Annotated in this window: 41 protein-coding genes, 1 rRNA gene and 1 other annotated feature (1 of these 43 running past the window's edge); of the genes, 24 read left to right on the top strand and 18 right to left on the bottom strand. The window is 38.0% G+C overall.

All coding sequences use genetic code 11. The features are described from left to right. The 3 genes from JWG40_RS00180 to JWG40_RS00190 all read right to left on the bottom strand — a co-directional run. A partial coding sequence (locus JWG40_RS00180; RefSeq protein WP_205283884.1) for an apolipoprotein N-acyltransferase occupies positions 1-1,166 on the bottom strand: 1,166 nt, incomplete at its 3' end. Continuing rightward, positions 1,135-2,184, bottom strand: coding sequence for a lipase chaperone family protein (locus tag JWG40_RS00185; RefSeq protein WP_205283885.1), 1,050 nt, complete (start codon positions 2,182-2,184; stop codon positions 1,135-1,137). The genes JWG40_RS00180 and JWG40_RS00185, both read right to left, overlap by 32 nt. A 96-nt stretch (positions 2,185-2,280) precedes the next feature. Then, the gene (locus tag JWG40_RS00190) at positions 2,281-3,210 is read right to left on the bottom strand and encodes an esterase/lipase family protein (protein ID WP_205283886.1); all 930 of its coding nucleotides are present in this window, start codon (positions 3,208-3,210) and stop codon (positions 2,281-2,283) included. A 182-nt stretch (positions 3,211-3,392) separates the two neighbouring features. Here JWG40_RS00190 and JWG40_RS00195 point away from each other — a divergent pair, with 182 nt between their 5' ends. Further along, on the top strand, positions 3,393-4,100 hold the full coding sequence (locus JWG40_RS00195) for a TetR/AcrR family transcriptional regulator (RefSeq protein WP_205283887.1): 708 nt from the start codon (positions 3,393-3,395) through the stop codon (positions 4,098-4,100). A 50-nt stretch (positions 4,101-4,150) separates the two neighbouring features. Here JWG40_RS00195 and JWG40_RS00200 read toward each other — a convergent pair whose 3' ends face one another. The 3 genes from JWG40_RS00200 to JWG40_RS00210 form a co-directional block, all read right to left on the bottom strand. Beyond that, positions 4,151-4,693 carry a hypothetical protein gene (locus JWG40_RS00200; protein WP_205283888.1) on the bottom strand — a complete coding sequence of 181 codons (543 nt, stop codon included), beginning with the start codon at positions 4,691-4,693 and terminating at the stop codon, positions 4,151-4,153. A 90-nt stretch (positions 4,694-4,783) separates the two neighbouring features. Then, positions 4,784-5,248, bottom strand: coding sequence for a GNAT family N-acetyltransferase (locus JWG40_RS00205; RefSeq protein ID WP_205283889.1), 465 nt, complete (start codon positions 5,246-5,248; stop codon positions 4,784-4,786). Next, a complete protein-coding gene (locus JWG40_RS00210) occupies positions 5,249-6,649 on the bottom strand; it encodes a glycine--tRNA ligase (RefSeq protein WP_205283890.1) in 1,401 nt (466 codons plus the stop codon). A gap of 63 nt (positions 6,650-6,712) precedes the next feature. Between JWG40_RS00210 and JWG40_RS00215 the strand changes: the two genes are divergently transcribed. Then, positions 6,713-8,521 (top strand): energy transducer TonB, encoded by a 1,809-nt coding sequence (locus JWG40_RS00215; RefSeq protein WP_205283891.1) that lies wholly within the window; start codon positions 6,713-6,715, stop codon positions 8,519-8,521. Beyond that, on the top strand, positions 8,518-9,291 hold the full coding sequence (locus JWG40_RS00220; protein WP_205283892.1) for a PrsW family glutamic-type intramembrane protease: 774 nt from the start codon (positions 8,518-8,520) through the stop codon (positions 9,289-9,291). The genes JWG40_RS00215 and JWG40_RS00220 overlap by 4 nt, the downstream gene beginning before the upstream one ends. 33 nt (positions 9,292-9,324) lie before the next feature. Here the strand turns inward: JWG40_RS00220 and JWG40_RS00225 are convergent, their stop codons facing one another. Next, positions 9,325-9,789, bottom strand: a complete 465-nt coding sequence (locus JWG40_RS00225; RefSeq protein ID WP_205283893.1) for a GyrI-like domain-containing protein — start codon at positions 9,787-9,789, stop codon at positions 9,325-9,327. A 91-nt stretch (positions 9,790-9,880) separates the two neighbouring features. Between JWG40_RS00225 and rrf the strand changes: the two genes are divergently transcribed. Both rrf and JWG40_RS00235 read left to right on the top strand, forming a co-directional pair. After that, positions 9,881-9,997: ribosomal RNA gene (gene rrf, locus JWG40_RS00230) — 5S ribosomal RNA — on the top strand. Between the two features lie 706 nt (positions 9,998-10,703). Next, positions 10,704-12,242 carry a hypothetical protein gene (locus tag JWG40_RS00235; protein WP_205283894.1) on the top strand — a complete coding sequence of 513 codons (1,539 nt, stop codon included), beginning with the start codon at positions 10,704-10,706 and terminating at the stop codon, positions 12,240-12,242. A gap of 73 nt (positions 12,243-12,315) precedes the next feature. Here the strand turns inward: JWG40_RS00235 and JWG40_RS00240 are convergent, their stop codons facing one another. Beyond that, entirely contained in the window at positions 12,316-12,945 is a 630-nt protein-coding gene (locus JWG40_RS00240) for a TetR/AcrR family transcriptional regulator (RefSeq protein WP_205283895.1), read from the bottom strand. Between the two features lie 188 nt (positions 12,946-13,133). Between JWG40_RS00240 and JWG40_RS00245 the strand changes: the two genes are divergently transcribed. The 15 genes from JWG40_RS00245 to JWG40_RS00315 all read left to right on the top strand — a co-directional run bounded on the left by JWG40_RS00245 (position 13,134) and on the right by JWG40_RS00315 (position 41,423). Then, positions 13,134-14,663 carry a phytoene desaturase family protein gene (locus JWG40_RS00245; RefSeq protein ID WP_205283896.1) on the top strand — a complete coding sequence of 510 codons (1,530 nt, stop codon included), beginning with the start codon at positions 13,134-13,136 and terminating at the stop codon, positions 14,661-14,663. A 60-nt stretch (positions 14,664-14,723) separates the two neighbouring features. Beyond that, positions 14,724-15,905 carry an FAD-binding oxidoreductase gene (locus JWG40_RS00250; RefSeq protein ID WP_205283897.1) on the top strand — a complete coding sequence of 394 codons (1,182 nt, stop codon included), beginning with the start codon at positions 14,724-14,726 and terminating at the stop codon, positions 15,903-15,905. A 225-nt stretch (positions 15,906-16,130) separates the two neighbouring features. Next, positions 16,131-17,084 (top strand): hypothetical protein, encoded by a 954-nt coding sequence (locus tag JWG40_RS00255; protein ID WP_205283898.1) that lies wholly within the window; start codon positions 16,131-16,133, stop codon positions 17,082-17,084. A gap of 56 nt (positions 17,085-17,140) precedes the next feature. After that, positions 17,141-17,225 (top strand) — a sequence feature (5S ribosomal RNA rRNA prediction is too short). 541 nt (positions 17,226-17,766) lie between these two features. After that, the gene (locus tag JWG40_RS00260; protein WP_205283899.1) at positions 17,767-18,168 is read left to right on the top strand and encodes a hypothetical protein; all 402 of its coding nucleotides are present in this window, start codon (positions 17,767-17,769) and stop codon (positions 18,166-18,168) included. 36 nt (positions 18,169-18,204) lie between these two features. Then, complete coding sequence (locus JWG40_RS00265) at positions 18,205-19,584, top strand: TolC family protein (RefSeq protein WP_205283900.1); 1,380 nt, start codon at positions 18,205-18,207, stop codon at positions 19,582-19,584. Further along, positions 19,574-20,572 carry a heavy metal-binding domain-containing protein gene (locus JWG40_RS00270; RefSeq protein ID WP_205283901.1) on the top strand — a complete coding sequence of 333 codons (999 nt, stop codon included), beginning with the start codon at positions 19,574-19,576 and terminating at the stop codon, positions 20,570-20,572. The genes JWG40_RS00265 and JWG40_RS00270 overlap by 11 nt, the downstream gene beginning before the upstream one ends. Beyond that, positions 20,553-23,729 carry an efflux RND transporter permease subunit gene (locus JWG40_RS00275; protein WP_205283902.1) on the top strand — a complete coding sequence of 1,059 codons (3,177 nt, stop codon included), beginning with the start codon at positions 20,553-20,555 and terminating at the stop codon, positions 23,727-23,729. The genes JWG40_RS00270 and JWG40_RS00275 overlap by 20 nt, the downstream gene beginning before the upstream one ends. Before the next feature lie 153 nt (positions 23,730-23,882). Further along, a complete protein-coding gene (locus JWG40_RS00280) occupies positions 23,883-25,841 on the top strand; it encodes a PAS domain-containing hybrid sensor histidine kinase/response regulator (RefSeq protein WP_205283903.1) in 1,959 nt (652 codons plus the stop codon). A gap of 50 nt (positions 25,842-25,891) precedes the next feature. Continuing rightward, positions 25,892-27,139 carry an Nramp family divalent metal transporter gene (locus tag JWG40_RS00285; protein WP_205283904.1) on the top strand — a complete coding sequence of 416 codons (1,248 nt, stop codon included), beginning with the start codon at positions 25,892-25,894 and terminating at the stop codon, positions 27,137-27,139. 3 nt (positions 27,140-27,142) lie between these two features. Next, positions 27,143-28,519: a Na+/H+ antiporter NhaC family protein gene (locus JWG40_RS00290; protein WP_205283905.1), complete on the top strand. Its 1,377-nt coding sequence runs from the start codon at positions 27,143-27,145 to the stop codon at positions 28,517-28,519. Between the two features lie 94 nt (positions 28,520-28,613). Further along, positions 28,614-29,432 carry an RNA polymerase subunit sigma-70 gene (locus tag JWG40_RS00295; protein ID WP_205283906.1) on the top strand — a complete coding sequence of 273 codons (819 nt, stop codon included), beginning with the start codon at positions 28,614-28,616 and terminating at the stop codon, positions 29,430-29,432. Positions 29,433-29,495: 63 nt separating this feature from the next. After that, a complete protein-coding gene (locus tag JWG40_RS00300) occupies positions 29,496-29,837 on the top strand; it encodes an STAS domain-containing protein (RefSeq protein ID WP_002989181.1) in 342 nt (113 codons plus the stop codon). Between the two features lie 21 nt (positions 29,838-29,858). Then, the gene (locus tag JWG40_RS00305; RefSeq protein ID WP_205283907.1) at positions 29,859-32,891 is read left to right on the top strand and encodes an LIC_11026 family protein; all 3,033 of its coding nucleotides are present in this window, start codon (positions 29,859-29,861) and stop codon (positions 32,889-32,891) included. 7 nt (positions 32,892-32,898) lie between these two features. Beyond that, on the top strand, positions 32,899-33,486 hold the full coding sequence (locus JWG40_RS00310; protein ID WP_205283908.1) for a DUF1318 domain-containing protein: 588 nt from the start codon (positions 32,899-32,901) through the stop codon (positions 33,484-33,486). Between the two features lie 86 nt (positions 33,487-33,572). Next, the gene (locus JWG40_RS00315) at positions 33,573-41,423 is read left to right on the top strand and encodes a PD40 domain-containing protein (protein ID WP_205283909.1); all 7,851 of its coding nucleotides are present in this window, start codon (positions 33,573-33,575) and stop codon (positions 41,421-41,423) included. On the opposite strand, the gene JWG40_RS00320 is transcribed toward JWG40_RS00315, so the two are convergent. Then, a complete protein-coding gene (locus JWG40_RS00320; protein WP_205283910.1) occupies positions 41,420-42,505 on the bottom strand; it encodes an aminopeptidase in 1,086 nt (361 codons plus the stop codon). The genes JWG40_RS00315 and JWG40_RS00320 overlap by 4 nt on opposite strands. Positions 42,506-42,508: 3 nt before the next feature. Between JWG40_RS00320 and JWG40_RS00325 the strand changes: the two genes are divergently transcribed. The 4 genes from JWG40_RS00325 to purM are packed head-to-tail and all read left to right on the top strand — an operon-like array spanning position 42,509 to position 46,771. Continuing rightward, entirely contained in the window at positions 42,509-43,636 is a 1,128-nt protein-coding gene (locus JWG40_RS00325; protein WP_002973171.1) for a S1C family serine protease, read from the top strand. A gap of 5 nt (positions 43,637-43,641) precedes the next feature. Next, entirely contained in the window at positions 43,642-44,943 is a 1,302-nt protein-coding gene (locus JWG40_RS00330) for a pyridoxal phosphate-dependent aminotransferase (protein WP_205283911.1), read from the top strand. Next, positions 44,944-45,753, top strand: a complete 810-nt coding sequence (gene murI, locus JWG40_RS00335; RefSeq protein ID WP_205283912.1) for a glutamate racemase — start codon at positions 44,944-44,946, stop codon at positions 45,751-45,753. Continuing rightward, positions 45,746-46,771, top strand: coding sequence for a phosphoribosylformylglycinamidine cyclo-ligase (purM, locus tag JWG40_RS00340; protein ID WP_002989338.1), 1,026 nt, complete (start codon positions 45,746-45,748; stop codon positions 46,769-46,771). Before murI ends, purM begins: the two co-directional genes overlap by 8 nt. On the opposite strand, the gene JWG40_RS00345 is transcribed toward purM, so the two are convergent. From JWG40_RS00345 to JWG40_RS00385, 9 genes are all read right to left on the bottom strand, one after another. Then, complete coding sequence (locus tag JWG40_RS00345) at positions 46,764-49,250, bottom strand: ATP-binding protein (RefSeq protein WP_232369065.1); 2,487 nt, start codon at positions 49,248-49,250, stop codon at positions 46,764-46,766. The two genes, purM and JWG40_RS00345, sit on opposite strands and share 8 nt — an antisense overlap. Continuing rightward, a complete protein-coding gene (locus JWG40_RS00350; protein ID WP_205283913.1) occupies positions 49,237-49,617 on the bottom strand; it encodes a response regulator in 381 nt (126 codons plus the stop codon). The genes JWG40_RS00345 and JWG40_RS00350 overlap by 14 nt, the downstream gene beginning before the upstream one ends. Positions 49,618-49,624: 7 nt before the next feature. Next, complete coding sequence (locus JWG40_RS00355; RefSeq protein ID WP_205283914.1) at positions 49,625-49,984, bottom strand: response regulator; 360 nt, start codon at positions 49,982-49,984, stop codon at positions 49,625-49,627. A gap of 1 nt (position 49,985) precedes the next feature. After that, positions 49,986-51,242, bottom strand: coding sequence for a sensor histidine kinase (locus JWG40_RS00360; RefSeq protein WP_205283915.1), 1,257 nt, complete (start codon positions 51,240-51,242; stop codon positions 49,986-49,988). Further along, positions 51,239-52,282, bottom strand: coding sequence for a protein-glutamate methylesterase/protein-glutamine glutaminase (locus tag JWG40_RS00365; RefSeq protein WP_205283916.1), 1,044 nt, complete (start codon positions 52,280-52,282; stop codon positions 51,239-51,241). Before JWG40_RS00365 ends, JWG40_RS00360 begins: the two co-directional genes overlap by 4 nt. Next, entirely contained in the window at positions 52,279-54,156 is a 1,878-nt protein-coding gene (locus JWG40_RS00370) for a chemotaxis protein CheA (RefSeq protein WP_205283917.1), read from the bottom strand. The genes JWG40_RS00365 and JWG40_RS00370 overlap by 4 nt, the downstream gene beginning before the upstream one ends. Positions 54,157-54,159: 3 nt before the next feature. Beyond that, complete coding sequence (locus JWG40_RS00375) at positions 54,160-54,663, bottom strand: chemotaxis protein CheW (RefSeq protein WP_205283918.1); 504 nt, start codon at positions 54,661-54,663, stop codon at positions 54,160-54,162. A 7-nt stretch (positions 54,664-54,670) separates the two neighbouring features. Further along, a complete protein-coding gene (locus JWG40_RS00380; protein WP_205283919.1) occupies positions 54,671-56,419 on the bottom strand; it encodes a methyl-accepting chemotaxis protein in 1,749 nt (582 codons plus the stop codon). A 101-nt stretch (positions 56,420-56,520) separates the two neighbouring features. Continuing rightward, a protein-coding gene (locus JWG40_RS00385) for a hypothetical protein (RefSeq protein WP_205283920.1) crosses the window boundary here: on the bottom strand, positions 56,521-57,671 show its 3' portion. 178 nt of this gene lie beyond the right edge of the window; the window shows 1,151 of its 1,329 coding nt (coding positions 179-1,329); its start codon lies off the right edge, out of view — the gene reads right to left on this strand; the stop codon is at positions 56,521-56,523.

Below are 57,671 nucleotides of genomic sequence, written 5' to 3' on the forward strand. Positions count from 1 at the left end.
GTTTGAAAGCCCAAAGCATTTGTTAGTTTTCCTGGAACATGCCGACTCGTTTCTGGAAATAAAGTCCGGAGCCACGGGAACTGGTTTTCTCCCGGTAAATACTCTCCAAAAGGGAGGAGGGTTTGTTTGTATCTTCGTTCTGACACCATAGAGATGGGATGAAGTAGGGTAAGAGAATTTCTAGACCCTTCGTCTGAGACTAGCTCGTTAAATACAAGCGGTGTATTGCCGATACGGACCAAACTTTCGGTGACATCCACAAAACTATTGCTATATGTGGAATTGGGATCCTTGGAATCGAGGGTTCCAAGGAACGGAATGGCAGATTCAGGCATCACTAGTAAATCAATAGGTTTTGGAGAATTCTGAATGGCTTCTAGGCCAATATCATAAACCGATTGGATGGTTTTTGTCATCCACAGTTGGTTTTCCTGAACGTCTCTTTTCGCATATTCTGTGTTTGGTTGTAGTAAAGCCAAATGAAGAGTAGGGCCTTGAGGGATAGTTTCTGCAAGAAAGTATAAGTTGACCAAAAAAAAACAAAAAATCGGCAGAAAATACAGACTATAACTTCGGATACCTTTGTCAGATTTTAGAATCACCAAATAAATTAGGGAAGCAGAAACAATAGATACAAACCCTAAGACCTCCGTTCCAAATCGAGCCATCTGGCGCCAAAGGATATTGTTTCGAAATAAATCCCCCCAATGTACAGGAAAAACCATAGGACAAATCCAATCGGAGATTAAGAAAAGAGAAGGAAGGACAAGTAAAAAGAAATGAGAGTCTTTGATATTCCTGAATCTAGTGAGATAAACAGAGCCAAAAAAAATAATTCCAATCTTATAGAAGGATACGAGAGCATATACAAAAAATAGCAGAGAAGATATGATAAGACCCTGTCCTGAAATATTTCGAATGGCATTCCAGATCCAATAGAAAGTACTAAAGGTCACAAGACTGGAGAAAAGGAGAGTTGCCGCGAGTGTTTGTTTCCAATTGGAAGTGGTGGTGAGTTGTTTGGTGAAGTAAAGAAGTAGAAAGATACAGAGAAACCCTGCGGAAGTGAATCCGAAGGGTTCGAGCGCCAGTGCGAAAAAAATAGCAACCGGGATGAGTAAAAGAAGCGGGTATTTAATTTCCGGAATTTTTGAGTGTTTTCTCATATTCCATTCTTCTTGAATATTCCTCTGCCAATTCTTTACTGCCTAAGGTTTGGATTCTAAGTTCCATTAATTTTTTTTCGCGTTCCGATTCTGAAAGATTAGGATAAGTTTTAAGGAGATTTTTTTCTTCCACTTGTAATCTGGAAATTTTTTCATCTTCTTCTTTCATTTCTTTCAAAACTTTTTCCATCCGATCGTTCCCATCTTTACCAAAGTAACGAATCCGAACTTCTTTTTCTTTTGCCTCACGTTCTGCACCAGATAACTTAGATAATTCGGTTTGTCTTAGATCCATTTCTGTTTCAAACTTATCAAACTTAGGTTCTCTGGACGTCACTGCGTTATAAAAAGAACCAAAAGATTTTTTACGATAGTCTTCGTATAAGCGAATTCTTTCATCGGCTTTTAAGTTTCTGGTTTCATCTAGGAAGTTTTTTCGATTAAAACTAAAATCAGCAGTGGCTTCCTCGAGACCGAAGATAAGCTCTGCATCTTCTTTGGCAAAATATTTCCTTCTGAGCTGTTTGATTTGTTCGTATCGTTCTTGGTTTGTGTAAGATTTGCTTGATGGATCTAATTGAACCATCGCTTCTTCATACTTTAAATAATTGGATAACATGTGAATCAATCGTTTGGCATCCTCTCCATTATACTCATTTTGGAGGAAGGCTTTGATGTATTCATGGCATTGTTCCCGAGTGCTTCCTTCGGGACATTGTCTACGTAAGTTCCAAAGTTCTGAGACTAAATTTAAATCTCCCGATTTGGCACGGGTAAGGATTTCTTCGAAACGTAAAAACTGTCCATCAGCAGTGAAGATGGTTTTTGCCGATTCTAAATAAAATGGATCCACAGAGAATCCATCACTTTGTGTGCGAAAGTAAGATTCTGCTTTGTCATTTGGATTTTCATCGTTTGTGGTTTCCATTGGGTTTGGACTAAAGATGCGAAAGGCAATGTATAATAGGAGTAAGGCTCCAATGCCGAAACTAAGGTAACGTAAATTTTTAACATTCATGGGAGATGGTATCGTAGTAAAGGATGGTTTGAGACTTCTGCAAACAAAAAAACCCAAGCGAGTGCTTGGGTTTTTCGAAAAAACTTCAGAATGGAATTACTGATTTGCCTTCATATTGGAAGCCATATTCAGATAGAAACCTTCGACATCATACCAAAGACTTCCAGAGCGAAGAGTGTTGGATACTTGTAAGTGATCGATCCCTGTAGTGAAGATTCCATAAGATGGTCCACCTTTCCAAGTGCCCCATTTTTGTGAGGAAAGTGGAACGAGTCCATCGTTAGTGAACCCTTGTCCTTGGAAAAGTCCACCAGCCCCACAAGCAGGGTGAAGGATTCCCATCAGTGGGTGTTGGATGAGGTCAGGGATTGTGATTGAAGATCCATAAGAGAAATACTTCACACCTGATTTGTTAGGGGTGTATCCGTTAAAAGACGCGAGCCCTTCTTTTGACAAAGAAGCCAAAGCTGCCAAAGCATTTTGTTGGTTGGTTCCACCGTAAACAAGTTTTACGAGAGTTTCTACAACACTTGCGACAAACGGTTGGATCCAGCTAGGAAGAACTGTTTTTACGATATCTGCGATCGGTGATCCGTAGTGCGGAGTGTTGAGAGTGGTGAGTGTTGCCGTGCGACCAGAAAGTCCCAGGTTGGAAACCATATAGCGGCTATCGAGTCCCCCTTGGGAGTGACCAAGGATGTGGAATTTTCCAGTGTAGTTTGTGGCTGCTGCGTAAGTAAGGATGGCAGCTTTCAATTCTTGAGCACGCACTTCGTTAGAGTTAGCGGCCGTTTTTCCTGGAGCAAAAACTGTAGCTCCTTGGCTTCTAAGGTAATCATCCGTTCCACCCCAGTAGTTTACGATGCTGATGATTCCACCGGAATTTTCGCCCCAACCGAAAAGGCCATGGGATAGGATGATGGGGTAAGTGCCTGCAAGTGGTTTGGAAGAAGAACCGGAACTTGCGAGTATAGGTACTGACAAAGTAACTGTGATAAAAATGGCTAAAAGACCTTTTCGAATCATAAATATTTCACCTCTGAATTTTCTAAGATAAAACTGTGTCAATTTGCCTTATTTGAGGCAAGGATATTTTCGCGACCAATTTGAAAAAAAACAAGTTTTTTGTAATAATTGAACGTGTTCAAAAAATAATAGTAATTCTATTATTTCTCATTTCTATTTGTTTGGAAGCATTCTTCAGCTGTATGCCAAACACGGTCCCCAAAAAAATATCCAACCAAACAGTGACTAAACGAGAAGTTACTAAGGAGAAAATTTATAATTCAGCGATCACTTTGTTTCAAAAAGATGGATATGAACTTGCTACCATGCGTCGGATTGCGAAAGAGGCTGGTGTTTCCTTGGGTTCAACATATTACCATTTCAAAACAAAAGAAGAGATCGTCCTTCATTTTTACAGAGAGTCTCAAATTGAAGTCAAACAACTCTCCTCCCAGTTTTTTAAAACCACGAGGGACTTCAAGGCCAGACTCAAATTCATCATTCTAACCCAATTGGAAATTTTTTTTGAGTATAAAATCTTTTTGCAAGTATTGGCAAGACATGCGGGAGATCCAAGTCATTCCCTTTCCCCATTTAGTCCCGAGACTTCCCTCATTCGAGAAGAAGCGGTGGGTCTCATCCGTGATGCATTAGAGACATCGAATTTAAAGATAAGAGAAGACCTTGCCGCGATTTTGCCAGAGTTACTTTGGATGGAACAAATGGGGCTTATTTACTTTTGGTTGTCTGATTCTTCCAAGTCATATATCAGTACAAAACTATTAATGAATGATTCCTTAGAATTGACTTTCAAACTGATAAAACTTTCTAATTTTCCTTTGTTTAAAAATGTGATGGGCCCAATCTTTCGTATGTTTCGATTGGTAAAAGGTAGGCAAAGTAGTTGGTGATTTGCAAGAGCCCTTGCAATGAAAACAAAGGCTCTACATTGATCAAAATTTTATTGCTTTTCGAAAGTAATTTGGAAATTAGTAACGCGGCTTGAAGGTGTTAAACCATTACACTGATAACTTGATGCAGAAACTAAACCATCATTATCGATGGTGTAATTTTTCCCAGTAGATAATGTAAGAGTTTCTGATTTGGATCCACTTGCGGAAGAGATAAGCTCTGTTGTATTGTCCTTCAAAATCACGTTAAATGTAAAATTTCTAGAAGTACAATTACTCGAACTTAAAGTTTGTCTTCCTGCACTCACAGAAACTTTATAATTTCCTGATGTTGGAAAGCTAATGGTTCCAGTAGTGGCTGTATTGGCACAAACAGAATACCGGCTTCCCGAATAGGCGAAAGTAGTACCACTAATACCGATTGTTACATCACAGGGAATTCCTGTATTTGTAGCAGCTAATAAGAGCAGCAAATCAGTGTTTTTATCTCCAGATAATGGCAATCCCTCAATCAGGTCTTCTTTTTTGTTGTTCTCGCAATGTACTGTTAATAGGAATAACAAAGTAATTGCGATGATTTTTTTATAGTTCATAGTCATGGTTCCTTATTAGGTGACAAAATTTTATCATCTTACGAAGGTTACAAGCAAAAATTAGATTATAAATTTGGATTAGTATTTTATTTATATTTTCTTTCTATAACGAATATAAAATCGTTCAAAAGAAGATTTATCCCAGAACTTCACTGCTTCTTCATTTTTTAGAATGGCTCTAAGTTCAATAGAGGGGATGGATTTTTCTTTGCACCACCGGTCTACATCTTCCAAAAGTAATTTCATATACCCTTTTTTCTTTTTACCGAGTTTAGTCACAGCAAGATCGATAAATAGGCTTCTTTCTTCTTCTAAATGGGGTTTTTCTTCCACCCGACCAATGAGTAAAGAGACAAGTTCCTCCCCTTGAAAAACTCCACGCATATACACTTTTCCCGTGCCGATGAGTTTGAAATAAATGTCGGTGAATTTGGTTGCGGCCCTTGGGCGGATACGGAAAAGACCATCTAATTCGAGTTCGTTTACCTTACGGTAAAACTGATTTACGAGTTCGATGGTCTGGTTTCTGTCAGATTCGTTTAAGTCTCTAATCACCTAAACCATTCGATTGATGAGATAAGTTTTTAGCTCGGTGACTGGGATTCTTTCTTGTTTCATCGAATCCCTTTCCCGGATGGTGACTGTTCCATCACTCATGGTATCGTAATCCACCGTGATACAAAACGGAGTACCGATTTCATCATGGCGACGGTAACGTTTTCCAATGGCACCACTGTCATCGTAATCCACATACCAATGGTTGCGAAGATCGGCATATATTTCTTTGGCCTTGGCATCGAGTCCGTCTTTTTTCATTAAAGGAAAGATGGCGACTTTCATCGGGCTCACTCGTTTTCCAAAACGAAGGACAGTACGAACCTCATCCTTTTCTAACTTCTCTTCTTCGTAAGCATCACAAAGAACTGCAAGAAAAAGTCGGTTGAGACCGAGAGCCGGTTCTACCACATAAGGAAGGTATTTTTTCTTCGCATCCAAATCATGGTATTTTAAATCTTCGGAAGAAAAAGTTTCGTGTTGGGTTAGGTCATAATCAGTCCTTGAGGCAACACCCCAAAGTTCTCCCCAACCAAAGGGATATTTGTATTCGATATCACTTGTAGAATCACTGTAAAAAGAAAGTTCTTCCTTTTCATGTTCGCGAACACGAAGGTTTTCTTTTTTTAGTCCCACTACATTCACAAGCCAGTCCATGCAGTAGTTCACCCAATAGGTAAACCACTCTTTTTGAGTCCCTGGTTCACAAAAAAACTCCATCTCCATTTGTTCGAACTCACGTGTGCGAAAAATAAATTGGCGAGCCATGATTTCGTTTCGAAAGGATTTCCCAATTTGAGCAATTCCAAAGGGAACTTTTTTCCGAGCAATTTGGGTTACGTTTTTAAAATTGATAAAGATCCCTTGTGCGGTTTCGGGACGAAGGTAAATGTCTGTCGCTCCTTCTTCCGAGGCACCATGGGAAGTTTTGAACATCAAATTGAATTGGCGGGCATCGGTAAAACTTCCCACCGTTCCGCAAGTCGGACAGGCGTAAGCTTTCTCTCTTATGGTATTTGTGAGTTCTTCTAAACTTTTTCCGGTCGCGGCACCTTCTCCTTCCTTATCTTCTAAGAACTTATCCACGCGGATTCGTGTTTTGCATTTTTTGCAGTCCATAAGAGGATCATTGAAGTTAGAAATATGGCCGGAAGCTTCCCAAACGCGAGGGTGGAGGAGGATGGAGGAATCAAGGCCTAAAACATCGTCCCGTCTATGGACAAAGTATTCCCACCAAAGTCTTTTTAGGTTGTTTAATACTTCGATTCCGTTCGGACCATAGTCAAATGTGTTGGAGAGGCCTCCGTAAATTTCGGATCCGGGGAAAACAAAGCCCCTTCTTTTGGAGACTGCTACTATGGGTTTGAGCGACTGCTCTTCTTTCTCTTTCGGCTGTGCCATATCCGCCAAATTTTTTGTTTTCCATGAAAATTCAAAGTATTTTCCTTGAGATAAGACTAAAGAATGGATTCGGCAAACGTAAAAACTCTCTCTCCCTGGGCTAAAAAATCCTTAACCTTCTTCCTTTGGATGTCCCCCCTGTTTTCTTTGGGACCATTTTTGGCATTTGGTATCCTCTTCGCTTTTCCAGCTGAATTCCGGCTACGCCTTCGTGCCCTCGCTGTCATTGCTGTTTATATTCTTTCTTGGATCCTATTCTATCCGGTGGAACTTGTCCACAGGTCTGGATTGGAATGGGAAGGAGTGATTAACGAATTCCTTGCCAAAGATTCTCGAAGCCTTCAGTTGAAGTTTGGATTTGTGGTGATTTGTTTTTTACTACTTTTAACAAACTACTTTCACAGCCGAAGTCGTAACCAAAAAAGAGAGACAGTTCGAAAAACAAAACTCAAAACAGAAAATCCCCATTCCGCAATTCGGACAGAGATGCGGATCCGGGATGCAAAATTTGATACACTTCTACTTGTATTATTTCTTGCTCTTCTTCTTAATTTTGGATTTCAATACTTCTCCGAAAAATTACATCCAAACAAATCTCTTTCGCCACTGGCACCACTTGTGGATGTTTACCAATTTGTATTTAATTATTCTATTTCCCTTTGTATTTTGCTATTTAGTTTCAATCGAAACAAAATTCCCTCTCTCATTGCAAAACCATACCTTCGTTATATGGAAGGGATCCGGATTCGTGAGAGCTGGAAGGCTGCCGTTGTTTCGCAAAGCCGATTCCCATTTCGTTTGGAATTGGTAGTAAAAGAAAAGGCAAAATTTAGAGATCGAATCCTCCCTGGTTTTGGACATGTTTATGTTTATGAATATTGGCGCGGATTCCCAATTTTATTTTTAACTCTACTTTTGTTTTTGTTTTCCGCAGTTTGGGTTTTTTCCTACTTAAGCCCCATATTTGGAATTCAATTTTTAGCAGGGTTTGGATTAAAACCAGGAGTCCCCGATAAAGATTTTTTTATCTCGGCACAAAACATAGCTTATGCGGGGTTTTCTGTTTTGGCTCTGGTTGGAATTTATTTTTATTCATCTTACTTACTCGAAAAATCTTTTAGTTTAGAAAACTTAGGGGTGAAGGAAGACAAAGTTGGTGAGTCAGAACCATTTTTTAAACCGGGATTACGCAAAGGATTTCGAAATGTTCTGCCTTTATCCTTACTCTTTCATTTGATCTTAATTTCTCTTGTTTTTTTAATCCCAATCACCCTCCAACGGAATAAAAAGAAAGACCAGTCTTCCCAAAAAAATGAACATTTCCGACCAGAAAAAATGGAATTCTATTTTATCGATCCGAATGTCCCAGACGATACCAAGGGACTGAATGGTGGAATTGTTACAGGAAATGAAACCGAAAACAAAGAGAAAGGGGAAAAAATTTCCAACGAAAAAGTAGCGGACAATGGCCCGGTCAAAGGTTATATCAAAAAAATTCGCGGTAAAAAAGTTCCACCAACTTACTCTAATTATATCTCAGCGAAGATGCGAATTCCCGAAAGTTATATGGATTATTGGGCAAAAGCACCTCATCCTTATTCCTCTGTGGTTGCTTATACCATCACTCAAGAAGGAGATGTGATTGATGTGGAACTTGTGGAAGCCTCCGATTACCCTGACCAAGATTTACGAACCTTACAACTAGTGGAAAGTTTGGGTCCACTTATGCCACCACCTGGAACCAAAAATGACATTCGAGTGACTGAGTTGTTTTGGAATGGTCCGATTGACCCTGAATTTGTCCCCACCCCTTTACAAAAAGAAATGATCAACTTATTTGACGGCCGTTATATGGAAGAGTTATCAGAATGAAAGAAGTTGGTTTTTTTGATTATTTGATTGGATCATTGACAATCCTTCCTTGGGCTATCGTCATTTGGAAGGCTTACAAACCTAAAAAAGGATGGCAGGAAGTTTTCGGAATTCTTTTGGCCTTGTTCTTTGGTTGGTTGTCCACAGATCTTATTCTGAGACTCCATCCCGTCCTTTGGCCTGAAACCGATTTTATGCCAAAGAAAAAAATAAGTCTCCTCTCTCAAACGGCCCACCTAGCATTCATTCAGGCGGGGATTACAGAAGAAACATTCAAAATATTCTTTATCATGATTTTGTCTTTTGTTCTGGGTTATGATAAAAAAACAAAAACCTTCTCTCCGAATGTTGTTTTGTTTGGCTCCTTTGTAGCGATGGGGTTTTCTTTTATCGAAAACACACATTACATTGCTCGGGAACCGGATGAAAAAAAATTAGATCTGTTTTTTGCTCGAACCATTCATTCCTCTAATATCCATTTACTCATCAATCTTTGTTTTTCTTTGTTTTTACTGAAGAGCAATGCTAAATTGGAATCTGCGAACAAAAGGCTCTATATTGGCTTCGGATTTTTGTTAGCAGTATTGCAACATGGGGTTGTTGATTTTCTTTTGATTCCTGGTTCCACCATTGGTCTTTGGATTGCGACATCCCTATTTGTAGGAATTTGGGTTTGGGTTGTGAATGACTGGCGAGACCTAGTTAAAGAAAATTTAACAGATCGCAAAGAAGAAGCAAAGTATCTAGCGATTGCACCCAACGTTGAATGACCAATCGATTCAAATGGTTTATTAAATTAGTATCTATTTGGTAGATAAAAATACGCGAATTCCAGCTTCTGAATATTCTTCCCAATCCATTTGAAAGGTTCTGATTTTGGGAATTTCTGGGTGACTCCAAATTTCTGCCCAAAATTTCGGAACCACTTCTTCGGGAGCTCCTGGTTGGATTTGAAAGTAACGACCGTTTTGTGGAGTTATCTGAACCTTTTCCATTCCTTTGAGCAATTCTGCGTTTGGTTCCACAGCATAACCTAACAAAAAGTCATACGCACCGTTTTCATCCGATGTATAATTAAAATACACACCAAAGAGTGGATCAAATTTTCTTAAAACTTCCATTTGTTTAGGAATGTCTTCTTTATAAAACCGAGAATATACAGCAGGTATTTGAATATCGGCATCCCCCGGTGCATTGGAAGTTCGGATACGAAGTCCCATCACCGTGAATTTTTCTGTTTTTACTAATGGTTCGGTCACTTCCGACATATAGAAAAAGTTTCAGTTTCGCAAAAAAACGCAACCTTTTCTTAGTGAAGTGTTTGACTTACCGCACCTCCCTGTACATTTGGTAATTACTCCTGGTGATTATGGAGAGAAGGCCATACCCGTTCCCATTCCGAACACGGAAGTCAAGCTTCTCATCGCCGATGGTACTATTGGGTTCGCTCAATGGGAGAGTAGGACGTTGCCGGGTTAGCACTCATAAACGATAGGAAAGCGTGGACTTAGGTTCACGCTTTTTTTATTTCTGGTCGCTCTGTGTTTGCCGGCTGCCGTCCGCGACTATTCGCTAGGCAAGCAGGGCTTGCTCCGCGAATGTCGCCTGCTCGTTCCCTATGGGTCACTGCGCAGCTTTGCCGGTTTAAAATTAATTCCCTTCTATAATAAATAAATTCTTTGATAGTAAATTTATAAGTATAACTAGATCCATTCGTTTGCGAAATGGGTGAGGCTTCCGTAAGAAGCCGAAGCCTGCTAGGATTTTTCGATAAGAAAAATAGGGTGGTGTATACCAAAGGATTGAGCAAGGCGCAGGGCCAGCCCGCGGAGCGGAGAAGCGAGTGGGGGAGGAAGTAGGACATTGCCTATAGAGTCATTATTGTTTACGAAAGCGTTCATGAAAGTGAGCGCTTTTTTTATTTGTAACGCTCTGTGTGTGCCGGCTGCCGTCCGCGACTTTTGGCTACGCTTCGCTGCTACGCCCGCCAAAGTCGCCTGCTCCTTTCCTACGGATCCTAAGTAGCACTGTCGGGTTTGAGTTTCAATCTTATTTGGAATATTCAATTTTACTGTGAGTGCATAATTGCTCTCAAAATGATTTGCTTTTGAAAGTTTTTAATAATAAGCTTGCATTCGTTAATTGAAGGATACTTTTATCAGTTTTGGGGTGACCTGCATCAATGAAGTTAAGATTTTACCAACTATACTCTGTTCTTATTCTGCTGTTTCTTCTTTCGAATTCACTTTTTATCAAATCAGATCGAGATGTTCTGCTATATGATGAAACGACGTATTTAATCGGAGGTAGTGAAAGTTTTTCATTTTCGGATACTGCAGTATATAAACTACAATATAAACTATTATCCCATTTTGTAAAAAATTTTATTGATCGATATTTTGTTAACTACCAACTTCTCCTACTTATTTTAGGTGTGAGTTTTATTTTTTTAGCTCGTTCCAAAAAAGAGCTGATCTTACTTGTTTCATTTGTAGTCCTTCTGTTTTCGAGTCGATTTGTTTCGGATCTCTGGCCTTTTATCACAATATTATCAAGTATATTGTTAGTATGGTTGTATATTTCGTTTCGTTCAAATCTTTATTGTTTATCTATTTTCTTTTGTTTCCTTCTTGTTTACACTCGAGTAGAATTTTTATACCTATACTATTTGTTATTTTTTCTAATTCTATACAAGACATGGTTGGAAAAGGAAGAAAAGTATAGATTATTTTCTAGATATATCCTCTATTTTATAGGATTGGCTATTATTCTAATTCATAACCCATCTGACGGGGAAAGATCTTATGTAGCTTTTTGCCAACACTATGCTGTTTCAAAATCTCTTAGATATCTTTATTTTGCAGATCCTTGGACCACATGCGAAACTCTTTTGGCTACAGATTTTGGTAAGGCGAAAGGTCTTTTGAATCTTTGGGCATTAAATCCAAATCATTTTGCTATTCATCTTGTTAGTAACATGAATTTGTTTTTTAAAAAGATGCAGGAATTGTTTTTATTGCCGACTTACCTTTTTGCAATTCTTGTAATTTTATTTTTGTTTTTCGAGGGAAAGGATTTCTTTCGGTTGGTGTTTCGAAAGCGTAGAAGACAGATTGCCAATAAGCTGGTCCTTTATTTTTCGTTAACTTTTGGTTTGATGGCTATTTTAGTTATCTTTCCAAGAGATCATTATGTTTTACAGTTATTTGTCCCGATTGTTTCTCTTTTGATTCAGAATAGAAGATACAAACAAATTTTTCGATCCATTCGCTATAATAAAGTAAGAATGTATCTAGGGTTTTCTGTTTTGATTTTTCTCCTTTCGTTTTTTTATTTGCAAAAGGCAAAGTCGATTAAGGTAGCAGGTCTCCGCAATCCATGTAGCAACTTATATACGATTGAAGTATTGCGAAATTTAAAATTACAAACTTACAATATTTTGGGATTCGACGGAAGTGTCTGCGCCTATCTTCCAAATGTGAATTGTAAATACTTCCAAATTTCTGAAAAGAACCAAAACTTTGATCAGTTTTTGAAGCAGAATCAAATCAATTTGGTGATTATCTCTGAACATTTTGATAAGGAGCCGAAATACAAAAATGATAAGGACTACGAATTTTTTCTTTCCCACTCCTATCGAACAAAATCAGGAGATCAGTATGAGTTAAGTAAGTATTCCTCATGTGATAATCGAAAAGTGTTATATAAAAGCGAACAATAACCGTTGGACCTGTGGAATAGCTCCTTCATGTTCCTTATTTCAAGTTAAAGCAGAAAAATTGTGTTTAATTTCTTTAACTCAGATCCACCGAAGAACTCACAGTAACTTTGAATAACTGATACACATCCATTCCTTCGGGAAGAACCAAATGGCCATCAATGGCAAGAGAGGCAATTCCATGAACAATTGCCCAAGCGCCAAGGGCTTTGGCATGAGCTAACTCTTTACTAACGCGTTCACCGGCAAAGGCAACATAGAGTAGGCGGAATGGACGTTGGGAACTCATCCATATTTCTTTGTTAGCTGCTTCTTGTGTTGATTTTTTATCTAAATCGATTTGGTTTAACATCAGGCGGTAAAGATTTGGATGTTTCATTGCAAAACGAATGTATTCTACACCGTAATGATAAGCGAGGGAACGTCCGCGGGCTTTTGGATTTTCCTTCTGTGCTACCACCATATTGTCTGCTAACTCATCATAACCAGAAGCTGCCACAGCTTGGAGTAGTTCTTGTTTTCCTTTGAAATGTGCATAGGGTGCCATGTGGGTCACGCCAATGGCCGAGGCAATGGAGCGAAGAGAAAGTGCTTCTGTTCCTTGGTTTTGTAATAGCGTGCGTGCGGCCGCTATGAGGGTGGGGCGAAGATCCCCATGATGGTAGGGACTGGTCTCTTTGTCCTGACTTTGTTTCTTCTTGGCCATTACAACCTATAAGAACTGCTTGGCAAACCGGTAAAGTCTTTTCGAAAGAGATTCTAGAAGATCCGAATTTTAACCCAGCAAACTAGTAAAAAAATCTATTTTTTGAAAGATAGTTGGAAAAGTGATTGCAATCTTTACATTGTAAAGATTGGCTGGGTTGCAAGGGGTTGCCCCCTGGGGAGAACAGAATGTCTCATTATGACACAGTTGTCATTGGCGCCGGTAACGCTGGTTTAATGGCGGCCACTCGATTACAACGCGAAGGTTCAAAAACTTTGTTATTGGAACGGCATAATGTTCCTGGCGGATGTGCTACCTCCTTTGTTCGTGGAGATTTTGAATTTGAAGTGGCTCTCCACCAGCTGAGTGGTGTGGGAACAGAATCGAGTCCTTTTATCATGCGTCGCGTTTTTGAAGAACTTGGCGTTCTAAATAAGATCGAACTCGTTCAAGAAGAAGAACTATATCGTATCATTATGCCTGGGAAATTAGATGTCACCTTACCTGCGGACTGGAACGAACTACAACACCACCTGAAAAATCTTTTCCCAGAGGAAGAGGATTCAATCAATCGATTTTTTATCTTAAGCGAAGCCGTGGTTAATGAGTATTATTTTGTTTTACCTCGAATTCGGCTAACAAACGATGAAGAAAAACTCCGAACCAAGTGTCCAAATTTTGCAGCCTATGGTCTTCGCCCTACGATCGAAGTTTTAAATGAATTTTTCTCAAATGAAGATTTAATTAATGTAATAACACCATATTGGAGTTATGTGGGAATCCCTACAACAGATTTGGTTTTCGCTGAATTTATCGGGATGCTCTATTTTTACTGCATTTATAAACCTTGGCATATCAAAGGCGGATCTCAAATGCTTTCAAGTGCTCTTCTTTCTTCCTTCGAGGAGGCGGGAGGAGAGGTGCGGTTTCATTGTGCTGCAGAAAAAATATTCACAGAAAACGGTGCTGTCCGTGCCGTTCTTTTGGAATCAGGAGAAACTGTAACCTGTGATGCTGTTGTATCCAATGTTAGTCCTCTCATCACCTATCATGAAATGCTTGATTTGGAAACTCCCCCTTCTTCTGTACTCCAAGATTTTAAATCCCGAAGGATGGGTGTCTCTGCTGTATGTCTTTATCTTGGATTAGATTGTTCTCCTGAAGAACTTGGGTTTACAACCGCTTCCACCTTTGTCATGACAACTTCCAATGCAGAAGTCACAGAAGATCGAATGTATACTTTGGATGCTCCCGATTGGGGTATGGTCACTTGTTATAATTTTATTGATGAGGAACTAGCACCAAAAGGAAAAGCTGTGGTCACTCTTGTCGCCTTACAATATGGGGAAGCGTGGAAGGATATTCCGCCAGAATCGTATATTCCAACAAAATATGAGTTTGGTGATAAACTCATTACACTCATCGAACAAGCCTATCCGAAGATTAGAGAACATATAGAAAAAGCAGAAGTGGCTACACCTATGACGATGATGCGTTATTTGAATACACCAGGTGGAGCCATTTATGGATTCAAACAGACGTTACAAGATGGCTCTCTAATGCGTGAATCTCTTGATGCCATTGAGGGACTTTACTCCGCAAGTAGTTGGACGAGTATGGGTGGATTCCAACCTACCTATTTGAATGGTTATAATACAGCACGGAAAATCATCAAACGAATGAAAGCCCAGCGCAAAGTCGCAAAAACCACTCACTAAAATCACAAACAATGTGTTTTGTTAGAATTACGATCACCCATAAGGAAGGAAGATAAAAACATGTCAGGTAATCATCTAGAAGTAGCATCAAACGTTTTCAATTCCGTTGTAGGATTTCGGGAAGCAGTGACTAAAAAAGAAGAAATGGAAAGTAATGGTACCAACTTTCAGGAACAGAAAGGAAATGTCCGCCGAGCCATTGATAGTCTCCACCCTAAAAGGCTTCGTCTACGAATAAAAAATATTCGAACTGATACAACTTCGACCAAAACTTTTGAGATGGTTTCAGTGGATGGAAGGAACTTACCTCCGTTTCAAGCAGGCCAGTATATCAATTTATTTGTATCCCTTTCTGGAATTTCTACGGCAAGACCTTATTCTATTTCCTCTTCACCAACAAATTTACATTCCTATGAATTGACCATCAAACGAGCCGAAGGTGGGTTTATAAGTCCTTATTTACTTGATGATGTAGAAATTGGGCAAGAGTTTGAAAGCACAGGGCCTATGGGTTCGTTTCATCATAATCCACTATTTCATGGTCAGGATTTGGTATTTCTTGCGGGAGGTTCCGGCATTGCTCCCGCTATGAGCATGTTAAAAGCGATTTTGTCCTCATCCGAACTGTTTCGGTTTCATATCATCTATTCAAATAGTTTTGAAGATGATGTTATCTTTATTGATGAACTGCGAAAACTTGCAGAGATTCATAAGAATTTTCTTTTGACTGAGTTTTTATCACGTGAGTCTAGCCCCAATTTTAAAGGGTATCGTGGAAGACTCAGTCTCCCCATATTACAAGAGTTAATTCCTGAAGCGATAACTAAGATGTATTATGTTTGTGGGCCTACCCCTTTCAATGAAAATTGTGCAGAACTGCTTGCGGAGCTTGGTGTCAAACCAGGTCGTATTCTTATTGAAAGTAATGGACCACCTAAGATGCCGGAGCGAATGTTTGCCTGGCCGAAAACAGTTCGTCCTGAAGATGAGGTAACCATCAAAATCGGAAACTTCTCTTTCCAAGCTATGGCGGGAGAACCACTTCTTAATAGTTTAGAGCGAAATGGATTTTTTACTGAGAATGCCTGTCGTTCGGGAGAATGTAGCCTTTGTCGGGTAAAACTGAAATCAGGAGAGGTCTTTAGCCCACCAGAGGCAAAAATTCGAAAGTCTGATCGTAAGTTTGGTTGGATTCATTCTTGCGTTGCCTTTCCTGTGACCGATGTGGAAATTCAGTTATAAGAAAATAGGAATAAGATAAAGTGAAATTCTGAAAAGAATGTTGGAAACATTCAATATTTGAAACGAGAAACGCCATAAACTTTTTCGAAAATATGTTTTTATTTCCTTGGAGTTCTTTTCAGGGATTTGGACATATCATACTTTAAAAAAGAACAAATAGTCTCTAAATTTTCCTTGAGCCAGCTCTCTGCTAGCTGTTATTGGATGGTAGAGGTAATTCAAATAATGAAACGTAATTTTAAATTCGTTTTTTTTCTGATGGTCATATCCATATTTGCGGGCTCAGTATCTGCGCAAGGTAAAGTGGATGGAAACACAGTACGATTCAAGGGTGCTTTATTTTTTGGTAGCCTTCGCCCTGATTTCGAAAAAAGAAATTTTTATAGCGACATTGTTGGCTTAGAATACAACCAAGATTGGCAAAACAATCGAGGGATGACTCTCATCAATGATTTGGGTTTTGATTATTTCCATTCTGTCAATGCCGGAATATTGAGTAATGTTTTTTTAGGTTTGCATCTAAATCGATTTGGTCGCGGTTATGAATGGAATTCTTATTATGCGAGTGGGTTGGGAATCAAGGAAGCTGACTATCGTTTGCTTTATTCAGATATCAATCTCGGTGTTACACTCTCACCGGTTTCCAACTTCAGAATTTTGCCAAAATATGTGATTCGTAGTATGGGGCACTCTTTGGAAGGAAGTTATTTAGGTCTCGGTGGACCAAGTTATTTGGGGCAAGATACAAAAAATGCAACGGCAACTTCTGGCCTACTTGGTGTCGGGTTTGAATTCGATTTAAATGAACGTGCTACACTTTTCGCAGATTTTCTGATCTACGGTCCATTTTTGTTTAACTCCACCGGATCTTACAATTCAGAACAATTTAGAATTTATAACAATGGTGTTGTTTTAAATTATGCTAACGGTGGTTATACGTTCAATTCCGAAAAAATAAGTGTTGGTGGCAGTATTGTAGTTGTGCCTAAACTTCGTTTGTTTGCCAGTTTTGAAAGTGAACGAATGACTGCAAAATCGCAAAGTCCGATTGCTTTCAGTGTTTCGGAAAATGGAATCAGTAGCATTGGAACCCTAATGGAATTTGTCTCTGCTTCTGCCGATCACACAATTCTTGTTTCTGGATTAAAATTTGGTGTGACTTACGATTTAAATATGTAAATTTTCTTCTAAAAGTACTTGCAAATCCAGTCCACTTGGAAGTAATGGTAATTACTCCTGGTGATTATGGAGAGAAGGCCATACCCGTTCCCATTCCGAACACGGAAGTCAAGCTTCTCATCGCCGATGGTACTATTGGGTTCGCTCAATGGGGATTTTTATTTTGTACATAAAAAAAGCCAACCTTTCGGCTGGCCTTTTTTTATTGAGTTATTAGTGCTAACCCGGCAATGTCCTACTCTCCCATTGAGCGAACCCAATAGTACCGCTAGTAACTAATCGTTCGCGAAGCGGAAAAGCGAGTGGGGGAGGAAGTAGGACATCGCCTATAGAGTCATTATTGTTTACGAAAGCGTTCATGAAAGTGAGCGCTTTTTTTATTTGTGGGCGCTGTGTGTGTGCCGGCTAATGTCCGCGACTTTTGGCTACGCTTCGCTGCTACGCCCGCCAAAGTCGCCTGCTCGCTCCTATTGTCGCTGCGCAGCTTTGCCGGTTTAAGATTGGTTCCTTTTTTTATAAAATTAAATCCATTAACAATTCAGAGATTTTTTTAAAGATTCATTCGTTTGCGAAATGGGTGGGGTTGCAGGAAGAAGCTGAAACCTGCTTTAGATTTTCGATAAAAATAATATTGGGTTGGAGATGGTGATCGTTTGCTTTTTTTTCCAGTCTAAGGACTGGTATGGGAAATAGTGTCAGAACCAATCAGAGGAAGTTTCGTATGTTTACGATGGCAGCCCTTGGTTCTATGTTAGTGGTTACTATTTGCACCGCGGGTTTGATTTCCTGTCCCAAAACTTTTTCTAGTGATCAGAATTTAAGCTCAGATGCATTGGAATCTTTTCCCTGCCATGCCGGTGATGCTCCTGATGAAACGGATTGCCGTTGTTCTGAAATCGGGTTAGGGAATGATTCCTACAATGTGGCAATCGCATTGGATGTGGCTCCATTAAAAAGTGATTTGTTATTTTACCTTTCTTACCTTCCTCTGAATGCCTTTATCGATTTTGTAATAGATCGTAATCTTTCTTCTATAACTGACACAACCGAATATTTTTCCGATTCAGTACGCCTTCTTATTTAAACTCCTCTTCGTTTTCACTTACGAATAGGAGTTTTTATGTTTTTAGAAAAACAGTGTTTTAGTAATCATTTATATAAAAGTATATTAATAGTAATCATATACTTTTATACGCAAAGCGTGATTGCGATTGAAAAATCGGAATCCATGGAATCAAAAATACAAATCTTACTCGGTTCTCACCCAGAGTTACTTGTAAAATATTTGGAATCGAGGGAGAAACACCATCGGTCGGAACATGCCGATGTTTATCCCGATCCTAAATTTGGATTTGCGTATCGGTCTTATCCTTACCGCGGGGATGTGACCCGTGATCGCAGTCGGCCTGATACACCAGGTATGACAGGAAATGAATATTCGATTGCGCAAGAAATCCCTTTCCCAGGGAAACTCAATTTGGAGAAACAGATTGTCCAAAAAGATTCTGAATTAGATCGATTGAATGCCGAGTGGATTAAGAATCAATTCATTCGAAATTACTTTGAAACCATCCTTATCAAAACCGCACTTACGAGAGAAATCAGAGATCTGGAGTCTCTCGAAAAAAGTATCGTTACTGGCAGCCACTTAGAGTCGAGCCAATATTCTGCAGGTAAAAGTAATATCACGGGAACACTTCGAGCTTTCAATCTGAAAGAAAAGATAAAGGATCGTTTGTTTGTAAGAAATACCCAACTAGCGGAGTTACATGCAAAGACGTCTTACTTCTCTTTAGATAATTCTTCTTTTTTGATTTCGGAAGAAGAAATTTTAAAATATCTAAAAGGAAAAGAGGATGAGTTTGTAAAAAGTTACTCTGATGAATTGATTCGAAATTCACCTTACTTTAAATATGCGGAAGTGAATGCAGCAAAAGCGGAAGCAGAAGCCAAAAAAGAAGAATTACTTCACTACCCTGAAACAGAAGTGTTCATAAGTTACATGCAGAGGAGGAAAAAACCTTTTTTATTGGATAGTGGGCCCCTCAATGTTTCGATTATGGACAATCCAGAGTTTTCGGGTGATTTGTGGAGTGCAGGAATTACCTTACGAATTCCTGTGTGGTCCCTAGGAAAATCAGCTGATTTGGATCGAGCTAATTTACTCAAAGTCCAAAGGATGCAGTTGGAGAAAAGAAAACAAACTCATTTGTTAGAGACCGAACTGAAAACTTCGTTCCAAACCTGGATGGGGAATAAACAGAGAGTAGAAAATTTTCAATCTTCCTTACTCCCGACACTGAGTAGGAATATGACCACTTCCACTGTGGCTTATACAAAAGGTGATATTAGTTTAGCCGACACCTATCAGTTCTTAAATGATTCCATTGAAATGAAAGCTACATTTCATGAAGTGAATTTAAATCGTTGGTTATCTCTCTTAAAGATGCTTGAGATCACTAATAGTATATTACCGGAGGAAGATTCTTATGAAAAATAAAATCGTAAAATTTATTATTTTGGTGTTCGTTGTTTTTGGGTTATCCTGTGCGGATAAGGCTGTGGTTACAGGAGATATATACACTTGTCCTATGCATCCACAAATTGAAATGGATCATGAAGGGGAGTGTCCTATTTGTGGGATGACCTTGGTTAAAAAAGAACCGAAGCTCCCTCCCGAAAAATCTAATAACAAACTAAATAAAGAAACTTCTGGATCGTTTTCCCTTTCGGAAGAGAAACAAAGGTTAATCGGAATAGAAACGAATACAGTCTCCAAAGGGAATATTGTCAAAAATATTTCCTTGAGTGGGAAGGTAGCCTATGATCCAGATTTGTATTCCACTTATAGTGAATATCGATCTCTTTCGGGTAGTGTTGGGCCGGATGCTTTCATTCGGAAAAGTGCGAGATTAAAATTAACAAAATTGGGATTGAGTGAATCACAAATTCAATATCTGAGTCGGAAGTCCAATGATATCCTTCTTACCGGAAGATCAAAAAATCAAGTTTTGATTTTTGTCCGAGTGTATGAGGGAGAGAGCAATCAAATCGTGAATGGAACACCAATGGAGGTTCTGGCAGACTCGATTCCTAATGTTTCGTTTCAAGGAAGAGTGGTTGCTTCTGGAAATTTAGTGGATGAAACCACAAGGACCCTTTCTGTTTGGTGCGAAGTGACAGATCCAGCCAATCGATTGAAACCGCAGATGTATGTACAATCCTCTGCAAAAATAGAAAAGAAAAATGTCCTTCGAATCCCGAGAGATGCAGTATTCCCTACAGGGAAACGAGAAATCGTATATGTGAAACAATCGGAGAACCATTTCAGTCCGAGAAACATTCAAACTGGATTTGTTTCTACGGAATGGGTTGAGGTTTTAGACGGATTGGTAGAGGGAGAAGAGATTGTAGCAAAGGCAAATTTTTTATTAGATTCGGAAGCGAAATTAAGGTTAGGTGGAATCCATGATACGCACAATCATTAAATTTTCAGCAGAAAATAAATATTTAATTCTTTTTGTCACAGTAATCCTTCTCTTTGTATCTTACTTTTCGGTTAAAAACATCGCAATGGATGCTTTACCTGATATGTCGGATACCCAGGTGATTATTTATTCGAAATGGGATCGCAGTCCTGATATCATTGAAGATCAAGTGACCTATCCTATTGTTACCTCACTACTCGGGGCACCCAAGGTGAAATCAGTTCGTGGGTTTTCTGATTTTGGATATTCGTTTGTTTATGTGATCTTTGAAGATGGAACGGATTTGTATTGGGCCAGATCGAGAGTGAACGAATTTTTATCTCAATTACAAAGTAATCTTCCTAAAGATGTAACTTTGAATCTTGGACCAGATGCAACAGGTGTTGGTTGGATCTTTCAATACGTCCTTGTTGATGAAACAGGGAAAATGGATTTATCTGAACTTAGGTCGTTGCAAGATTTTAAATTAAAGTATCTCTTTACTTCTGTTCCTGGTGTTTCTGAAGTTGCGAGCATTGGTGGTTTTCGGAAACAATACCAGATACAAATTGATCCTTTAAAATTACAAATGTATGGAATTGATATGGATACGGTGATTGATCGTGTTCGTGAGTCGAATGATGAAGTGGGTGCCCGTCTTTTAGAAATTGGTGGAGCCGAATTTATGATTCGAGTGAAGGGTTATGCAAAATCGATTGAAGATCTAGAAAGGGTGTCCCTTGGATCGGACCCGAATGGAACACCCATTTTTTTATATAATATTGCAAAAGTCATTACTGGTCCTAATTTACGACGGGGAGTTGGTGATTACAATGGTTTGGGAGATAAAGTCTCTGGAATTGTTGTTATGCGGCACGGAGAAAATGCATTACGAGTCATAGAAGATGTGAAACTAAAAATGGATTCCATTCAGTCTTCCTTACCAGATGGAGTCAAAATCATCCCTGTATACGACAGGTCAATTTTGATCAACAAAACGATTCGACTTTTAAAAGAGAAACTCTTAGAGGAAATGATCGTTGTTTCCATCATTATCCTTATTTTTCTTTGGCATATTCCCTCTGCCATTGTTCCCATCTTAACCATACCCATTGCTGTACTTTTGTCCTTTATACCGATGTATCTTGCGGATATTGGTTCTAACTTGATGTCGCTTGCTGGAATTGCTTTGTCGATCGGCGTCCTTGTGGATGGGGCCATTGTGGAAGTAGAAAATGCATATAAAAAATTGGAAGAGTGGGAATCGGGAGGAAGGATCGGGGATTTTCATGCAGTAAGATTGGAAGCTTTGTTGGAAGTCGGACCTTCTGTATTTTATTCTTTACTCATCATCGCCGTTGCCTTTTTACCTATCTTTACTTTGGTGGACCAAGAAGGGCGACTATTTAGGCCACTTGCTTTATCTAAAAACCTAACAATGGCTATTGCATCTATCCTTGCCATCACCTTAGATCCAGCGTTTCGAATGATGTTTACAAGAATGGATCCGATTGTAGGATTTACTCCCTCCATAAATAAAATTCTTACTTCTGTTTTTGTTGGTAAATACTTACCGGAAGAAAAACATCCGATCAGTAAACGACTCTTTCGTCTCTATGAACCGGTAGTAAAAAAAGTTTTAGAATATCCTCGTCGTACGGTTTTGGCTGCCTTTGTTTTGGTCGTTCTGACGTTGCCTGTGTTTTTTAAAATTGGAACTGAGTTTTTACCACCTTTAAATGAAGGAAGTATACTCTATATGCCAACCACTCTTCCGGGTTTGTCCATTGGAGAGGCGGAAAAGATTTTAAACCTAATGGATGCTAAACTAAAAGTATTTCCGGAAGTGGAATCAGTGTATGGGAAAGCGGGTCGTGCGGAAACATCCACAGATCCTTCTCCTCTTTCTATGTTTGAAGTGATCATCAATTTAAAACCTGAGTCGGAGTGGCGAGAGGGAATGACAAAGGATCAGTTATTAGAAGAGATGAACCTTTCTTTAGATTTTCCTGGGTTTACCAATGCTTGGACCCAACCCATCCGTGCAAGAATCGACATGCTTTCCACAGGAATACGAACTCCCATTGGAATTAAGGTACAGGGTGAGAATAGCGAGGAAATACAGAAGATCGGCATAACCATAGAAGAAACTTTGAAAAAGGAACCGGGTGTGCGTTCTGTTTTTGCAGAAAGGACTTCTAGTGGATATTATTTAGACATTAACATCAAAAGGGAGTTAGCTGCCAAATATGGATTAACGATTGAAGGAATCCAAAAGACAATCCTCTCGGCTTTGGGAGGGGAAACCATTTCTACATCGATCGAAAAGAGAGAAAGGTATTCCATTCAGATTCGGTATCCAAGAGAATATCGAGATAATTTAGAACGGATTATGAAAGTTCTGATTCCGATTCGTGGCGGTGCTCATATCCCATTAAGTTCTGTAGCTAGTATTGAATTTGTTACAGGAGCTGCCATGATCAGAGATGAAAATGGATTTCTAACAGGATATGTATATGTGGATACAACGGAGTCAGACCTATTGGGATTTGTATCGAGAATGCAAAAAGTGGTCGAGTTGAATGTAAAAATTCCCAAAGGGGTTTTTTTGGAATGGAGCGGCCAATATGAGAATATAATTCGTGTTAGAAACCGAATGAAAATAGTTTTACCGATCACTCTCGTATTAATTTGCCTTCTTCTGTATTGGAGTACAGGATCACTTATGAAAGCAATGATTGTCCTAACAGCAGTTCCCTTTTCTTTAATCGGTGCTATCTGGCTTATTTATTTTTTAGGATACCAAGTCTCCATTGCGGTTTGGGTCGGGATGATTGCACTTTTAGGATTGGATGCCGAAACAGGTGTTTTTATGTTAATGTATTTGGACCTATCTTATGAAAAACACCAAAAGGAAAACGAAGTGATGACAATCCCTATTTTGAAACAAGCCATCATAGAAGGAGCAGTGCAACGGATTCGACCCAAGATGATGACAGTGATGTCTGGATTCATTGGGTTATTGCCAATTATGTGGGCAACCGGTTCCGGAGCCGATTTAATGAAACGAATTGCAGCGCCTATGGTGGGGGGCCTTGGGACAAGCTTTGTCATGGAACTTGCTGTTTATCCTGCAATCTATTTACTCTGGAAACAAAAGAAAATCATATCAAAATAATCTAATATTTTCGGTAACTTGAATTTAGATCATCAGTAGATTCACTAAGGAAGAGAAACAAGTTACTAAAAGGGAGTAGGGATATCTTTTCTACAAATCTTTGAACAGTTATCGCTTGCACTTTTTTTTGAAACTGTTCTGGTATTAAGAAGAATGGAGAATCTGATTCCGAGCGAAGTATACTCTTCGCTTATTTTGCAATATTTATATGATGCAGTGATTGTTACGGATCTAGAATTTCGAATCACTAGCTGGAATCTTGCAGCAGAAAGAATCTATGGATTTACTGCAAAAGAAGTCATTGGCGAGTCCACGATAACAATTTTAAAAACAGAACAAAACAATTCCACGAGGGACACTCGTATTTCGGAATTACAGAATAAAGGAATTTGGCAAGGGGAAGTTTTTCAATATACCAAAGGTTCTCAAAGATTAACCATCCGCTCGGCAGTAAGTCTTCTAAAAGATAAAACAGGTCAGACTATCGGTGTCATTGCAATTAATCGTGACATTACAGAAGAAAATAAGATTCAGGAAGAACTAGCTGATAGCGAAGAACGTTTTCGAATGAGTTTCGATAATGCCGGAGTTGGCGTTTGTATATTAGATCTTGATGGTAGATTTATAAGATTGAATCGGAAGCTAGAATCTATGTTAGGTTATATTGAAAGTGAGCTCATCGGAAGAAAAACAAATGAGTTCGCTTATGAAGAGGACAAACAGCTTTTTGATTCGTTTCGAGAAGCGGCCCTCGGTGGTTCAAAAGATAATATGATTTATGAGAAAAGATTTTTCTCTAAGGATAGAAAAATCCTGTGGGTCGAAATATCCAATACTTTAGTTAAGGATAGAAATGGTAACCCCCGTTATTTTGTAGTACATATGAATGATATTACTGGTCGCAAAAGTGCTGAGTTCCATTTACTCAATGCGATCAAAGAAGCAGAAAGAGCCAACCAAGCAAAATCAGAATTTGTGGCCAATATGAGTCATGAAATTCGAACTCCGCTAAATGGAGTCATTGGTTTTAACGAACTTCTCCTGACTACTAACCTGGATTCTGATCAAAAAGAATATGTGCGAAATGCCATCAGCAGTGCCCATGGCCTTCTTGGAATTATCAATGATGTTTTAGATATCTCTAAAATCGAAGCAGGGAAACTTGTTTTGAATGAAGTTACATCTAATCTAAAACAGATCATTAAAGATTCGTTAGGTGTTTTGAAGTGGAAGGCAAGTGAAAAGGGAATCGAGCTAAGGTTCGAAGAAGGACCTAATGTACCTGAAATTATTTTAGTCGATGCGACAAGGCTTCGGCAAATTCTCATCAATTTACTTGGGAACGCTGTAAAATTTACCGAGGTGGGTGGAGTTGTACTAAAAATAAATGCTTCGCCGAAGATTCATCAAAAAACGAAACTAACATTTACAATCACAGATACTGGGATCGGGATTCCAGAACAACACAAGTCACATCTATTCCAATCTTTTTGGCAAGGGGAATCCAACTCTACGAGAAGATATGGGGGGACGGGGCTTGGCCTTCGGATCACAAAATCATTATTAGATTTAATGGGTGGAAAAATTGAAGTTAAGTCCAAACAAGGTTCTGGTTCCGAATTTCGATTTGAAATTGAATGTAGCTGTGTGGATCGAACTTCTATAGAAGAAACAAAAGATGAAAATGAATTCCAAGAAGAGTTATTATTAAATTTCCACCAATCCAAACTGAATGATATCTCTCCTAATATTTTGGTAGTGGAAGACAATGAAATGAATCGTGAGTTACTCAAACGTATGATTCAGAAATACATTCCTAAAGCTCGCATTGAAGAAGCAGTCGATGGGTTAGAGGGAGTTCGATTTTTTCGGGAATCGAAACCCGATTTAGTATTTATGGATGTCCAAATGCCCAATATGGATGGTTTGGAAGCGGCAACCGAGATTCGTAAACACCCATCTGGCACGCATGTTCCCATCATTGCTCTTACTGCCGGTGCCTTGTATGAAGAACGAAAAAAATGTTTCGATGTAGGGATGGATCAATTTTTGACCAAACCGATCGATATTTTAGCACTCAATCAAATTCTATTTCGTTATTTGAATCGATAATATTTCGAATAGAGTAGCAAAAACTTTCTAATGACAGCATTTTGTCCAAAATGAGACGATTTCCTTTTTTAGCTTATCTTGGTCCCGGGCTTTTGTATGCCGGTGCCGCCGTTGGTGTTTCTCATCTTGTGCAATCGACTCGAGCGGGAGCCGTATATGGATATGGACTACTCTTCGTTGTTTTATTTGCCAATTTGATCAAATATCCTTTTTTTGTTGTAGGAACCAGGTATACAATCATTACCGGTAAGTCCTTGTTAGATGGTTATGAAGCACTTGGTCGGTTACCAGTCTGGATCTTTTTCTTCATCTCGATTGGTACGATGTGTATCATCGTAGCAACTGTCACTCTTGTGACGTCAGGATTATTTTCCAACCTCCTGGGTATTACAATGGAACCATGGTTACTCTGTGCGATCATTTTAATCTTTTGTTTTTTATTACTTGCAATTGGTAAGTTTGCAGCCCTAGACGGGCTTATGAAATGGATCGTAGTTTTGTTGACCGTATCTACGATTGTTGCGATGATCCTTTCTTTTTATGCAGCCATTCCGAAATTGGAAACCGCAGGAAAAACTTTCTCCATTTCCAACTTGGGTGATGTTGCGTTTCTCATCGCACTTATGGGTTGGATGCCCATCCCAATCGAAGCGGCTGTTTGGCAATCAGATTGGACACTCGCGAAAAAAACTCCTGATGGCAAACTTCCACCAATGAAATATGCGATGATCGATTTTAACATTGGTTATATTGGAACAACTCTTCTTGCCGTTTGTTTTTTGGCACTTGGATCGAATATGATGTACAACACCGGTGCTGAGTTTTCCTCACAAGCAGTGAGTTTTGCCTCTGAATTAGTAAAATTATATACATCTGCGATTGGGTCTTGGTCTTATCCCATCATTCTCATTGCCGCATTTTTTACCATGTTCTCAACAACTCTCACATGTTTTGATGCTTATCCAAGAGTAGTATCTAACGCAAGCCGACGTTTGTTCAAACCACTAGAAAAAATTCCTACAGAAAAACTCTATTGGTATTGGATTGTTATTGTTGGTGTAGGTTCGATTCTCATTTTACTTTTTTTTAGAACCAATATGAAAAGTTTGGTGGACTTTGCCACAACTGTTTCTTTTTTAAATGCACCGGTTCTTGCTCTCATTCACCATTTGATATTATTTGGAAAAGAAATTCCGAAAGAACAAAGACCAAAACCTTGGATGAATTTACTTTCTTGGTTTGGTATTTTATTTCTTTTTGGATTTTCGATTTATTATATCAATATTACGTTTCTTTAAAGTATGGAGAGAGAAAAAACGCACCCAATTTTTTTCTCTCTTTCTCCACTTTTATACTTAATTCTATCCATTCTTTTTTTTCGTTTTGTTTGGGTGGTTCCATACCCTCATCCAGTGGCTTTGTTTGTAGCAGGATTACTTTCTTTTCTACAAAGAAGGAATCGGAAATTTGTATTTCTGAAATCATCCTTTCGTAAAAACCTTCTCTCTGTATTACCTGCGATGGAGATCCTTTTTTTTGTGGGAATGCTCATTGCTTCTTGGGCTTATGCCGGTGTGCTTTTGGCAATGATCCAAACTGGAATTTTGTTTCTGCAGCCGGATTATTTTTTGCCCTCTCTTGCAGTTGTTTCTGCCATTGCAGCTATGGTTTCTGGTTCTTCTTGGACCACAGCAGGCACTCTCGGTGTGGCACTCATGGGTGTTGCCGAAGTGATTTCTTTTCCACAAACTATGGCAGCTGGTGCTATCGTGAGTGGGTGTTATTTTGGAGATAAACTTTCTCCCCTTTCCGATACAACCAACTTAGCTTCTAGTTTAACACATGTTCCTATTTGGACTCATATCAGGCATATGTTGAAGACAACTTGTATTAGCTTCGGGGTTGCCATCCTTGGTTTTTATTTTCTCAATCTTTATGTTTGGGATTCCAGCCAAATTACAAACTTGTCTTTGCAATCGGGAAATTTTTTGTCTGGTGCGGATCATCAAATTTCATGGATGAAATTTGTTCCTGTAGTTTTGGTATTTGGATCTTCTCTATTTAAATTACATATCAGATTATCTTTGTTACTTGGGATTGTTTCTGCCATTGGGTTTAGTGTGACTGAATCAGGATTTCGACTGGATATTGTGGAATCTTTGTTTTACGGGTTTGAATCTCATTCAGGAAATGATGTATTGGATCGTTTTTTAAGTGGAGGAGGTGTGGTGGCCATTTTGCCAACAGAAGTATTAATTCTCGCAGCTGTTTGGTTTGGCGCTGTTGTCGAAGGATATGGATACCTAAACGAAATTTTAATTCATATTAAAAACTGGGCCAAGGACAAGTGGGATATTTTACTTTCCACAATGGGAACTTCTTTTCTTTTAAATTTGGTCACTGCAGACCAATACCTATCCTTAGTGATTCCGGCACGAGCCTTCCGAAGTCTTGCAGAAGAAAAAGGAATTCCAGAAAAAGATATTTCCCGTTCCTTAGAAGACTCAGGCACAATCACTTCGCCACTCATTCCTTGGAATAGTTGTGGTGCATTTATGTCTACTTCGCTTGGTGTATCTGTTTTCGCTTTTTTCCCATTTGTTTTCTTCAATTTGTTTCATCTGATCTTATCTGTCTCCCTTCTGCTCTTTGGGAAAAATAAATCTAAAAGTTCATAGTTGAACAAATCAAGTTCGTATAACGGACGATTGATTCTATTCCTAAACTTTATTTGAGTTTCTTTCCTTTATTAGTGAATTATAAATTCCCTCCATGTTACCAAAAATATTAGATGAAAAAATTCTCCCTCTCATTGAAGAAGCTCGCTCCAATAACAATCCCAATATTGTGAGAGAACATCTGCCCATCTGGATGGTAGACCGGTTGGCCAAAAAGAGAAAAATTACTGATGATGAAAGTTGTGAAATGGTGGTAACTATCTTGGAAGTTTTTTCAAAGATGTGGACTCTTAGTTTAAATTATCATATAACCAATGTTCTTGGATTTTTTGTTACCTATGCTTTTAACCAGTATAGAAATCGGTTCCGGCGCGCAGATATTTCTGAGTCTGGGGAACTCTATTTACAATTATGGAACTATGATATGCCAGCTAACGCAGAGATTCCCATAGAACTTTTGGAAGAGGAAAACCCAGTCCATTTAGAATTGGAAAAATTGCCAACTCTGACGGCTTTGGTTTTGGCCTTACAGTTTGATTTGCCAATGAAACAAAATTTAAAACAACTCCTTCTATGGAAGTTACGAGAGACAGGTCACGGTATTGAGAATTTTTATCGGGAGCTTGATGAGAAACGTTATCGCCAACGCCAAATTTTATCTCGGCTTTCTGGTATGATCACAAGGTATACTAGAAAACTATATGAAGCAACAGAGGTGAATCGGCGGAAATGGTATCTCAAACAAAAGAAACTCTGGATTTTGAGAAGAACAAGAACCATCAATCGAAGTTTTTTATCCGAACGAGAGATTGCAAAGTTCTTAGGAATTTCCAGAAAGGCAGTTCGCAACCATTTGTCACAGGGAAAACATCAACTTCGTAAAGCTGGCAAAGATTTATTGCACTATGCATAAAAATTTGCTTTACATTCGGCAAATTCGAAGGATTTTAATGGCAACACCACCTTCCGAAGGGTTATGAAAATCAAAGTTACTAGTAAAAACGACGTGCACATCATTAAAATTGAAGGTGCCATCAAAGCCGGAAATGAGTTCGAGCTATCTGAAAAGATTGAACAGTACATCAAAAAAGGCCAAGTCCCCAAATTTATTATTGATTTGAAAAAGGTTCCCTTCATCAATTCAGCTGGTTTAGGAACATTTCTCAATATCTATAAACATATTGATGGCCTGAATGGTAGACTTGTATTTGCGAACTTAAATTCCGATATCGAGAACCTAATGGAAATCACAAAACTTTCTAGCGTTTTCGAGATTTATAAAACTCTGGAAGAGGCTGAAGACTCCTTCGAATATTAATCGCTCGAGGCGATTCTACTAATGAATCCAATCCTGAAGGTAAGTTTAGGAATCGCCAAAACAAAAGCTTTTCGTGGACTTTTTGTCCTTTTCCTTCTCTATAAATCTCTATTCAACGCATTCACGGCAGACCTGCTAGTTCCCAAACTTGTCTCTCATTTTACTATGGGAAGGATGGAGGGATCTTTTGATACTTTTTCCCTTTTCTTTGGGATTGAGGTGAAAGATCTTCGTTTGTATCCTGGGCTTCCTTTTGACAAAACTCCGCTTTTGGAAGCCAAAGAATTTCGCCTGCGTTACAACCTTCCTCTTTTGTTATTTGGGAAAATCAAAATTTCCGAAATTGGACTCCAGAATGCAAAGGTACAAATCGAAGAACGTTCGGGTCAGTGGAACTTTGTTTCCCTTCTAAAAAAGTCCAAAACCCCCACACCAGAGCCTGTCCTTGAGCAAAAACCACCGCTGGCCGAAATCAAAACCTATCTCCCGTTACAGGCCAGCGCTTTCATCAATGTGGATGCAGTAGAGTTTCAATTAAAACGAGAAACGGGTTCTTTGCATTTTTTTTCCATCCAAGATCTCTCTTTACAAACAGAACTAGAGACTAACAGGTTCACATCGATTCCTTTGGACCTTTCTATTGTAAACCAGATCGATCATGTCCTTTTTTCTCTCAATGCGTCCAAACCAATCCCATTGGATTTAGATTCGGATGAATTAAGGTGGAAACAAACCATTCCTATGTCTTTACGATTTGAATGGGACAGGACAGTCTCCCCTGAGATGTTTTTGTTTACCACAGATATAGGAAAGGATGATATTTTACTTGAGGTTCGGAAAAAACCGGTTCAACTCGGATTACGTCTGTTATCTGATATTCATTACGACAATCAATTGGATCAAGTTAGCATCAACCAACTAGACCTTAGAGTTTTGGGCCAGTCTTGGCTTAGTTTGTCTGGTTTCATTCAGGAAGTTTCAAAGGAAACACCAAAGGTTAATATTGTTGTTGGAAAGTCTAATATGCAGCTGACCTTATTCCAAAGATCTATCGACCAACTTTATGGAATCATTCCAGAAATGAAGTTATCTGGTGATCTTTCTCTTGAGGGAACAGGAATCCAAGGTAACTGGAAAAATGCGGATGCTAATTTAAAACTAAAAGCTTCGCAATTGTATTTTAAATTGGGAAAATCCAAAGCCCATTCCCTTCCCTCTCTGGAATTACAGGTATCTTCCCACTTAAATTTGGGTGATACAAAACCTCTCACGGCAGAGAAACCATTTCCCTATGTAAAGTCTTTGAAGATTGTCCCTTCACATTTAGATTATAACGGCGCTTCCCTTTCTTTATATGGAGAATATTTAGACACTACCGGCCTAAATTTCCATTTGAATGTAGACAAGCTTCAGTTAGGTGAGTATGTTTCTGGACTCGGTGGGAAATTGCAGATGGATTTGGGAGTCACTGCTGAATCATTTGCCTCGCTTGTGGTTCAAACAAATGCAAAAATTGATGGATTCCGTTACCAATTGGATCGTTCCAGATCCCCTTCCTCCTTATTGGGACTGGGTTTAAATGCGATACTTGTTTTTGATCGTCCATTCGGTCTTTCCGAAATTAAAATCGCCGATCTAAAGTTGGATCAAAAAACAATCACTGGCAACAAAGCCATAGATTTAGACTTAAAAGGGGATTTACAGCTTGGATCAGTTCTAATTGCCAACGTACAGCCGTTAGGTTTAAAGGTGCATACTTCGAATCTTTTACTTGTGCTTCCACTTGTATTAAAAGAAAAAATTTCACCAATCCAAAACCTTTTAGGAAACCACCCAAAATTAAAATTGAATGCTCGTTATTCTGGATCGGGGTCGTCAAAGCAGATCAAAGCTGACCTCGGTGCAGAACTTCCTGGTTTGGAAATGAAGGACTTAAAATTGACTGCAGACGTTTCGCTTTTGGGAGCCGATACAAACGAAATAATCATCAAAACTTTAAAAATGAATGCCTTTGGTGGAATCTTTAACTTAGCTGCCAATGGTAAATTGATTAAGAATGGAAAACCAAAACCTCCGCTTGGCCCTTATTTCGGAAATTTAGATCTAACATTCGGTTTGGTATCTGCAACCAAACAGTATCTAGCAAAAGGACTTAGTTTTCAGGGAGATTTGGGGCTCAACTTAATCATTCGAGATTATGATATCAATGGCGAATTTCATTCGAAAGTGCCCGTGATCTCGTATAACAATCAAAAATGCCCAGGGGAACAATGCCAGGCTTACCTTTTAGAAGAAGTCGTCGCAAAAATCCCCATCCAACACAATTTAGCAGAGAATCATGGAGAAAGTCTTATCGTTGGTGATAAGTCTATGTTCATCAAAAACTATGGTAGGAACCATCCTGCCAATGTAACGATTGGACAAGTTCTTGGCACTCACCCTAATATACCTAATTTACCTTTTGAGTATGTAAAACGCCAAAAGGATGGACCGGGACTTACCGCATTTATTGAATATAAAGAAAATTATGCGAATATAGAGTCTTTACGATCCTATTCATTGGATGGATTGGTTTTGGGAAAAAACATGGTTTTCAATTTAGGAAATTTAGATCCTAAATCAATGGAGTTCCGAGGGAATTTTCTCATCCGAGATATTGACTTAAAACAACTTATGGCACCAAAAGTCAGAGATAAAATTGACGATGGAAAATTGAAAGCGGATCTAAATATTTCTGTTCGAGATTTGAGTGAACCTGTTGCTAATTTAGATTTATTTTTTTCGATTTTTCAGATTGGTCGTGATTTTGGTAAAAGTGCATTGAATGTAATTTCACCGCAAAACTTTCTGATTGATCGTATAACCGATAGTTACTCGATAAACAAGATAGACGTTTCTTTATCAAAAGGATTAGTCTATGCGGATGTATACTTTAATCGATCCTTACTTTCCTTATTAATTAATTTAGAAGATGGAAAAATATCCCAACAAAGGATGCCACTTGCAAATTTTTTGAAACGAGCACAAAGCGAAATCCAAACATACCAAGAGTGAGGTATTTATGAAACGTCTTATTTTTGTTTTTTTATTACTAGGATGTAAGTCCCTATTTAATCTAAAAGTTCCGCCGATTACTATCACCAATGCACAAACGGCTGCGGAAAAACAAATGGTCGGAGAAGACAGGGAATTAGAGAAGGAAGGTTGGATGATTGCCTCCATCCAATCCTCTTCGAACGGCAGATCCAATCGTGAAAAATTAGCTAGCGAAGATTCTGATCCTGATATTAAAGCACACCGCATTCGTATAAACTATTTAACGCCTGAAGTAAAATTGTACAAAATGCACGGAATGATTGGCGAAACTCCCGCAGGTATAGTGAAAATAAATCCCTTGGCCTCCGGATTGCCAAATTGTGTTCAATATGAGATTCCCGCCAAACGAAAACGTGTCGAAGATGTGGTTCTTTTTCTTAATGAATCAAGAAAGATAATTTTGGAAAAAGAGATTTTAAATCAAAAGAGAAAAGGAAAAAAAGAAGAAGAATTGGTCAAATACAGACAATCTTTAGTGGAAGAGTATTATAAATCCGTTTCTGCAGGTGAGTATTATGAAACATCCAATGGAAGATGGGAGAAATTCCAATGAAACCATCTCTCTGGTTTCCCCTATCTTTTGTTATTCTATCTTCGTTTTTTTTCTCACAATGTGCTTTATTTCAGAAAAGTGTTAAGATGACGAATGTCGATTTTGATTATTCGGCTATCTCAAAAAATTATTTTTCACCGACTCAGTCCAAACCCTTCCCTCTCACAGTTCAACGTGGAAACAACCTATACAATTCGACTACAAACGACGGACGGTATTTATTCTATGCCACAGACCAAAAGGGTAATTTTGATATTTGGTTTCGCGATCTACAAAGTTCGGTTGTTGTTCCTGTTACTAATCATCCTTTTTCGGAAACAAAACCTTCCATTTCACCGAATGGAAAGTATCTTGTTTTTGTTTCGGAGGAATTTGATTCAGAAGGAGACTTGGTCCTTTTGCCTATGGACATCGAAGAGTGGACGCGTGAACTACTCAAAGGCAATCGGTTCATCAATGATGATTTTATCAATCTAACGAACAAACCAAATAAAAGTGGAGAATATACAAAAGGAATAATTGATACTGATCCTATTTGGTCACCCGATGGAGAAACGATTTATTTTATATCGGATAGGTTCTCACCAGGTTTGCCAAACATTTGTGCACTAAAATTGGAAAACCCTGATCGAGTGGCTCAGATTACTTCGAAGGGAGCTACTTCTCCATATATATCTTCGGATGGAAATACTATCTATTTTATTTCTTACTTTGAAGAGTCGAAAGGGGAGGTTTATCGTATTAACCTGAAAAATTCTGAGATCCAAAGAATCACAAATAATTCCTACTTAGATTTTTCACCCACTGTTGATTCAAAATCAAAAAACTTATATTACACATCGATTCGAAAAGACACAAACTTAAATGGGAAATTAGACGAAAGAGATAACAGCATTCTTGTGATGAGGAGTTTTGAAACGGGAGAGGAGAGGGTTTTATCTTCAGGTGAAACTTCCAATTTTGATGTTCGTTACTCACATTTTAATGGTGGTTCAATTCTTTTTTCAGCATCTTACTTTAATGCCATTAACATCTATTTTATTCCGGAAAACGGGGCCATTCCGAAACAACCTAACATACGTGAGCAGTACCAGTATGCGAAAACTTTTGTTACTGGTCAAAGTTTAGATTCCTACTTTTTAGCTTTGGATTCTGTAGAGTTATTTTATTCGGAAGATCCCTTGTTTCCTGTTTATTCGGCAAGGGTGGCTATTTTGAAATATGTATCCCTGATTCGAATTGGGAAAAGGGAAGAGGCTCGGATCTATTTGGACTCTTTTCGGCAGAAATCGCAATCGAATCAAAATCAATTTGCTCTCGTGTTACTTCGATGGGAAGAAACAAAACAAAATGGTCGAACCTTTGATTTTATAAAAGAGGTTCAGTCAGTACCCTCGTCCCAGTGGTCTAAAGATGCAGAAGCCATGTTGTATCATCTCCATGTAGATGAATTGGAAACTGAGAAAAAAAACATGCAGGCTTTTGATTCATTAAGGTTAATTTATGAACGCTTTCCTGATTACCATCAAATCGATGAAATTAAACGAAGATTAGGTGGCTATGAATTTAAACCTTCTTCCTTAAAGTTGTCCCATTTGTATCAGGAAATGATCCAGGGATGGGAGGAGGAAAAAAAACGATATTTATCGAATCCATCTCTTCCTTTTTCGAATAATCAAAAAAGAGACCTTCGATACCTTTTAGAAGATGTCGCTCAGAAAATTTCAGAAAATCGAAATAGCGAATCGATCATTTCGATTGTGAACTCTTTGTTAGGTGATACTGAAACAAACCAAATTCATCAATATACGATTACGCTAAAGTTTTTGAAAGCAAAGGCACTATCGGATGTTCGTAAGTTTAACGAATCAAATGAAGTTTTAGATTCCATTATCCCAATTCCCATTCAAATTGATTTGGAACCGGCTGGCAAACCTTCAATTTTTGAAACTCCTTCCTTTATCGCGGCCTACAAAAGCCCTATTTTGTTACGAGCAAATTTGCTAAAGTATTACAATCAAAAAACCACCGGAAATACTTCTGATGCACTTCGTAACTTAAAAATATATTTAGAATTTTATGATCCGATCCTAGGTGTTGATTTGGGTGCAGAAGATATTCAAAGTGCTTTTTTCTATTTTGAGAATAGAGCAGTGGAATTTGAAAGGATTGGCGATTTACTCCAATCTTCTTTTCATTATTTTTTTAATAACCAGAACATGTTCCTTGTGAAAACAAGAAATTTATATTTAGATTCCTTGTATAAGGAATACGCCATTTATTACCAACGGAAGATGGTTGATACAATCTTCCGTTATGGAAAAAAAATACGTGAAGAAGAAGAACGTGCCCTTTTAAACCAACTCAATATCTTAAGCAAAGATAAATTGAATGTTGTTGGTAATCTTTCTGGTGTAACTTCTCTCCTTACAGACAATGAGCTGCTTCGTGGTGTGGTTGATATTAAGGACTTCGAAAAAATAGAAGTTCTATCAGAAAAGGCACTTAGTTGGACAGAACTTTATTATAAACAAGCAGTCCCGCGAGCGAGACCCTATTTGGATCTTGCGACACTTTATGGATACTCTTACTATCTCATCAATAAATATGTAACTTTTGAGTCTTACTATTACTCCACAGGTACAATGACCGATGTTCGTAAAACGGAAATTTTAGAAAATTTTAAAAGAGCAGAGTTGGAACTTCGCTGGATTATCTACGCCGATCCCACTCATTATGATGCATATCAGTTGCTTGGTTGGTTGTATCAATATGTTGATTTGATCAAAATGCAGAAAAATCCAAAATCAGGAGAGATCGATTCCGAAGTGTATGAGGCACTTTATAAAAAGTATTTTCCTGATAAAAACTTAGAAGCAAATATTGAGTTATACAATCAAATCCTTGTATTTTTGGGTGAGGACTACGGGGATCGTAAGGTGATCTCTGATTTGAATCTCAATTTGGGAAATAACTACTTTTTATTAAGTAATTTTCCAAAAGCAAATGAAAGTTATCGTAAGGTAGAAGATGCATCTATTTATTTGTCTGTAAAAAATCAGTTTGAAGGATACAAACAAGAAGCCATCTATCGCTTTAACTATGGTAAGTCGTTGATTTATCAAGGCCAATATAAAAAGGCATCGGAACAATTTTCAAAATCCATCGACATCTATTTTAAAAATGAATACTACCAATCGGTGAATGAACACGCATCAGAGCCAAATTCTTTTGCATTGGGTAAGCTGAATGAAATCCGTTCCAAGTTAGCCTTGTTATTTTCTTTGAAAGGTTTATCCGAATTAGAATTTGGTAATTTTGAAATTGCAATCGCTTCTTTTCAAACAGCCATTGCTTATAATAAAGATGTAAAGTTTATTAGTCCGGTAAATTTAGCAAATTATCTTGCAATCGCTTTTCAGAAAAGTGGTCGGTTTCGTGATTCCTACCAGATGTTAAACATAGCCGAAACAGAATATAAATCCAACAAAGAAACCATATTACAACGCTTTCGGAAATGGAGTTTGTGGAATGTCTTTTTCGGCGATAACCTACGAGTCATTGGGGATGGTAGATTCCCAGGTGAGTTTCCGAACGATTTTAAATACCTTCTAACATTGGGGATTCGGATTGAAAATCACATTGAACAAGAAGAATATTCTGCCGCGCTCTCTGAGATACAAGTTAGAAATGAACTAATCACTTCGAAGGATTTAGATGATACAATTATTGGTAAAAATATCCTAGCAAAGTCTAGACAGGTAGAAGCACAAATTTACCAAAGAAGCCAATTGCAGGTAGAGGCAGTTGAACATTATAAAGAATTGGCTGATATCCTCTTTGAAAATACAACGAATAAAGGTTTTGAAAATCTATTTCAGAACTATGCATATTCAGTTTTTTCATTACAAGAATCCCCTGAATTTCGATTTGAAACCAAGCGTACCTTACTTAATGAATTTATAGATCAGCTAAATCTTTGGAAAAAAAGAGAAATCTCCAAATGTTCTGAATCATATGAGCTTTGTGAAAATTCTTTTAGAATTAACAATCCAAAATTTGATATTGTCTATGGAACTGGATTGTATTATTTATCTCTTTTGTTAGAAGCGGAAGGGAAAGATTTTCAATCCATTTTAGGAAAGGCAGTGGTAATTCTCGAAAATCCAGGCCTTGTGGATCCTCGGGTCATTGGTTTAACAAATGATCCGATTTCTCGTCAAACAAGAGTTCGTATTCTATTGAATCTTTACTCCATTTATATGAAGTTAGGTGATTTTTTTATCGCTGAGAAAAAATGGAAGGAAGCCTCTGAGTTGTCATATGAATTTCGATTGGATGAAGAAATGTTTTGGGCAAATGCACAGAGATTCAAGTGGGAAAAGTCCCAAGCAAGAGGAGATAAAAAAACAAACTATTTAAATTATGGAAAAGATGCGATTCATACTTATCAGTCCAATCTTAGCGTTCGACTGTTTTCGCCTAAATATCGTTTGGTTGACTTTTTGGAGTCTTATTCCGAGGCACTACTTACTTCAGGCGAAACTAAATCCCTTGTAAATCATTGGGAAAATTTTAGAAGTCTGGAGTTATTCCGCGATTTGATTTCTGCCCAATTTGAATTTGAAGATTCCAAATTAAATTTATATTACCAAGATTTAGTAAAATGGGTAAAAGGTTATCGTAAACTTAGTAATTCCATCTCAGAAAAGGCACTAAGGCGCGAGCCAGTGGCTCTTTCTTTAAAACAACAAGAGACAGAACTCCAAAATTTAGATACAATCCTTGGAAAACTAAAGATGGTTTCCCCGGAACGATCTGCATTTTTAGATCCTAAACGGACAAATAGTGACGAGTTTCTGACAGGTTGGGTTGGTTTATATCCAACGAATGAATTGAATTATTTTTTCTATTCGCAGGAAGGGAAATTCAAATCGGAAGCCTGTCCCCAGTTGGAGCTGAGTGTATGTATTCCAAAACTAGGGAACTCTTCCCCTACAATACAAATCATTGGAACAAAAGTAAACGGAAGTTTGGTGAATTCTGTTGTTGGTGAATATCGTAAATCCAATCTTTTCCCTGTGCTTTTTTTCGATAGAAACCATAAAGATTTATTTGCTGAAAGAAATGAACGTAGATTGAAGTGGGTAACCATTTACGGCGAAACCGAAAATAATAAACAAGATAAAAATGTGCGTACCCTTTCTTCAGGAGATCTTGGTGTTTATCTTTATGATACTGATTATTTAGTTACCAATCGTTCTCTTGATAAACAAACAACTCTGTTTGGAGATGAGAAGTCACATGTTTTTCCTGTTCGTGAGATTTTCCAGGGAACTGGGTCTGAAATTTCAGTCATAGGATTAAACGATTCCAATTTCAATACAGAGAAACAATGGAATTTGCTTGGCAAACTGTATGAAGTTTTACGTTCCAAACGAATTCAGAATATAGTCTCCTATCCTTCAAAGAAGAACGAAGATTATACATCAATGAAACTTGATTCTTTTGCAAAAGATGCGAATCATCTTTTGATTGGAAATTGGAAAGAGTTTTCGGTTTCAAAAGATGGGTTAGGAAAAAAAGCAGAAGGTTTCATTGAAGCAGGTTTTTTGAAAGAGAAATCTAAGGAATTTGTAGATGCCTACGAGAATTATTATACCGCTTCTACCTTGTTAGATGACGGTGACCCGTCTTTGCCTTCGCTTGAATTGAAACTTGCAAAGTTAAAAACAGAAATATTCCCAAACGTATCTAAAAAATCTTTTTTTCGCCCACTCTGGTCTAAGTATTCGAAATCTCCGTTTCAGAATCAAATTCGTTATGAATATTTAGTCTCATGTCTTTCTTCCAAAGAAAAGGAAGACTGCAAATACAATACCTCTGATTTTTTAGGCGATGAAAAGGAATCCTTCTTAGGTGCCATTGACTTTTACTTTCAGCTTCGTACTGGTAATGTAAAAGACCTTGCTTCAAAAAATGAGATTCGATCTAAGTTGGAAGCTAAGGAAGATCCTTTTTTACAAGCTTATCGACTTGGGACTTTATACATTCAAAACTATTTATTTAACGAAGCTGAATCTGAAACAAACAAATTAACTCGACTTGCAAAAACACCGAAAGAAAAGACGGTCGCAAAAAACCGTATTTTAGAATTATATTTTCATAAAGGATTTTTGTTAGGTGATAAAAATATATATTTAACTCCGCTTACTTCTACTTCAGCATACAATTATGGATTTAAAAAAGATTGGAAAAATTTTGATGAAAAAACTCTTTCCAGAGATTTTACAAAATTTGGATATTCGGACTCTATTTATGACTCATACAGATTGAGGTTGTATTCTGCATGGAAAGAACAACTCCAAACTGGATACTTTGAGTCGATGTCACTAACACCTGAATATTTAACCAGCGGGGAATCTGTTTTAACAAAACTTTCTCATTTAAACCGGACATTATTCTTTCATTTGCTTTTAAGTTCTGTCCCCTTTCAAAAGAACGGGGAAGTGAATTCTTTAATGGAACTTTTGGTTTCTGAGGAATTAAAAGAGGGACGCAATTACAGAACGTTATTTTTCCGTTTGGAGCTTGCAAAAGCGTTGTTACTCCGTGGGGAATCGGAAATGGCAGAATCGTTGGTTTCAAAGATTCAAGCCATGGATAAAGAGTTAGGTGATGGGAACCAGTTTTGGCAAGAAAGATGGAATGATTTTAAGTGGAAACGGGATTATTTAAAAAATCGATCTTCCACAATCTCACATCCAAGTATATTTCTGAAACTCTATCAAGTTGCTAAATCGAAAAAACCTGAGGAGTACATTTTTTTACTAAATGAGTTTAATAAAAAAATGCGGGGAGAGTTCTTGAGTCCAGAACTTAGGGAAGAGTATGAATTTTTATTTCATTTCCTTTTGCAACAAAGTTTGGAAAAAAATAGTTCCGAAAGTTTTTTTGATCTAGCAGTCGCCAGAGAGGTGTTTCGTTTTACTTCCAATCGTTTTTCTGATAGCGAATTATATGTAAAACAGATTCCCAATTTTGAAATCTATTCGGAACGTTTGAAGAAAAGGATGGTTGGTAAACAAGAATTCCACGGCCTCTTTGATCTTGGAAAAAAAACATACTTATTAAGTTTTGCATCAGGAAAGTCACTCGGTCGTGAGATGTTCTCCGACAACAAATCCATTTATAGGGAATCAGTTAAATACTTCCGTTCCGCAGAATCTGGGAATCAGGAAGTGATCCTTAGAGAGTCTTTGGCAGATAAATACCGAACTAGTTTTAGGTTAAACAAATCCAATCGACACTATATCTATAGTTCTGGAATTCATGCAGTAGTGCCGATGGTGATACCAGATACAGAATACTATTCTGTGGCTTCTGTTTCTGATTTTCTTTCAAATCCTATTTTGAAATTTATTTCCATTTCTCCTAAAAAACCAGATGTATCTGTCATTGGCTGGAAATCTTCCGCAGAAAATGAAATTAATGCAAACCTTATGTTATGGGAAACTAATGGGAAAAGGGATGGGTATTCGCCATATAGCATTGATTTTGCGGAGATTGGTTGGTGTGAAAACAACTATTTGTGTAGTGCTGGAGTTCCGTTGTTTGGTTTAGTTGGGAAAGGTGGAAATACTGCTAAGGTGTATGCGAACCAAAGGATTGGCACTTCAACGCAATACACTAATGATTTTAGCGGAGTGGCTTATTACTTAGCAAGGGAGAATACAGGGCTCTTTGTATTACACTCAGGGATTCAAACGGGAGTTCATAATTTGTTTTTTTTGAAACAATTTATGTTAGCAAATGATTTGCCAAAACCGTTACACATACGGTTGGTAGAAGGAAAAGAAGCGGCACGAAATTCTACAATCGATGACCGCTATTGGATAGGATATAAACTTTATACTTCTGCCATGATTGAAGATTAAAGTTTTTTGTTTAAGAATTGTTTGCGAGTTTCTTCCGGTAATTCAAAGAGATTTTTTACTTCCTTATGAAACAGCCCGAAGTTTTTGCCGGATTTTATAAATAAGGATTCAAAACTAACCTCTCCTGAATGGTAACGAAGAGCCCCTAAAAAATCTTCGTTATTCCATTCACGAGCCAAAAACTCTTTGGATTTTTCTTCGGGTACTAATTTCTTATGAATCACTTCTTCTTTGAATTGATTCATAATGGCGCGTTTTTGAATCAATTTATTGTCGGTGTCCAACTGGGATGAATAGAGAGTTTTTAGATCCTCTGCATATTTTTTTAAAAGATCCAAAGTTATTTCTCTACGAACCTTTTCTTTTTTAAACTTTTGCAAATGAATACTATCTTCCCCCTCTTTTTTTTTATAATAGACTTCTATGCCTTTCTCTTCCACATAACTTGCGTAAGATTCGTTTAGTGTAGAATCTCCAGGTAAATAAACAGTAGCATGTGCCATTTCGTGAAAAACAAGGCCCACAAGTCTATGGTCAGGCCAACTGAGCTGCGGTGATAACACTGGATCTGAAAACCAACCAAGTGTCGAGTATCCACCGATGGCTCGAATGCGAGTATCATATCCTTCGGATTTTAATTCATTTTCGAGTGCAATGGCCATTTGTTTATCAAAGTAACCTTTGTAGGGAACGGTTCCGGCAATGGGAAACCACCATGTATAGGATTTTAATTCTAACGCTTCCGAAGCGCTAACGTTCCAACCGATTTCTTCCCTTTCTAATTTTGTATAGTATTCAAACCCACCTTTTTCATTTAATGCTAGTTCCCCGATGGCAAAATTTCTGGCTTCTCGGATTAAATTTAATTTTTGTTTTGTTTTTAAATCCAATCCTGGTAGGTTTAGAATATCATCGATTTTTTCACGACCCAAGATAATGGAAGATTGTTCCTTACCTAAGTGAAATAAATACGGCAAACACCCATGAAGAAAAATGGGAAATAGTAAAACCGTAAATATTCTTGGAATCTTTTTGGTTCGACAGGGAAGGGGAATCGACAAAAGTGGAAGGGGTTTTGGCATTCTATGGAAAGAAAAACTTCGATTCCGCCAGTCGTCTACATTAACTTTGCTTTAGTTTTTGTACTTTTGTTTGCGATCTTCTTTCCGGAGATTCGATCCGCTGTAACAAAATTGTTTGCTTCCCCGAAACCGATTTCTTCTAGTAAACAAAGCCAAGCCATCCAAATCCAATCCAGCTTTCGTAATGTCTACCGTGAAGCCCAACAATTTGTAGTCTCTATCCGTACGAAAAAAACGGAGATGATTTTTCATCCTTACGCCTTTGGTGAAAGTAGGGAAGATCGGATCTCTTCCATAGGAAGTGGCTTTATCATTGATGAAAGAGGATTTGTTGTCACAAACTACCATGTCATTAAAAATGCAGAGATCATTGAAATCATCATGTCAGATGGTCGCATTTTTCCTGCACGATATGTAGGAAGCCATGAAAGGGCAGACATAGCTCTTTTGAAAATCCCAAGTAACGACCGTTTTACTCCTGCATTTCTTGGCAACTCCGATGAAATTGAAGTGGGGGACTGGGCTATTGCCGTCGGTTCTCCGTATGGACTAGAAAAGACATTTACAGTGGGTGTGGTTTCTGCCAAATCGAGAGAGGATTTGGATGAAACGGGCCAAACTCATATCCAAACTGACACTGCCATAAACCCTGGATCCAGTGGTGGTCCCCTCCTCAATATCTATGGGGAAGTGGTGGGGATCAATCGTATGATCCGCTCTTCTTCGGGTGCCAGTGCCGGGATTGGATTTGCCATTCCTATCAACTATGCCAAACGAGTGCTTCGACAAATTGAACAAAACGTGGGCCAGAACATTCGGCCGGCAACCCTCGGTGTGATGGCCACTGCCCCTCTCCCTGACCACAGGAAATCACTTGGAATTCCTGGGGAAACCGTGGGTGTTTTGGTCTATGATATAGAACCCAATTCTTCTGCGGAAAAAGGGGGACTTAGGCGTTACGACTTTATTGAGGGGGCCAATGGACTCCAAATCCGCCATATCAATGATTTACGAGAACAAGTGGGACTTGTTGGTCTTGGGGGCGTCTTACGGTTGAAGATATTACGGGATACCCAAGAGATGGAATTATCGATCCCTTTGGTCGAAGCCGCCTATAAAAAAGGCCAGTAAATTTTATGAGAAGAAATATAGTCCACTCGGGTGCTGATGCACTCATTTATGAAATCCGCCAGATTGTAGCCCTTGCCAAACAAATTGAGGCAATGGGTGTTGCGATTACCTGGGAAAATATTGGAGACCCCATCCAAAAGGGAGAGTCCGTCCCCAACTGGATGAAAGACATTGTGAGTGGACTTGTAGCCCAAAACAAATCTTGGGCCTATACGGCAACTCAAGGTGATGAAACCACTCGCAAATTTTTAGCATCAAAAGTGAATGAAAGGGGCGGGGCCCAGATCACTTCAGAGGACATCCTTTTTTTTAATGGCCTCGGCGATGCAGTTGCAAAAATATTCGGATTTATGAGACGAGAAGCAAGGATCCTTGGACCTTCTCCCGCCTATTCGACATTATCTTCTGCAGAAGCGGCACACTCTGGGTATGAACACCTAACATATGAACTAAATCCAGACAACGATTGGATGCCTGATTTAGAAGACATTGAAAACAAAGTAAAATACAATGATTCGATTGCCGGAATTTTGCTTATCAATCCAGACAATCCGACAGGAGCTGTGTATCCTAAAGAAGTCATGCGAGAGATTGTCAAAATTTGTGAAAAGTATGACATCATTTTAATTTGCGATGAAACCTATGCCCATGTAAATTATTCGGAATGGGGAAGTATTCACTTATCCGAAGTGATCGGTGATAAGGTTTGTGGGTTTGCTCTCAGATCTATATCCAAAGAATTTCCATGGCCTGGGGCACGTTGTGGTTGGCTTGAAGTTTTCAATCGTAAAAACGATCCCACCTTTGAAAGATACATTAAATCGTTGTTAGACGCAAAGATGTTGGAGGTATGTTCTACTACCCTTCCTCAACTTTCCATTCCGCTTGTGTACTCTCATCCTGAATTTTTAAATCATTTGAAATTTAGAAATGAGAAGTTTAAAAAACGTGCAGAGAAAGCTACTTCCATTCTTTCAGGAATTCCTGGAGTGAAAGTCATCCAACCAAAGGGTGCTTTTTATTTAACTGTTTTATTTGAAGACGGTGCTTTGAAGCCTCATATGACACTTCCCATTTCCAATACAAAGGTTCGTGATTTTGTGGCTCCACTTATGGACAAAGCGGCACTTGACAGGAGATTTGTTTTGCATCTGTTAGCTTCTGCAGGGATTTGTGTGGTTCCACTTAGTTCTTTTTGTTGTAACCGGAACGGATTTAGGGTCACCTTACTCGAAGAAGACGAGACAAAGTTTGAATGGATTTATACAACTCTCGCAGATAATATCAGGAAGTATTTAGCATCCTAAATGAATTCTCGCGGAAGATATAAAATAGGAATTTTCGATTCAGGTCTCGGAGGGCTTTCTGTCCTTCGAACGCTTTGGAAAGAAACATCCAATATTGATTATATCTACTTTGGTGATTTAGTAAATTCTCCTTATGGTCAAAAATCCAAATCGGATGTTTTGGAACTTTCAAAAAATGCTTTTGAGTATTTATTAGAAAAAGACTGCGAAGCCGTTTTGTTTGCTTGTAACACAGCCACTTCAGCTGCAGCGGATTTTCTTCGGGCAAAACATTCCATTCCCATTTTTGGAATGGAACCAGCTTTGAAGCCGGCAGTAGCCGAGAACCCTGGAGTCAAAATTGCAGTATTTGCTACAGAACTTACTTTAAAAGAAGATAAATTTAAAAACTTAGTCTCTGGTTTCCCTTTGGGCACAGAGGTAATTCCTGTTCCTTGTGAAGGTTTAGCGAAACTCATTGATAAAGATCTTTGGGAAGATGCTTGGGATTTGTTTGATTCCAAGATCAAAACAGTAGTGAAAGACTCTAATGTCTTTGTTTTAGGTTGTACACACTATGTCTTTCTTAAGGAAAGAATTCTTTATAATTATCCCAAGGTAAAAGTTTATGATGGGAATATGGGCACAACACTCCATATGAAACGAGTTTTAAACCTCCCAGACTTCCAAGAAAACAAAAACCAATTAGATATTCTTTTGAATACTTCTGATTCAGATTATGTTCATTTAGCAGGAAGGATTGCCAAAACAATCACACCTAACCATACTCTCTCCCTTATCAATACTACTACAGGAAAACTCCATGTCTGATGCAAATAAAATTACATATAAAGAAGCAGGTGTTGATACCGAAAAAGGACAAGAGTTTGTAAAAAGAATCAAATCAAATGTAGCATCGACTCATAACAAAAATGTTTTGGGTGGGCTTGGTGGTTTTGCCGCCTGTTACGATGTTAGTTTTTTGAAATCATATAACGAGCCAATTCTTTTGTCTGGAACTGATGGTGTTGGCACGAAACTTCAAATCGCACGGTTATTAGACATTCATGATACTGTTGGAATTGATTTGGTTGCCATGTGTGTGAATGATATCCTTGTCAATGGTGGAAAACCATTGTTTTTTCAAGATTATATTGCTTGTGGTAAACTTTTTTTACCACGTATGGAAGCCATTGTATCGGGAATTGTAAGAGGTTGTAAATTAGCTGATTGTGCACTTGTTGGTGGAGAAACTGCAGAACATCCAGGTGTTATGCCAGATGATGAATACGATTTAGCTGGTTTTGTGGTTGGTGTTGTTGAAAAACAAAAGATGATTAATGGACTTACCATCAATCCTGGTGATTCTATTATTGGTCTTGGATCTTCTGGGCCACATAGCAACGGTTTTTCGCTCATCCGAAGAATCTTATTAAAAGATGGAAAATTGCCAACTTCCTCAAGTGATTTGGATTTTTTGAAAAATCATGTCTTCCAACCCACTAAAATTTACGTAAAAACAATTTTATCATTAATTGAAAAGTTTTCTATCAAAGGAATGGTTCATATCACCGGAGGAGGATTTTACGAAAATATTCCTCGGGTGTTACCTGCAGGTATTGGTGCAGAAATAAGTAATCTTCCAGAAAGTTATGTTTTTTCCAAACTAGAAAAGGATCATTCATTGGATCGTCATGATATGTTTGGAACTTTTAACATGGGAATTGGTTACATTCTTGTGGTAGACCCATCTCAAGCGGATGTGGTGATGAGTGAACTACAAACTCTTGGTGAAAAAGCTCATTTGATTGGTAAAACTAATACCACTGGGAAAATTACCATTAAGTAGTTAATGGAAAACTAACCTTAAAAATGGTTCTACCTGGCGTAGATTCAAAGTCTACGTTTGCATTGTGCCTGTTTGCTATTTCTTTTACAAGATAAAGTCCAAGCCCTAAGCCATCGCCTGTTGTTTTCGTTGAGAAAAAAGGCATAAAGATTTTTGAATGGTTGTCTTGAGGTATCCCCACACCGGAGTCTTCGATTTCCACAAAAACAGTTTCTGATTTTTTGAAACTACGAATTTGTATTGTACCTTTGGATGCAACAGCCTGTATAGAATTCCAAATGATTTGGCCCCAGAGTTGGACTAAATCACCTTGTATACACCGAACATTTCCGCTATACTCCAGATTCAATATCAAATTAATATCTCTTAAAAAATGGTCTTTATAAAGGGAAATTGCAGAATGAATTGTGTCGGTTAATAAATAATCAGTGAGTTCTAAGTTGGATTGTAAACCAGCAAAATTTTTTAGTGTATAGGTGATCTTTGAAAGCCTTTTCACTGAGTATAAAATATGTTCGGAAGATTGTTTAACGAGTAGTAGTCTTCTTAATGTTTGAAAGTCTTGTTTGTTTCGAATTACATTTTTGATTTTTGAAATCATCGGGTGAGAAAGGTTTCGTATTCCTGAATCCACAAAAAGTTCCGCAAGTTCTTCTTCAAATGGGACCGAGTGTTGTTTGAAACTTTCGGTAAGAGATTTACGTGCTTGTCTGTTAGAAAGTCCAGTTAAGATACGAAGGCCACCGGAATGTGTATCTAGAATGGATTGGATTAATTCGCTAATCCGTATACTTGAATCATGGATACTTTCTTCTTCCCATTCAGATACTAATGTTTCAACAGAAGACTTAATCATTCCAATAGGATTGTTGATTTCATGGGCAAGTCCTGATACAAGTTGTCCCAGAGAGACCATCTTTTCATTTTGAATTAACTTTTGTTGAGCTTCTCTTAAAGCATAGAGTGCGGAGTTAAGTTCAAAGTTACTGGATTGGAGTTCTTTGGTTCTCGCTCTAACTTTCTCTTCCAAAGATTTATTTAACTCTTTGAGTTCAATTTCCGCAGCACGTTTTGAAGTTTGGTCAATTCCAATCCATATAATTTTTAACGGTTCGTTTCGATTATCACGAATGATACCAAGTCTCCATTCTAAAAAAAGGACTTGGTTCGAATTTGTAACGCAACGTAAGATTAAACTTTCCGCGATGTTTTGAATTTCATTCACATCATCCAAAACATCTTTTAAGTATCCTCTGTCTTCTGGAAGTAAAATGACATTCTGGATGTATTTCCCTATGACTTCTGATTTCCTCATTCCTAAAATGGTTTGGGCTGCTGAGTTGATACTCTCGATTAATCCATTTGCATCTGTTAATAAAATTAAATTTGCTGCATTGTCAAAAACAGTAGAGTTTAAGTTTTTCTCCTGAAGTAGAGAGATTTCAGTTTTTTTAGATTTGGTAATATCAAGGGCAACCACATCGATTCTTTTTTCAATTTCCAATATATCAAACGATACATTTACATAATGTTCAGTCCAAATCAAAGACCCATTTGCGTGTATCATTCGAAGTATGATTGGCGAATGGCCAGCATAAAGTTCTGAAATCTTATGTTGGTCTTCCGGGATGACTATATCTTTAAAAAAATCGGGATTTTCATAGAAAAAATTCAATCCATATCCTGTAATTTCTTCCATTTTGGGGCTAATGTAGGAGGTTCTTGGTTCTGGTAAAAATTCTATATTATAAATAATTGCTGGAAGTTGATTATACATAATCAGAAGGCGAACGTTTACATCTTTGATTGTTTTTTGTAATAACTCTAGTTCTTCGAGGGATAGGTTTAATTTTTTAGTTTGTATATTGAAGTTAAAAAGAATACAACCGACTCCAAATAAAAACATAAATAATGTATTGATGATATAACCTATAGGTCTGTACCATTCCAAACCAAAAAGATAGGGGAAGGTAATCCTCTGAAGAGCTATGGTTAAACAAATAGCTAAAAAATAGAAACGAAATGCTTGGGGGAAAGTGTTCAGTCTGAAAACCACGACCCCAAATAAAAAAAGAGTCCCAGCATTAAAAATGGAAGAAGGTAATGCCATCCAAAAAAATGAAATATCTGTTAGGAGAAGAGATACAAATATGAGGTAAATTGAAACACAAAGAGTATATAGAAAAGATAAACTAATTCTTTTTGTTATAATTGGAGATACTGCTGCAATCAAAAGATAGGAACCAAAAATGGCACAACTTTCGGAAAAGAAAAAATATATTTTTTCGCTCCCGGCTCCAAATAGATAAAGGGCGAAGTTTCTGAAAACAAGAACAGTCAGGAAAATTGCCGTATAACCAAGTTTAACTTCCGATTTTGAATGTTTCGAAAGGAAGTAAATGATGAATGCCATCGTAGTATTGAATACTACGGATATGACGGTAATCGCAAATATAACGTTTACTTCAAATGGAAGCATCGTTATTGAAAAGCTCCGTTACTTGTTTAATCAATTGTTCGTTGTTAAATGGTTTTACCATCCACGCATCTGCACCATTGAATAAAGCGTTTGAGATGATCTCTGGTTTATCTTCTGCGGAGAGTACAAGTAATTTAAAATTAGAATTTTTTGCAATTTTCTTTGTTTCTTTAATTAAGTTGATCCCACTAATTCCAGGCATATTAAAGTCGAAGATACCTAACCGAATAGAAACATCAGATTTTAAGATTTCCAATGCTTCCTCTCCTGCATTACAAGTGATTACACTATGACCCTGGCTGCTTAAAGCTAGCCGAACTATCTTTAAAACAGAAGAAGAGTCGTCTACTACAAGGATCGATGCCATTTTGCATTTATACGAGTTGGGAAATCAATTTGATTAGTGATTCATTTGCAAATGGTTTCACAAGCCAACCCACAGCTCCAGCTGCCTTACCTTTGTTTTTCATTTCGTCACTAGACTCAGTAGTCAACATAACAATTTTCATAGACTTTCCATTCTCTGATTTGAGAGTTTTTTCAGTTAACTCAATCCCTGTCATTCCAGGCATATTTACATCGAAGATTCCAATGTCAAAACTGGATGTTTCCAACTTTTGCAGTGCTTCTATCCCATTCGTTGCCGAAGTGACCTCGTGACCTTCTGTTGTTAGCACCAGGTTCAGTATTTTTAAAACTGCAGGTGCATCATCTACCGTTAGTATTCTTGCCATTTTATTTTTCCTCTTCTAATAATGGGAATCGAATTGTTAAACATACATCTTTTGTATTTTCATTTCTAAAGTTATTTTCAATATTATAGATTTGAACATTGGATTGGTGTTGGTCCATAATCTTTTTAACAAGTGGCAACCCGAGTCCAAATCGGAATTGTTCAAATTTTGCATAATTATCATCTACTACCGAAGAAATTCTGAAAAAAGGTTCAAAAACAAAGGATTCAAATTTTTCTGGGATTCCGCTTGATCCGTCACTATTTGGGTAAGCAGGGTTGATTACTTTTAGCTCTAAAAAATTTTCCTTATGGAAGAAAATTAAATAAATCATATCTTTTTCTTTTGAATATTTGATTGCGTTTAGAAAAATTTCACGAATTACATAGGAAAGTTTTTTTTCATCAAACCGAATTTTATTTCCTGTTGCAGATGCCGGAATCTGGCTTAGGTTAATTTTTTGAGATTTGATTTTTAGGGCGTCATTTAGTGTTTCTAACTCTTGTTTTATAAGGTTAAGAAGTTTAGTCGGAGATTCTTTGTTTTCAATAATGTTCTCGTCATCTATCACTGATTGTGAAATGGACATACTATCGAACATACTTTTTGCAGCTTCGTAGTTTTCAGATAATAAATCCATAACTGGTTTTGCCACAGAGTAATTTTTCCCCTCTTGGTCTAATTTACTTTTCGAAATCAAAATACTGACCACACTCATAAGTGTCCCTATTCCACTTCCTTGGAATAAGTTGATATTCATTTGGTGTATGATATCTGCGGCGATATTTTCGTTTTCCTTATGCAAGAGTGATTTTTTCCAATCAAAAATTTCTACCATCCGTTTGTACAAATGGTTCTCTGCTTCATAAATAAATTGAGACTTGAGTTTTGTTAATAAATATTGGAGGGAACGATCTAAAGTGAATTGAAGATTGTTTGAATACAAAGGTGTTTGGATATAATCGTAAACCGAGTGTCTCTTTAGTAAAGAGGCTGTAATATCCCATTTCGAGGTGTCAGTAATTAGGATAATGAGTGTCTGTGGAAAATTTTTTGTAAATTCTGAAAGTTGATTCTGAGCATTCATATATTCTACATCATTCACATGGAAGATAAAAAAATGGAATTTGCCTTCTTCTAATATTTTGTTTATTTCATCGAAAAGGCTGACCCTTTCGAAAGTATAACCTATTTCTTTAAGCAAACCCGCGATTGGTTTTGTGCTTTCACTTTCTAGGATTAAACAATGCGGGATCATAATGCTGCAATTTCCTTAATTTTATCTACCATTTCGTTTAAGGGAACTTGGTAGGTTAAGGCCCCTAGTTCGTAGGCTACTTTTGGCATCCCATAAACAACGCAAGTTTCCTTATTTTGGCCGATGGTAAGGCAACCTTGATTTTTAAGTTTTAAAAGTCCCGAAGCTCCGTCACTACCCATTCCAGTAAGAATAATTCCTATACTATTTCCACCTATTTCCTGTTCTGTGGCTGACTCAAATAAAACATCTACTGATGGCCTGTGCCCATTTTTTTTATCTGTTTGAAAGATTCGGGTATAATATTCTGAACCTATCTTTTGAATCCCTAAATGGTAATTTCCGGGAGCAATGTAGGCGTGACCAGTTTGTAGTATTTCCTTATCTTTAGCTTCTTTTACTTGGATTTTAAGATCTGAATTGAGTCTTTGCGCAAATAAGGAGGTGAATCTTTCTGGCATATGTTGTGCGATTAGGATGGGAGGGAAAGTTTCATCTACATCATTAAGCAGATTTCGTAATGCTGTTGTTCCTCCAGTTGATGACCCTATGAGTATAAATTTTCGTTTGAATATTATTTTCGATTTGAGTTTGTTAGTTGATTGGAGTTCAGCCTTTGAAGAAAAATTTAATTTTGTGACGTTATAATTCAAACTTTCATAGAGTTTGGAAAGAAGATCCTCTTTTGCTTCAACTAAACTTTCCGGTGTACCGATGGGTTTGGTCACATAGTCAAAGGCGCCAGCTTCTAAAGCCTCAAAAGTGATATGTGCACCCTCCGTTGTGGAGGAACTAAACATGATGACTGGCATTGGATACTGGGGAAGGAGCTTTTTTAAAAAAACTATCCCATCCATTCCGGGCATATGAACATCTAAGGTCATCACCTCGGGTTGTTTTTCTACAATCAAATCTCTTGCTTCATAAGGATTGGCAGCCTCTCCAATCACTTCCCAGTTTGGATCAGATTCGATCCAACGTTTGATCATACTTCTCACAGACCTTTGGTCATCGACTACAATTACAGTGTGTTTTTTCATATTGTAACCGAAGAAAGATGTTGTCCGATCAATTTACGTACATCGAGAATTAATCCTGCATGACCATTCCCTAAAATGGTACAACCAGCGAGCCCATTGATATTTTTAAAAATAGGTGAAATGGGTTTGATCACAATCGATTGGTTGCCTAGAATTTCATCAAAAACAATCCCCATTTGTTTTTCGTGTGATTCGGTGACGATGAGGTATTTTTCTTTTAAGGTTCTCTCATTGTTTAAATCGGAATCTTTTCCGAATAATAAATTGATATCAACTATAGAAATTTGATTGGTTCTATATTGTATGCTATGGTTGTTTTTATAGAGTTCGTTGATCGGCTCGTTTGAAAGATACATAGATTCTTTAACATCGATTGATGGTAGAATGAAATAAGTATCAGCTTTGCGAACGACAAGTCCTTCGATGATGGCTAAAGTTAAAGGGACACGAATCAGAAAAGTAGTCCCTTGACCAAAAACAGAAAATACATCCACAAAACCTTTGAGAGTTGTGACATTTTTTCTCACCACATCTAAGCCAACTCCTCTTCCAGAGAGATCCGTGACTTCCTTTGCTGTAGAAAATCCAGGATGGAATAAAAAATCCCACACATCTTTGTCTTCAATAGTTTCCGATTCTGAATGATCAATGAGTCCAAGAGAGATTGCCTTATTTAGGATTCTTTCTCGGCTGAGTCCTTTACCATCATCACGTACTTCGATCCAAACCTCTTTTCCTGATTGGTTTGCTGTTAGTTGGATGGTTCCTTGGGGTTGTTTCCCCGCTTCTTTTCTTTCTTCGGGAGATTCTAAACCATGATCAATGGCATTTCGAATGATATGGACTAGTGGATCATACATTTCTTCGATGATGGATTTATCAATTTCTGTGTCCTCACCAGTGATGAGTAGTTTTACCTGTTTCCCCGTTTTTTTTGCGGTGTCTCTTACGAGGCGTTCCATACGAGAAAAAATTCCTGCTATCGGAACCATACGAAGACTCAGTGTAATCTCTTGAAGGTTTCTGATTAGTTTTTTTAATTGTAATGCGGTCTTATGGAAATTTTCTAACTTAAGTTTGCTGATGTCTTGATGGTCTGTTACCATCGGTTCTGTGATGACAATTTCTCCAACGATATCGAGTAAAGAATCTAACTTATCAGTATCAATGCGAATGTCTTTTTTTATGATGGTTTTCTTTTCGTTTTTTAAATTCTCTTCAGGTTTTGCAATTTTTTCTTTTGCTACATCTAAATCAGAGTTTTGAAACAAACCGAATTCTTCCTTTGGTTTAGGAGGGGAGTTGTCTATAAAAAGACCAAATTCTTTTGTTGCTGCAGGTTCTTCTGAACTCGTAAACAAACCAAATTCTTCTTTAGGAGTTTCATTGGTTACATCATCGCCAAACAAACCAAATTCGGTATTCTTCTGAGGGGCCGATTCTTCCAGAACTTGCATTTGCAGAACTCGGATAGACTCATTCTTCTGATTCAATTTTTTTAAAAATTGGATTTGTTCTTCAGAAAAAAAATCACCACCCGATGGAGAGGATTCCTCATGTTCCACTAGTTCTTTTAGGTAATCAAGTGCAGTGATTAATAACTCGAGGGTATCTTCGTCTTGGTCTTCTGGGTTTTTTCGTAAATAATCTAGAAGATTTTCGGCAGCATGAGCCATTTTTACAATGGCAGTAAGCCCGAAAAAACCAGAACTTCCTTTGATGGTATGGAAATGTCTAAATAGAGTGTCAAGGAGATCCCTGTCTACGAGACTACCGTCTAATGTTGATTTCTCGAAATGGAGTAAATCCTTTTCGATGTTCTCAAGTGTTTCTCGCGCTTCTAGTAAGTATTCTAATACATCATCTCTTTCCATGGATTAATTTCCGGGAATATCCTTAATCAAATGCGTTTCTTCTTCTGTGAGTAACCTTTGTAAGTTGATTAGAATTTTTACAGTATCTCCCACTCTTCCTGTAGCATAGATAAATCTCGAAGATTTAGATTCCCCGATCTTTGGTGCTAAATCAATGTTTTCTTGAGGGATTTTTAAAACATCATTCACAGTATCGACGATAAGACCAAGGGGTAACCCGTCTAATTCAACCAGTAAAACACAGGTCCTTTCGTGATAAGGTTTGAATGGCATATCAAATCGAAGTCGCACATCCATTACAGGAATGATTTTTCCTCGTATGTTGATAACGCCTTTCAAAAAGGGAGCCGTACCTGGAATCGTGGTGATTGCCGGGAGAGCGAGAATTTCTGTTAGATGACGAACTTCAAATGCATAATCTCTATCTTCGAGACTAAAACAAAGATACAGATCCTTCATGGTATCTTCGTCTGCATCTTCATCCCATGATTTTAAATGTTGGCTCATCGTTCGCCTACAAAACGATCCTTGGTCTTTCAACCCGAGTGAGGGCGGTCGATTTAGTACCGTCTTCTTTCAGTTTGAAACCCATAATGATTGAACGCATAATTTCCACTTGCCGTTTTAGAGTTTCGCTTGAGGCTGCGACTTCTTCAGCGGAAGCCGCGGTTGTTGAGGTAACGGTCGTTACTTGGTCTATGCCTTGTGTGATTTGTAAGACTGCAGATTTTTGTTCGTGAATGGAAAGAGCTAAATCTTTTGTTAAACTGCTCACATTGTCTGCACTTTCTGAGATTTTTCCTAGCACTTCTGCTGTTTTTTCTGTAGCTTCATTTCCTGATTTCACTTTTTTCATAGAAGATTCTATCAGGAGGGTTGTTTCATCTGCAGCACTTGCACTTTTTTGGGCAAGGTTTCTCACTTCTTCTGCTACGACCGCAAATCCTTTTCCATGTTGTCCTGCTCTTGCCGCTTCTACTGCCGCATTGAGTGCAAGGATATTGGTTTGAAAAGCGATGTCATTAATGACTTTGTTGATTTTGGAAATTTGATCAAAGGAATTGCTAATTTCTCCCATAGCGGAAACCAAATCCTTCATTTTGGAATTTCCCTCAATCGCCTGTTTGGCGGTCGATTCAGAAAACTCCGTCATCCTTTCTGCATTTTCTGCATTCGCTAAGAAACTATTGCTGATTTCGGTAAGTGTTGCCGAAATTTCCTCAACGGCGCTTGCTTGTTCACTGGCAGCTTCGGATAAGGAAGTACTTGCATCAGCCAATTGTTGGGCACCTAAGTCTACTTCTTGTGATGAGAAATATAATTTTTCTACAACATCGGATAAGTTAATGAGCATACGACGTAAACTTAATCCTAATTGGTCACGTTCTGATTTGAGAGTGACATCGGCACTAAGATCAGAATTGGCAATTCGTTCTAAATGTTCGGCCCGTTCTTTGATAAAAGTGACAAGCTCCATAAAAGCTTGTGAAAGTTGTTGGATTTCGTTTCCCTCTAAATTTTTTGCGGAAGCCGACCTTTTATGTTTGGTATCTAGGTCTACATCTAAATCTCCAATAGAGACAGTTTGTGCTACCTCCACAATTTTTTTCATTGGAGCAGCAATCGAATCAGAAAAGAAGATGGCGATGAGGAAAACCATAACGAAGGCAAGAATGACAACACCTGAAACAATCACTAAAGAACTTTTAAATTGTGCTTCTGATTTATGATATTCTTCTTTGGCAACCTTTAGTTGTACTCGAATCAAATCGTCCAAGTGGTGGGTGAGGGGTTCGAAGATTGGATACATATCTACAGTGACAAACTTTTCTAATTCCGCTTCATTTCTAGTTTCGAGTAGTATCCTAAGTTGTTTGACACCAGCCTTGAGTGGGGGAAATTCTTTTTCCATCTGATCAATGATCTCTTTTTCTTCATGGACAAGATAGGTTCCTAAATACACTTTCCAAATCGCATCCGCTTTGGTTTCGGATTCACGTATGGATTCAAGAGCTTCCTCAACCGTGATCTTTTTAGCACGGACTTTATTGGCTGAATCAACAATTCCAATGAGATAGGCATCAGATACTTCTTTGATTTGGCTAATCGGAACTACGCGGTCTTCAAACACAGTGTGAAGAGAGGCTAAAATTTGGCGTGCCGAATAGAAACTGGCACCAGCCACCACAATCATCAAGAGAATGGTTACCATAAAAGCCAAAAGTAATTTGACGCGAATCTTTAAATCATGAATCCATTTCATAGTTTTACCCTAGAGGTGGACGGAAATATATTCAACGCATTGCGTAAGTCAAGTCTTTCCTAATCATAAAATGCAAAAAACTGAATGAGTTAATATTCGGATTAAAAGACTTTAGAATAACCTAAGCTAACATAAAATAAATGGGAAGGGATTTTTTGTAAGGTATAGGTTTCTCTAAGCCAGGTTTTTGCAATGGAATCACCTAGGGAATTCCCAGTATTGATACCTTCGATTGCATTTAGGATTGAGGTATTGTACGCACCATTAATACGAGAAGGGTTCGTTACTTTTCCATCTTCGGAACTCCGATTCCAGTGCGCTTTGTTCGGATCTCCCCCAGCATATCCATAATAATTATTTGTGTCCCAAAGATATAAGTCAGGGCGAAAGATATGAGCGAACTTAATAAAAAAATCACCGAAGAAGAACGAAGTGGATGTTGTGATGTCTTGGATTCCGTTTCGATTGTCCACAGCATTGTTTCCCATGGCGTAACCAAGATTGAAATGAGGCATAATTCGAAAGAATTGATCTTCTCGGAAGGTATAGGATCCACTAAGAGAAAGATAATTTTTACCAGCAAGGAGTCCTCCATTTTCTGTGGAATATTGTGTGTAATAGGAAATAGTCGGTTTTACACTTTTTAAAAAGGGAAGTTTCCAATGAAAAAAGTATTCATGCCAAACTAATCGACTGATTGAATCTGGGTTATTCGCATTGAACGCGTTATTCGGTCCTCCTGAAGCATAAGGATTTTGTTTTTGGGTTCCTGGGCTAAGTAGGGAGTTCGGGGTTTTTTGAAAGGTATTGTAAAACCAAATCCCAACGGCAAAATCACCAAACCGGCTGGGATCAAAATGGTAACTCATAGAAAAGAACATTCCATCAGCTCGTTTGTTACCGTTAGGCTCCTTTTTTGGGCCAAACCCTTGGTTGGGACTATAACCTAAGCAAGGATCGGATGTTTCGCTTCCAGAAGAGACGTGATCATGAAGGGAACCTACACAAGGGTCTTGGCCATAAGGATCAAAAAACTTTGCCTCTTCTCCCAAGTAGGAAGGACCAACCCCTCCAGGACTTGATTGTAAAATGCGACGGTCTGAGTCTCTATCGTCTCGATTAGTTAGTTGGAAATTTCCAAAAAGTAAAAATTGGAATTTTTTTTCCGGAGACCAAATATTGATGGAAGGTTGGAGGGCCGGCGCATAGGTAAAACTTTGGTAAGCCGCACCATTCCTTCTACTTTGTCCCT

Source organism: Leptospira abararensis (assembly GCF_016918735.1).
GTDB classification, from domain to species: domain Bacteria; phylum Spirochaetota; class Leptospiria; order Leptospirales; family Leptospiraceae; genus Leptospira_A; species Leptospira_A abararensis.

Excerpts from the sequence above, each read along its gene's own strand:
- JWG40_RS00215 (WP_205283891.1), top strand. The coding sequence starts at position 6,713 with ATGGATTCGGCAAACGTAAAAACTCTCTCTCCCTGGGCTAAAAAATCC.
- JWG40_RS00185 (WP_205283885.1), bottom strand. The coding sequence starts at position 2,184 with ATGAATGTTAAAAATTTACGTTACCTTAGTTTCGGCATTGGAGCCTTA.
- JWG40_RS00315 (WP_205283909.1), top strand. The coding sequence starts at position 33,573 with ATGACGAATGTCGATTTTGATTATTCGGCTATCTCAAAAAATTATTTT.
- JWG40_RS00365 (WP_205283916.1), bottom strand. The coding sequence starts at position 52,282 with ATGAAAAAACACACTGTAATTGTAGTCGATGACCAAAGGTCTGTGAGA.
- JWG40_RS00370 (WP_205283917.1), bottom strand. The coding sequence starts at position 54,156 with ATGGAAAGAGATGATGTATTAGAATACTTACTAGAAGCGCGAGAAACA.
- JWG40_RS00225 (WP_205283893.1), bottom strand. The coding sequence starts at position 9,789 with ATGTCGGAAGTGACCGAACCATTAGTAAAAACAGAAAAATTCACGGTG.
- murI (WP_205283912.1), top strand. The coding sequence starts at position 44,944 with ATGAATTCTCGCGGAAGATATAAAATAGGAATTTTCGATTCAGGTCTC.
- JWG40_RS00240 (WP_205283895.1), bottom strand. The coding sequence starts at position 12,945 with ATGGCCAAGAAGAAACAAAGTCAGGACAAAGAGACCAGTCCCTACCAT.
- JWG40_RS00330 (WP_205283911.1), top strand. The coding sequence starts at position 43,642 with ATGAGAAGAAATATAGTCCACTCGGGTGCTGATGCACTCATTTATGAA.
- JWG40_RS00325 (WP_002973171.1), top strand. The coding sequence starts at position 42,509 with ATGGAAAGAAAAACTTCGATTCCGCCAGTCGTCTACATTAACTTTGCT.
- JWG40_RS00300 (WP_002989181.1), top strand. The coding sequence starts at position 29,496 with ATGAAAATCAAAGTTACTAGTAAAAACGACGTGCACATCATTAAAATT.
- purM (WP_002989338.1), top strand. The coding sequence starts at position 45,746 with ATGTCTGATGCAAATAAAATTACATATAAAGAAGCAGGTGTTGATACC.
- JWG40_RS00290 (WP_205283905.1), top strand. The coding sequence starts at position 27,143 with ATGGAGAGAGAAAAAACGCACCCAATTTTTTTCTCTCTTTCTCCACTT.
- JWG40_RS00270 (WP_205283901.1), top strand. The coding sequence starts at position 19,574 with ATGAAAAATAAAATCGTAAAATTTATTATTTTGGTGTTCGTTGTTTTT.
- JWG40_RS00305 (WP_205283907.1), top strand. The coding sequence starts at position 29,859 with ATGAATCCAATCCTGAAGGTAAGTTTAGGAATCGCCAAAACAAAAGCT.
- JWG40_RS00265 (WP_205283900.1), top strand. The coding sequence starts at position 18,205 with ATGTTTTTAGAAAAACAGTGTTTTAGTAATCATTTATATAAAAGTATA.
- JWG40_RS00280 (WP_205283903.1), top strand. The coding sequence starts at position 23,883 with ATGGAGAATCTGATTCCGAGCGAAGTATACTCTTCGCTTATTTTGCAA.
- JWG40_RS00350 (WP_205283913.1), bottom strand. The coding sequence starts at position 49,617 with ATGGCATCGATCCTTGTAGTAGACGACTCTTCTTCTGTTTTAAAGATA.
- JWG40_RS00235 (WP_205283894.1), top strand. The coding sequence starts at position 10,704 with ATGAAGTTAAGATTTTACCAACTATACTCTGTTCTTATTCTGCTGTTT.
- JWG40_RS00245 (WP_205283896.1), top strand. The coding sequence starts at position 13,134 with ATGTCTCATTATGACACAGTTGTCATTGGCGCCGGTAACGCTGGTTTA.
- JWG40_RS00220 (WP_205283892.1), top strand. The coding sequence starts at position 8,518 with ATGAAAGAAGTTGGTTTTTTTGATTATTTGATTGGATCATTGACAATC.
- JWG40_RS00320 (WP_205283910.1), bottom strand. The coding sequence starts at position 42,505 with ATGCCAAAACCCCTTCCACTTTTGTCGATTCCCCTTCCCTGTCGAACC.
- JWG40_RS00285 (WP_205283904.1), top strand. The coding sequence starts at position 25,892 with ATGAGACGATTTCCTTTTTTAGCTTATCTTGGTCCCGGGCTTTTGTAT.
- JWG40_RS00260 (WP_205283899.1), top strand. The coding sequence starts at position 17,767 with ATGGGAAATAGTGTCAGAACCAATCAGAGGAAGTTTCGTATGTTTACG.
- JWG40_RS00255 (WP_205283898.1), top strand. The coding sequence starts at position 16,131 with ATGAAACGTAATTTTAAATTCGTTTTTTTTCTGATGGTCATATCCATA.
- JWG40_RS00210 (WP_205283890.1), bottom strand. The coding sequence starts at position 6,649 with ATGGCACAGCCGAAAGAGAAAGAAGAGCAGTCGCTCAAACCCATAGTA.
- JWG40_RS00380 (WP_205283919.1), bottom strand. The coding sequence starts at position 56,419 with ATGAAATGGATTCATGATTTAAAGATTCGCGTCAAATTACTTTTGGCT.
- JWG40_RS00310 (WP_205283908.1), top strand. The coding sequence starts at position 32,899 with ATGAAACGTCTTATTTTTGTTTTTTTATTACTAGGATGTAAGTCCCTA.
- JWG40_RS00355 (WP_205283914.1), bottom strand. The coding sequence starts at position 49,984 with ATGGCAAGAATACTAACGGTAGATGATGCACCTGCAGTTTTAAAAATA.
- JWG40_RS00195 (WP_205283887.1), top strand. The coding sequence starts at position 3,393 with ATGCCAAACACGGTCCCCAAAAAAATATCCAACCAAACAGTGACTAAA.
- JWG40_RS00275 (WP_205283902.1), top strand. The coding sequence starts at position 20,553 with ATGATACGCACAATCATTAAATTTTCAGCAGAAAATAAATATTTAATT.
- JWG40_RS00375 (WP_205283918.1), bottom strand. The coding sequence starts at position 54,663 with ATGAGCCAACATTTAAAATCATGGGATGAAGATGCAGACGAAGATACC.
- JWG40_RS00190 (WP_205283886.1), bottom strand. The coding sequence starts at position 3,210 with ATGATTCGAAAAGGTCTTTTAGCCATTTTTATCACAGTTACTTTGTCA.
- JWG40_RS00250 (WP_205283897.1), top strand. The coding sequence starts at position 14,724 with ATGTCAGGTAATCATCTAGAAGTAGCATCAAACGTTTTCAATTCCGTT.
- JWG40_RS00360 (WP_205283915.1), bottom strand. The coding sequence starts at position 51,242 with ATGATCCCGCATTGTTTAATCCTAGAAAGTGAAAGCACAAAACCAATC.
- JWG40_RS00295 (WP_205283906.1), top strand. The coding sequence starts at position 28,614 with ATGTTACCAAAAATATTAGATGAAAAAATTCTCCCTCTCATTGAAGAA.
- JWG40_RS00345 (WP_232369065.1), bottom strand. The coding sequence starts at position 49,250 with ATGCTTCCATTTGAAGTAAACGTTATATTTGCGATTACCGTCATATCC.
- JWG40_RS00200 (WP_205283888.1), bottom strand. The coding sequence starts at position 4,693 with ATGAACTATAAAAAAATCATCGCAATTACTTTGTTATTCCTATTAACA.